The sequence below is a fragment of the Hymenobacter sp. genome (assembly GCF_031398885.1).
Taxonomy (GTDB): domain Bacteria; phylum Bacteroidota; class Bacteroidia; order Cytophagales; family Hymenobacteraceae; genus Hymenobacter.
The window spans coordinates 1-57,176 of record NZ_JANNOD010000113.1 but is presented as its reverse complement, the minus strand read 5'-3'; the positions used below and the strand labels follow the sequence as shown (position 1 = coordinate 57,176).

Annotated in this window: 51 protein-coding genes (1 of these 51 running past the window's edge); 20 read left to right on the top strand and 31 right to left on the bottom strand. The window is 66.3% G+C overall.

All coding sequences use genetic code 11. The features are described from left to right. The 8 genes from RMO51_RS20200 to RMO51_RS20165 all read left to right on the top strand — a co-directional run. Positions 1-100, top strand: partial view of an iron ABC transporter permease gene (locus RMO51_RS20200; RefSeq protein ID WP_310397785.1) — the 3' portion only. Its footprint begins 1,001 nt before the window's first position; the window shows 100 of its 1,101 coding nt (coding positions 1,002-1,101); its start codon lies beyond the left edge, outside the window; its stop codon occupies positions 98-100. Positions 101-105: 5 nt separating this feature from the next. Next, on the top strand, positions 106-1,179 hold the full coding sequence (locus RMO51_RS20195; protein WP_310397784.1) for an ABC transporter ATP-binding protein: 1,074 nt from the start codon (positions 106-108) through the stop codon (positions 1,177-1,179). Between the two features lie 13 nt (positions 1,180-1,192). Beyond that, positions 1,193-3,409, top strand: a complete 2,217-nt coding sequence (locus tag RMO51_RS20190; RefSeq protein WP_310397783.1) for a TonB-dependent receptor — start codon at positions 1,193-1,195, stop codon at positions 3,407-3,409. A gap of 2 nt (positions 3,410-3,411) precedes the next feature. Next, positions 3,412-3,915 (top strand): bifunctional adenosylcobinamide kinase/adenosylcobinamide-phosphate guanylyltransferase, encoded by a 504-nt coding sequence (locus RMO51_RS20185; RefSeq protein WP_310397782.1) that lies wholly within the window; start codon positions 3,412-3,414, stop codon positions 3,913-3,915. Positions 3,916-4,049: 134 nt separating this feature from the next. After that, complete coding sequence (locus RMO51_RS20180) at positions 4,050-4,658, top strand: cob(I)yrinic acid a,c-diamide adenosyltransferase (RefSeq protein WP_310397781.1); 609 nt, start codon at positions 4,050-4,052, stop codon at positions 4,656-4,658. Next, complete coding sequence (cobT, locus tag RMO51_RS20175; protein ID WP_310397780.1) at positions 4,655-5,701, top strand: nicotinate-nucleotide--dimethylbenzimidazole phosphoribosyltransferase; 1,047 nt, start codon at positions 4,655-4,657, stop codon at positions 5,699-5,701. The genes RMO51_RS20180 and cobT overlap by 4 nt, the downstream gene beginning before the upstream one ends. Positions 5,702-5,715: 14 nt before the next feature. After that, complete coding sequence (locus RMO51_RS20170) at positions 5,716-6,510, top strand: adenosylcobinamide-GDP ribazoletransferase (protein ID WP_310397779.1); 795 nt, start codon at positions 5,716-5,718, stop codon at positions 6,508-6,510. Continuing rightward, positions 6,495-7,061, top strand: a complete 567-nt coding sequence (locus RMO51_RS20165; RefSeq protein ID WP_310397778.1) for a histidine phosphatase family protein — start codon at positions 6,495-6,497, stop codon at positions 7,059-7,061. Before RMO51_RS20170 ends, RMO51_RS20165 begins: the two co-directional genes overlap by 16 nt. A gap of 535 nt (positions 7,062-7,596) precedes the next feature. On the opposite strand, the gene RMO51_RS20160 is transcribed toward RMO51_RS20165, so the two are convergent. The 11 genes from RMO51_RS20160 to RMO51_RS20110 form a co-directional block, all read right to left on the bottom strand. Continuing rightward, a complete protein-coding gene (locus RMO51_RS20160) occupies positions 7,597-9,054 on the bottom strand; it encodes a glycoside hydrolase family 30 protein (protein ID WP_310397777.1) in 1,458 nt (485 codons plus the stop codon). 76 nt (positions 9,055-9,130) lie between these two features. Then, positions 9,131-11,113, bottom strand: coding sequence for a sialate O-acetylesterase (locus tag RMO51_RS20155; protein WP_310397776.1), 1,983 nt, complete (start codon positions 11,111-11,113; stop codon positions 9,131-9,133). Between the two features lie 23 nt (positions 11,114-11,136). After that, on the bottom strand, positions 11,137-11,298 hold the full coding sequence (locus RMO51_RS20150) for a hypothetical protein (protein ID WP_310397775.1): 162 nt from the start codon (positions 11,296-11,298) through the stop codon (positions 11,137-11,139). 368 nt (positions 11,299-11,666) lie between these two features. Further along, positions 11,667-13,127: a glycoside hydrolase family 30 beta sandwich domain-containing protein gene (locus RMO51_RS20145; RefSeq protein WP_310397774.1), complete on the bottom strand. Its 1,461-nt coding sequence runs from the start codon at positions 13,125-13,127 to the stop codon at positions 11,667-11,669. A gap of 138 nt (positions 13,128-13,265) precedes the next feature. Beyond that, positions 13,266-14,366, bottom strand: a complete 1,101-nt coding sequence (locus RMO51_RS20140; protein ID WP_310397773.1) for a T9SS type A sorting domain-containing protein — start codon at positions 14,364-14,366, stop codon at positions 13,266-13,268. Positions 14,367-14,444: 78 nt separating this feature from the next. Next, complete coding sequence (locus tag RMO51_RS20135) at positions 14,445-15,881, bottom strand: glycoside hydrolase family 30 beta sandwich domain-containing protein (protein WP_310397772.1); 1,437 nt, start codon at positions 15,879-15,881, stop codon at positions 14,445-14,447. A gap of 83 nt (positions 15,882-15,964) precedes the next feature. After that, on the bottom strand, positions 15,965-17,425 hold the full coding sequence (locus RMO51_RS20130; protein WP_310397771.1) for a RagB/SusD family nutrient uptake outer membrane protein: 1,461 nt from the start codon (positions 17,423-17,425) through the stop codon (positions 15,965-15,967). 26 nt (positions 17,426-17,451) lie between these two features. After that, positions 17,452-20,886 (bottom strand): TonB-dependent receptor, encoded by a 3,435-nt coding sequence (locus tag RMO51_RS20125; RefSeq protein WP_310397770.1) that lies wholly within the window; start codon positions 20,884-20,886, stop codon positions 17,452-17,454. 5 nt (positions 20,887-20,891) lie between these two features. Then, positions 20,892-21,932, bottom strand: a complete 1,041-nt coding sequence (locus RMO51_RS20120; RefSeq protein ID WP_310397769.1) for a FecR domain-containing protein — start codon at positions 21,930-21,932, stop codon at positions 20,892-20,894. A gap of 170 nt (positions 21,933-22,102) precedes the next feature. Then, positions 22,103-22,693 carry an RNA polymerase sigma-70 factor gene (locus RMO51_RS20115; protein ID WP_310397768.1) on the bottom strand — a complete coding sequence of 197 codons (591 nt, stop codon included), beginning with the start codon at positions 22,691-22,693 and terminating at the stop codon, positions 22,103-22,105. A 275-nt stretch (positions 22,694-22,968) separates the two neighbouring features. Further along, complete coding sequence (locus RMO51_RS20110; RefSeq protein ID WP_310397767.1) at positions 22,969-24,021, bottom strand: 2-hydroxyacid dehydrogenase; 1,053 nt, start codon at positions 24,019-24,021, stop codon at positions 22,969-22,971. 233 nt (positions 24,022-24,254) lie between these two features. On the opposite strand from RMO51_RS20110, the gene RMO51_RS20105 reads away from it, so the two are divergent. Together RMO51_RS20105 and RMO51_RS20100 are read left to right on the top strand one after the other, a co-directional pair. Continuing rightward, a complete protein-coding gene (locus RMO51_RS20105) occupies positions 24,255-25,079 on the top strand; it encodes a universal stress protein (protein WP_310397766.1) in 825 nt (274 codons plus the stop codon). A 62-nt stretch (positions 25,080-25,141) separates the two neighbouring features. Beyond that, a complete protein-coding gene (locus tag RMO51_RS20100) occupies positions 25,142-27,775 on the top strand; it encodes a cation-translocating P-type ATPase (protein ID WP_310397765.1) in 2,634 nt (877 codons plus the stop codon). Between the two features lie 56 nt (positions 27,776-27,831). Here the strand turns inward: RMO51_RS20100 and RMO51_RS20095 are convergent, their stop codons facing one another. Then, positions 27,832-28,743 carry a bestrophin family ion channel gene (locus RMO51_RS20095; protein ID WP_310397764.1) on the bottom strand — a complete coding sequence of 304 codons (912 nt, stop codon included), beginning with the start codon at positions 28,741-28,743 and terminating at the stop codon, positions 27,832-27,834. Positions 28,744-28,972: 229 nt separating this feature from the next. On the opposite strand from RMO51_RS20095, the gene hemA reads away from it, so the two are divergent. Both hemA and RMO51_RS20085 read left to right on the top strand, forming a co-directional pair. Next, positions 28,973-30,358, top strand: coding sequence for a glutamyl-tRNA reductase (gene hemA / locus RMO51_RS20090; protein WP_310397763.1), 1,386 nt, complete (start codon positions 28,973-28,975; stop codon positions 30,356-30,358). A 228-nt stretch (positions 30,359-30,586) separates the two neighbouring features. Beyond that, entirely contained in the window at positions 30,587-31,456 is an 870-nt protein-coding gene (locus RMO51_RS20085) for a universal stress protein (protein WP_310397762.1), read from the top strand. Between the two features lie 81 nt (positions 31,457-31,537). Here RMO51_RS20085 and RMO51_RS20080 read toward each other — a convergent pair whose 3' ends face one another. The 9 genes from RMO51_RS20080 to ccoN form a co-directional block, all read right to left on the bottom strand. Continuing rightward, positions 31,538-32,245 carry a hypothetical protein gene (locus RMO51_RS20080; protein WP_310397761.1) on the bottom strand — a complete coding sequence of 236 codons (708 nt, stop codon included), beginning with the start codon at positions 32,243-32,245 and terminating at the stop codon, positions 31,538-31,540. A gap of 202 nt (positions 32,246-32,447) precedes the next feature. Further along, on the bottom strand, positions 32,448-33,392 hold the full coding sequence (hemF, locus tag RMO51_RS20075) for an oxygen-dependent coproporphyrinogen oxidase (RefSeq protein ID WP_310397760.1): 945 nt from the start codon (positions 33,390-33,392) through the stop codon (positions 32,448-32,450). 68 nt (positions 33,393-33,460) lie between these two features. Next, positions 33,461-34,381, bottom strand: coding sequence for a universal stress protein (locus RMO51_RS20070; protein ID WP_310397759.1), 921 nt, complete (start codon positions 34,379-34,381; stop codon positions 33,461-33,463). 50 nt (positions 34,382-34,431) lie between these two features. Further along, positions 34,432-35,163 carry a sulfite exporter TauE/SafE family protein gene (locus tag RMO51_RS20065; protein ID WP_310397758.1) on the bottom strand — a complete coding sequence of 244 codons (732 nt, stop codon included), beginning with the start codon at positions 35,161-35,163 and terminating at the stop codon, positions 34,432-34,434. Between the two features lie 93 nt (positions 35,164-35,256). Continuing rightward, positions 35,257-35,736: a FixH family protein gene (locus RMO51_RS20060; RefSeq protein ID WP_310397757.1), complete on the bottom strand. Its 480-nt coding sequence runs from the start codon at positions 35,734-35,736 to the stop codon at positions 35,257-35,259. Positions 35,737-35,980: 244 nt separating this feature from the next. Beyond that, positions 35,981-37,390, bottom strand: a complete 1,410-nt coding sequence (gene ccoG, locus RMO51_RS20055) for a cytochrome c oxidase accessory protein CcoG (protein ID WP_310397756.1) — start codon at positions 37,388-37,390, stop codon at positions 35,981-35,983. Between the two features lie 151 nt (positions 37,391-37,541). Then, entirely contained in the window at positions 37,542-38,432 is an 891-nt protein-coding gene (locus RMO51_RS20050; protein WP_310397755.1) for a cbb3-type cytochrome c oxidase N-terminal domain-containing protein, read from the bottom strand. Then, positions 38,426-38,620: a hypothetical protein gene (locus RMO51_RS20045; protein ID WP_310397754.1), complete on the bottom strand. Its 195-nt coding sequence runs from the start codon at positions 38,618-38,620 to the stop codon at positions 38,426-38,428. Before RMO51_RS20045 ends, RMO51_RS20050 begins: the two co-directional genes overlap by 7 nt. Positions 38,621-38,765: 145 nt before the next feature. Further along, a complete protein-coding gene (ccoN, locus tag RMO51_RS20040) occupies positions 38,766-40,991 on the bottom strand; it encodes a cytochrome-c oxidase, cbb3-type subunit I (RefSeq protein ID WP_310397753.1) in 2,226 nt (741 codons plus the stop codon). Positions 40,992-41,190: 199 nt separating this feature from the next. Between ccoN and RMO51_RS20035 the strand changes: the two genes are divergently transcribed. Further along, positions 41,191-42,324: a Fic family protein gene (locus RMO51_RS20035; protein ID WP_310397752.1), complete on the top strand. Its 1,134-nt coding sequence runs from the start codon at positions 41,191-41,193 to the stop codon at positions 42,322-42,324. Positions 42,325-42,364: 40 nt separating this feature from the next. On the opposite strand, the gene RMO51_RS20030 is transcribed toward RMO51_RS20035, so the two are convergent. The 7 genes from RMO51_RS20030 to RMO51_RS20000 all read right to left on the bottom strand — a co-directional run bounded on the left by RMO51_RS20030 (position 42,365) and on the right by RMO51_RS20000 (position 50,100). Beyond that, on the bottom strand, positions 42,365-42,865 hold the full coding sequence (locus RMO51_RS20030; protein WP_310397751.1) for a DUF2199 domain-containing protein: 501 nt from the start codon (positions 42,863-42,865) through the stop codon (positions 42,365-42,367). A gap of 66 nt (positions 42,866-42,931) precedes the next feature. Continuing rightward, positions 42,932-43,087: a cbb3-type cytochrome oxidase assembly protein CcoS gene (gene ccoS / locus RMO51_RS20025; RefSeq protein ID WP_310397750.1), complete on the bottom strand. Its 156-nt coding sequence runs from the start codon at positions 43,085-43,087 to the stop codon at positions 42,932-42,934. A gap of 187 nt (positions 43,088-43,274) precedes the next feature. Beyond that, entirely contained in the window at positions 43,275-45,698 is a 2,424-nt protein-coding gene (locus RMO51_RS20020) for a heavy metal translocating P-type ATPase metal-binding domain-containing protein (protein WP_310397749.1), read from the bottom strand. Positions 45,699-45,762: 64 nt separating this feature from the next. Continuing rightward, positions 45,763-46,839, bottom strand: a complete 1,077-nt coding sequence (locus RMO51_RS20015; RefSeq protein WP_310397748.1) for an AI-2E family transporter — start codon at positions 46,837-46,839, stop codon at positions 45,763-45,765. 45 nt (positions 46,840-46,884) lie between these two features. Continuing rightward, positions 46,885-47,196 carry a hypothetical protein gene (locus RMO51_RS20010; RefSeq protein ID WP_310397747.1) on the bottom strand — a complete coding sequence of 104 codons (312 nt, stop codon included), beginning with the start codon at positions 47,194-47,196 and terminating at the stop codon, positions 46,885-46,887. Between the two features lie 263 nt (positions 47,197-47,459). Further along, positions 47,460-48,512, bottom strand: a complete 1,053-nt coding sequence (locus RMO51_RS20005) for a response regulator (RefSeq protein ID WP_310397746.1) — start codon at positions 48,510-48,512, stop codon at positions 47,460-47,462. Next, positions 48,490-50,100 (bottom strand): PAS domain-containing sensor histidine kinase, encoded by a 1,611-nt coding sequence (locus RMO51_RS20000; protein ID WP_310397745.1) that lies wholly within the window; start codon positions 50,098-50,100, stop codon positions 48,490-48,492. The genes RMO51_RS20005 and RMO51_RS20000 overlap by 23 nt, the downstream gene beginning before the upstream one ends. A gap of 176 nt (positions 50,101-50,276) precedes the next feature. Here RMO51_RS20000 and RMO51_RS19995 point away from each other — a divergent pair, with 176 nt between their 5' ends. The 7 genes from RMO51_RS19995 to RMO51_RS19965 all read left to right on the top strand — a co-directional run bounded on the left by RMO51_RS19995 (position 50,277) and on the right by RMO51_RS19965 (position 54,156). Further along, complete coding sequence (locus RMO51_RS19995) at positions 50,277-50,612, top strand: thioredoxin (RefSeq protein ID WP_310397744.1); 336 nt, start codon at positions 50,277-50,279, stop codon at positions 50,610-50,612. Between the two features lie 253 nt (positions 50,613-50,865). Continuing rightward, positions 50,866-51,300 (top strand): BLUF domain-containing protein, encoded by a 435-nt coding sequence (locus tag RMO51_RS19990; protein ID WP_310397743.1) that lies wholly within the window; start codon positions 50,866-50,868, stop codon positions 51,298-51,300. Between the two features lie 271 nt (positions 51,301-51,571). Beyond that, positions 51,572-52,018 (top strand): SgcJ/EcaC family oxidoreductase, encoded by a 447-nt coding sequence (locus RMO51_RS19985; protein ID WP_310397742.1) that lies wholly within the window; start codon positions 51,572-51,574, stop codon positions 52,016-52,018. Positions 52,019-52,217: 199 nt separating this feature from the next. Next, positions 52,218-52,406: a hypothetical protein gene (locus RMO51_RS19980; protein ID WP_310397741.1), complete on the top strand. Its 189-nt coding sequence runs from the start codon at positions 52,218-52,220 to the stop codon at positions 52,404-52,406. Between the two features lie 112 nt (positions 52,407-52,518). After that, a complete protein-coding gene (locus RMO51_RS19975) occupies positions 52,519-53,112 on the top strand; it encodes an epoxide hydrolase (protein ID WP_310397740.1) in 594 nt (197 codons plus the stop codon). Further along, on the top strand, positions 53,046-53,669 hold the full coding sequence (locus RMO51_RS19970; RefSeq protein ID WP_310397739.1) for an alpha/beta hydrolase: 624 nt from the start codon (positions 53,046-53,048) through the stop codon (positions 53,667-53,669). The genes RMO51_RS19975 and RMO51_RS19970 overlap by 67 nt, the downstream gene beginning before the upstream one ends. Next, positions 53,659-54,156 carry a hypothetical protein gene (locus RMO51_RS19965; RefSeq protein WP_310397738.1) on the top strand — a complete coding sequence of 166 codons (498 nt, stop codon included), beginning with the start codon at positions 53,659-53,661 and terminating at the stop codon, positions 54,154-54,156. The genes RMO51_RS19970 and RMO51_RS19965 overlap by 11 nt, the downstream gene beginning before the upstream one ends. Positions 54,157-54,253: 97 nt before the next feature. Here the strand turns inward: RMO51_RS19965 and RMO51_RS19960 are convergent, their stop codons facing one another. The 3 genes from RMO51_RS19960 to RMO51_RS19950 form a co-directional block, all read right to left on the bottom strand. After that, the gene (locus RMO51_RS19960) at positions 54,254-55,306 is read right to left on the bottom strand and encodes an MlaD family protein (protein WP_310397737.1); all 1,053 of its coding nucleotides are present in this window, start codon (positions 55,304-55,306) and stop codon (positions 54,254-54,256) included. Positions 55,307-55,596: 290 nt separating this feature from the next. Next, on the bottom strand, positions 55,597-56,367 hold the full coding sequence (locus RMO51_RS19955) for an ATP-binding cassette domain-containing protein (protein ID WP_310397736.1): 771 nt from the start codon (positions 56,365-56,367) through the stop codon (positions 55,597-55,599). An 82-nt stretch (positions 56,368-56,449) separates the two neighbouring features. Beyond that, positions 56,450-57,176: ABC transporter permease (locus RMO51_RS19950; RefSeq protein ID WP_310397735.1), on the bottom strand; the 727-nt coding region annotated here is incomplete at its 5' end.

Here is a 57,176-nt window from a genome sequence, read left to right as displayed (position 1 = left end):
GACCGCCCTGCCCCTGAGCGTGGTCACCTCGCTGCTCGGGGCGCCGGTGGTGCTGTGGGTGGTGCTGCGCCGCTCGAACATTCGCTCGTCGTTTTCCTGATGGCCATGCCTGCACCCGCGCCGCTGCTGACCGCCGAGGACCTTGCGGTGGGCTATTTCGTCAACCGCAAAACGCCCCGCCCGGTGACCGGGCCCCTGCGCCTGGCCCTGTGGCCCGGTGAGCTGGTGTGCCTGCTGGGGCCGAACGGCGCCGGCAAATCGACGCTGCTGCGCACGCTGGCTGGCTTGCAGCCCCCGCTCAGCGGCCGGCTCGACCTGGGCGGGACGGCCCTGGCCCGGCTGAGCGCCGGCGAGCGCGCCCGCCGGCTCAGCATCGTGCTCACCGACCGGGTGGACGCCGGCAACCTGACCGTGCGGGAGCTGGTGAGCCTGGGCCGCCACCCCCACACCGGCTGGCTGGGCACCCTCTCGGCCCACGACGAGGCTCAGGTGAGCGCCGCGCTGGCGGCCACCGATACCGAAGCTTACGCCCGGCGCCCGGTGGGCGAGCTGAGCGACGGCGAGCGGCAAAAGGTGCTGCTGGCCCGCGCCGTGGCCCAGGACACGCCGCTGGTGCTGCTCGACGAGCCCACGGCTCATCTTGACTTGCCCAACCGGGTGGCCCTCATGCGCCTGCTGCACCGCCTGGCCCGCCAAACCGGCAAGGCCATCCTGCTCTCGACCCACGAGCTGGACCTGGCGCTGCAAGCCGCCGACCGGGTGTGGCTGCTGGCCGCCGACGGGGCTCTGCGCACCGGCACGCCCGAAGACCTGGTGCTAAGCGGCGCGTTCGCGGCGGCCTTCGCACGCGAAGGACTGGCCTTCGACCCGGCCACCGGCACCTTCGCCCTGCACGCGCCCGCTGGCCCCACCGTGCAGCTCCGGGGCGACGGGGCGGCGGCGTTCTGGACGCGCCGGGCCCTGGAGCGCGAAGGCTTCGTGCCCACGGCCGGCCCCGCGGCCCGGCGGGTGACCGTGCCCCGGATTCTAGAAGGCGGGGCCTGGACCAGCCAAGTTTTCGACGGGCCCATTCAATCGCACAACACCGTGGAGGCGCTGCTGCGCGCGCTGCGGAGCCCGACCGCGCGGCACCCCGCGGAGGTGGCGGCAGACTCTCACAAGCTTATTCAGAACCGATAGCTACGCTCAACTCATGAAAAAATTTGTAATACTCCCCCGCCGGGTGGTTCGCCTGAAGCAGCTGGTGCTGGGCCCAGCGCTGCTGGCCGGCGTGGCTTTCGGGGCCCGGGCCCAGGCGCCGGCCGACACGTTGCAGCGGCAGAGCCTAACCGAAGTGGTGGTGACGGCCACGCGCTCGGCCACCGCGCGCGACAAGGTACCGCAGCAAATACAGGTCATCAGCCGGCCCGACATTCAGGCGACGCCGAACCAGGAGTTTACCGACGTGCTGAAAAAAAACGCCTCGGTCGACATCGTGCAGTACTCCAGCCTGCTGGCGGGCGTGGGCATCCGCGGCTTCCGGCCCCAGACCAGCGGCCTCAACCAGCGCACCCTGCTGCTGGTGGACGGCCGCCCGGCCGGCACCACCAACCTGGCCACCCTCGACCTGGGCAGCGCGGAGCAGGTGGAAGTGCTGAAAGGTCCGGCGTCGGCCCTCTACGGCTCGCAGGCCATGGGCGGGGTGGTGAACGTGGTGACGCGCCAGTCGCGCGGTGCGGTGCGCTCCTCCCTGTTTGCCGAGTACGGCAGCTACCAAACCTTCCGGGTGGGCGGGGCCACGGGCGGCAACATCACCAAGGGGCTGGACTTTGACCTGTCGTTTGGGCTGTTCGACCGGGCGGCGGACATCAAGCTGGGCCGGGGCGGGCTGTTCCGGCCCTGGCTGGCCGGCGGCCGCGCCATTAAAACCTACGCCGACGGCACCACCCAGAACACCGACGACGACCGCGCCGACGGCCAGCGCCGCGCCTTTACCAAGCTCGGCTACTACTCGGGGGCCCTGCGCCTGGGCTACCAGCTCAGCGAGCACTGGCGCGTGGACGTGCGCGGCGAGCGGTTCGTGGCCCGCAACGTGCAGGCGCCCAACGACGTGTTTTACGGCGACCTGGCGCCGTCGAGCAAGGACATCGGGCGCCAGAACCTCGACCTGAGCGCCACCGGCGACTACGCTCACCATCAGCTGTTCGTGCGGGGGTACACCTCCGGGGAAACCAACGACAACAACACCCTGGCCGACGACCGAAACGTGCTCATTGCGCCCTACCGCTCGTTCCAGAGCCAGTACCTGTGGCGGGGTGTGCAGGTGAAGGACGTGGTGAAGCTGGGCCACCAGCGCCTTACCGTGGGCGTGGACCGCAACGAGGCCACCAGCAACTCCCAGCGCTTCAACGTCAGTAGCACCGCCATTGCGCCCTTCAACCCCAACTACGAGCTGAACACGACCGGCCTCTACGCCCAGGGACAGTTGAGCTTTTGGCAGGATAAGCTGCTGGTCACGCCGGGGGCGCGCTACGACTTCATCACCTACCGCGGGAAGCCGACCGACCTGCTGACCACCTTCACGCCGGGCCAGACGACCAACCCCTTCTTCAGCCCCAGCCTGGGCGCGCAGTACGCGCTGGTGGAAGGGCTGAACGCGCACGGCACCATCGGCCGGGCCTACGTAACGCCCGAAGCCTATAATGTGGCCGGCTATTCGCAAACCGCGCCCAACGCCATGCAGCAAGTGGCCGTCACGCAGGGCAACCCGGACCTGAAAAATGAGCAGAGCGTGACCTGGGACGCCGGCCTGCGCTTCGACCGGCCCGCCACTGGCCTTTCGGCCGACGTGACCTACTTCGCCACCCGGGTCAAGGACCGTATTTTTTCCCGTCCGACCAGACCGGTGGGCGAAACCACCCCGGAGGGATACCTCGTGCTTACGCGCACGGTCTTCATCAATGCCGATGACAGCCGCATTCGGGGCCTGGAGGCGTCTACCGGCTATGATTTTGGGGCGTTGGCCGAGAGCCGCTACTCGCTGCGGGTTTTTGCCGGCGGCACCAAAATCTTCAAGGCGGAAGACGTTGTAAGCAGCGCGGACGGCACCCAGACCACCCGCGCCGTCTTCAACGTGGCCAGCCTGAGCGGCAATTTCGGCGTGGCCTACGACAGCCACCGCGGCCTGCGCGCCCGCCTGGCCGGCCACTACGTGGGCCACCGTCGCGACCTCGACTTTACGGAAATCTTACGCCCGCAAGTCGAGTACCCGCGCTACCTGACCCTGGATTTTTCGGCGGGCTACACCGTGGCCGAAAAGCACACGTTCTCGCTGCTGGTGAACAACCTGACCGACGAAAACTACTACGAGAAGCGCGGCTACAACCTGCCCGGCCGCAACGTGGCGGGCCGTTACACGCTTTCGTTCTAGCCGTGCTCACCTACATCTCCGGCGGGCAGCGCTCGGGCAAGAGCCGCTACGCCCAGGACCTGGCCCTGCAACTCAGCCCCAGCCCCGTGTACCTGGCCACTTCCCGCGCCTGGGACGACGACCACCGCCAGCGCATTGCCCGGCACGTGGCCGACCGCGACGCCCGCTGGACCACGCTGGAGGAAGAAAAACACCTGAGCCGCCTCGACCTGACGGGCCGCACCGTGGTGCTGGACTGCGTGACGCTCTGGCTGACCAACTTTTTCGCCGATGCCGGATACGACGTGGATACCACGCTGCGCCAGGCCCGGGAAGAGTTTGACCGGCTGCTGCTGCAGGACTGCACCTTGCTGGCCATCTCCAACGAAATCGGCATGGGTCTGCACGCGCCCACCGAGGCGGGCCGCAAGTTCGCGGACCTGCAGGGCTGGCTCAACCAGTACATTGCCCAGCGGGCCGACCGCGCCATTTTCATGGTGTCGGGGCTGCCGCTGGTGGTGAAATAGGTAGTTGTCAGTTGTTGGTTGTCAGTTGTTAGTTGTCAGCCTGGACGAATACCGCCCAACCTGCTGTTCGACCCACAACGGCTAACTGACAACTGACAACGAACAACTGACAACTAACAGCTAAAACCCAACTCATGAAAATCTACACCAAAAAAGGCGACGCCGGCACCACGGGCCTCTTCGGCGGCTCGCGCGTGCCCAAGGACGACGTGCGCGTGGAGTGCCTGGGCGACCTCGACGAGGCCAATTCTACCCTGGGCCTGCTGCGGGTGAAGCTCGGCAACGACCACGCCTGGCAGCCGCGGCTGCACACCATTCAGAAGGATTTGATGGACATGATGTCGCACCTGGCGCGGCCGTCGGAAACCAAGAAAATCAACTCCAACCCGATGCCGGCCGACGGCGCGCGCATGTGCGAGGAGTGGATTGACGAGCTGGAAGGCCAAATGACCTCGCCCTCCGACTACTTCCTGCTGCCCGGCGGCAACGAAATCTCGGCCCTGTGCCACGTGGTGCGCACCCAGATGCGCCGCGGCGAGCGCCGCCTGGTGAGCCTGATGGCCACCGACGCCGTGGACCCCGTCATCCCGGCCTACGTCAACCGCCTGTCGGACCTGTTTTTTACCCTGGCCCGCGCCGAGATGGACAAAGCCGGCGTGGCCGAGGAGAAATGGCAACTGTTCCTGTACAAGCGCTTCAAAAAAGCCGACGACGCGCCCAAAACCGAAGAGCCCACCGCGTGAAGTCCTGGCACATCACCCCGCCCGATGCCGGGCTCACGGCGGCCATTGCCCATAAAATAGCCACCAAAACCAAGCCGCTGGGGTCCCTGGGGGAGTTGGAGGCCCTGGCCCACCGCATTGCCCTGGTGCAGCAAACCCTGACGCCGCAGCTGCGCCGGCCCCACGTGCTGGTGTTTGCCGCCGACCACGGCATTGCCCAGGCCGGCGTGAGCCAGTACCCGGCCGAGGTGACGCCCCAGATGGTGCGCAACTTTGCGGCCGGCGGGGCGGCCATCAATGTCTTTTGCCGCCAAAACGGGCTGGGCCTGACCATCGTGGACGCGGGCGTGCGCGGTAGTTTCGCCGACCTGGCCGCCGTGCGCGACGAGAAGATTGCCGAAGGCACCCGCAACTTCGCCCACGAGCCGGCCATGACCGCCGCCCAGTGCGCCGACGCCCTGCGCCGCGGCGCGCGGCTGGCCGATGAACTGCACGCCACCGGTTGCAACGTGCTGGGGGTCGGGGAGATGGGCATCGGCAATACGTCGGCGGCGGCGGTGCTGATGCACCTGCTTACGGGCCAGCCGCTGGCCGAATGCGTGGGCCGCGGCACCGGCCTCGACGCGGCCGGGCTGGCCCGCAAGCTGGCCACCCTGACCCGGGCCGTGGCGGCGCATCCGCGGGTAAGCTCGGAGCCGCTGGCGGTGCTGGCCACTTTCGGCGGCTTCGAAATCGCGCAAATGTGCGGCGCCCTGCTGCGGGCCGCTGAGCACCGGATGCTGCTGCTGATTGACGGCTTCATCGCCTCGGCGGCGCTGCTGGTGGCGGCCCGGCTGGTGCCGGCGGTGCTGGCCTACTGCGTGTTCTGCCACGAGTCGGACGAGCAGGGGCACCGGCGGCTGCTGGCCGAGCTGGGCGGCCGGCCGCTGCTCCGGTTGGGCCTGCGCCTGGGCGAGGGCACGGGCTGCGCGCTGGCCTACCCGCTGGTGCGGGCCGCCGCCGGCTTCCTCAACGAAATGGCGTCTTTTGAAAGCGCGGGCGTCAGCGACGACTCCGGCGCGTAACCCCATTTTTGCCCATGGATTCCTGGCCGCGCCACCACCTGCGCTTGTTTTTGACGGCGGTGCAGTTCTACACCCGCCTGCCGGTGCCGGCCTGGGTGGGCCATTCCGACGAGCTGCTGAACAAGGCCACGGTGTATTTTCCGGTGGTGGGCTGGCTGGTGGGCGGCGCGGCCGCGGCGGCGTACGCGGGCGGGCGGCTGCTGTTTCGGCACGACGACGTGGCCCTGCTGCTGAGCTTAGTCGCCAGCGTGCTGCTCACCGGCGCTTTCCACGAGGACGGCTTCGCGGATACCTGCGACGGGTTCGGGGGCGGCTGGACGCGGCTCAAAATTCTGGCAATCATGAAGGACAGCCGCCTGGGCACCTACGGGGCGGTGGGCCTGGGGCTGCTGCTGGCCCTGAAGCTCGCGGCCCTGCGCGGGCTGCCGCCCGCCGGGATTGGGGCCGCGCTGCTGGTGGCGCACCCGCTGAGCCGCGCCACGGCCCTGACCTGCATTTTTACCCACGAGTACGCCCGCGATAACGAGGACAGCAAGGCCAAGCCCGTGGCCAAAAAAATCAGCCGCGCCGAGCTGGCGGCCGGGCTGCTGCTGGGGGGCCTGCCGCTGCTGGGCTACGCGGCCTGGGCGCGGTGCCCGGCGCTGCTGCTGGTGCTCGTGCCCCTGGCCGGCGCGAAAACCGGGCTGGCGCGCTACTTTCAGCGCTGGCTCGGGGGCTACACCGGCGACTGCCTGGGGGCCATTCAGCAGGTGGCGGAGGGGGTGATTTACCTGTTTTTACTCATTCTGACGGCATGGAGCTTTATCTGATTCGCCACACCGCCGTGCAAGTCGCCGGCCTCTGCTACGGCCACCACGACGTGCCCCTGGCCGACACCTTCGCCGCCGAGGCCGCGCAGCTGCGGGCCAAGCTGCCGCCCGCTCCGGCGCAGGGCCACCGGGTCTTCAGCAGCCCCGCCGCCCGCTGCCTGGCCCTGGCCACCGAGTTTGCGGCCGACATCACCCCCGACGAGCGCCTGCGCGAAATGCACTTCGGCGCCTGGGAGAACCGCGCCTGGAACGAGCTGCCGCCCGCCGAAACCGCGCCGTGGATGGCCGACTACGTGACCCGGGCCCCGCCCGGCGGCGAAACGTTCGGGGCGGTGCAGCAGCGGGCCGCGGCCTTCCTGGCCGAGCTGGCCGCGGCGCCCGGCGAAACGCCCGCGCTCGTGTTCACCCACGGCGGTACCATCCGGGCCGTGGTAGCGCACTGCTTGGAAATGCCGTTGCGCAATGCCTTCCAGTTGCACGTTGATTTCGCCTCCGTCACGAAGCTGCGCCACCAACACGGACGTTGGAACCTGCTCTCCCTGAATCATTGACCCAAGCGGCGGACTATTCAACAACAGCCCCCGCGGGACTTAACTGCACGGTCCGCAGCTTGGGTCGAGTACCCGTGCAGCAGTAACCGCCAGCGGACGCCAGCTGAGCAGGACGTACCATTGAGTGCGCTTACTGCTGCGTGACTACTTAAGAACCTATCCGAAAAATAAACTGAACGTCATGTCGAGCTTGCCGAGACATCTCGCGCGCTTCGTTGCCCGATTGAGTTACTGCCGCACGCGAGATGCTTCGGCTGCGCTCAGCATGACGGGCGTCTGCGCAGCCGAAGTATTTTTCGGGTAGGCTTTAAGTAGTCGTCCAGAAGTAAACGAGTTGTCAGTTGCTCGTTGTCCGTTGTTAGTTAGATGTTTATCAAGGGGCTAACAACTGACAGCTAGAGCGGTTTCGGAATTGGTGTACATGCTCCGGCCAAGCTAACCTCACGAGACCCCTGCGGGGCGGGCCCCTCTCCCAAAGAGAGGGGAGCCAGACGACTGGTACACTAACCCTGAAACCGCTCTAATGCCTGACAACTTAATTGACCACCATCGTCATGATGGAGTGGGCGGCGGACGTGGTTTTGGCGCCCTGGCCGGCCACCCACAGCTGAAAATCGAGGGGCTTGTCAGTTTGGTTCATCACCACCACGGCCACGCTGCCGTCGGCGTTGCGGAAGGCCGTGGTTTGCAGGGCGTCGCGGTTGGCGGAGCTCCCGATGCGCTTGGCGCCGGGACGGATGAACTTGGAGAAGTGGCCGATGTAGTAGTACGCGTTGGTGTAGATAAGCTTGCCGGCCCGGGTGTCGGCGATGACGGGGGCGAAGCAGAAGTTGCCCACGTGGTTGGGGCCGCCGGTTTCGTCGAGCAGCACGTTCCAGTCGGTCCAGCCCACGGTGCCGGCGTTGAAGTCGCCAATCATCGACATACCGTACTTCTCGCCCAGGGCCCAGTCCTCGACCTTGTCCAGCTTGAAGTTTTCGAGGCAGCCTTCGGTGAAGAGCAGGTTTTTGTCGGGGTAGGTTTCGTGCACGCGCCGCACGTTGTCGAAGAGCATGGCGCTGCCGGTCCAGGTTTCGTACCAGTGGTAGCCGATGCCCCACACGTACTTGGCCGCCTGCGGGTCGTCGAGCACGGCGCTGGCGCGCTGGCACACCAGGTCGCGGTTGTGGTCCCAGGCGATGAGCTTTTTGTCGCCGAGGCCGCCCTTGGCCAGCGTCGGCCCGAGGTAACTCTTGATGAAGTCGCGCTCCTCTTCGCCGGTGAAAATGCAGGATTCCCACTTCTGGGTGGCCATGGGCTCGTTTTGCACCGAAAGGCCCCAGATGGGCATGCCCAGCTGCTCGTAGGTCTTGATGAACTTCACGTAGTAGTCGGCCCAGGCCTGGCGGTAGGCGGGCAGCAGTTTGCCGCCCTTCAGCATGGTGCCGCTGTCCTTCATCCACCCCGGCGGGCTCCAGGGGGTCACGTAGAGCGTCAGCTTACCGCCGGCCGCGGCCATGGCCTGCTTAATAAAGGGAATGCGAAACTGCTCGTCGTGCTTCACGCTGAACGTCTTCAGCGCTTCGTCCTTGTCGGCCACGTAGGTGTAGCTGCCGCTCGAAAAGTCGCTGCTGTGGATGCTGGTGCGGGCCAGCGTGTAGCCGATGCCGCCCGTGGGGCTGTAGTAGGCCCGTAGGAATTCCTGCTGTTGGGCCTTGGGCAGCTTGGCAAACGTTTCGGCTGCGGCGTCGGTCAGGGCCCCGCCGATGCCCAGCAGGGTTTGGAAAGTGTGCCCGGGGTCCACGAACACGCACACCTGCGTTTCCACAGGCTGCCCGGCGGGCTGGAAGCTCAGCTCCGGCCGGGCCGACAGGCGCAGCGCCGTGTTGGCCGCCGTGGCGTACACCAGGGCTTTTTTGCCGGCCGCCGAGTAGGACGCGGCAGAATTTTGGGCAAAGGCCGGACCTGCGCTCAGCGCAAGCACGAGGCCCCAAGTGGCGGATTTAAGTAGCATTCGGCGGGGAAGTTGGGGTAAAGGATGGCAGCGGCACTCGCCACGAAAGGTAAGGTCGGCCCCGCCAACGGCGGCGTTAGCGTTTGCCGGCCGTCAGGCCGGGCCAGGCATCGGTGCGGAAAGGCGGGGCGGGCAGTCCTTCGCGGTTGTAGAGGTTGACGAAGGGCATGTTGCCCCAGGCGTAGCGCACTGCCACCGGGGCGGGCACGGCCGGGCAGCGCAGCACCACGGCGTCGCCCTGCACCTCGCCCTGCGCCCACCAGAACTTACGGTCGGCCCCGGCAAGGGCGAAGCCCTTCAGGTAGGGGCCGCCGGCATCTTTCAGCACCAGGCCCGTGCCCTGGTTGGTGAAGCGCAGCCGCGCGGTGTTGCCGCTGACGGTCAGGCTGGTGAATACGGGGCCGCTGGCCACCGTGGCCGTCTCGCGGTAGGCCACGCGCCGGGCGGCCAGGGCCAGGCGCCGGCCCACCGCCTGCTTGTTGCGGGGGTGCAGGTCGGTCGAGTCGCCCACGTCGACGGCCGTGGCCATGCCGGTCGCGGGCAGGGCCAGCGCCAGCTGCTGCGCCTCGCGCAGCTCCGCGAAAGCGGATTCGGCCGGCTCGGGGCCAGTGGGCTGGTAGCCGGCAAGCTGCACGAAGAGAAACGGCAGCGCGGGCCGTTGCCACTGCGCCCGCCAGTCGCGGATGAGGTTGGCAAACAGCGTGCGGTACTGCTCGGCGCGGGGCGCGTTGGTTTCGCCCTGGTACCAGATGACGCCCGCCAGCGCGTAGGGTAGGAGCGGGGCAATCATGCCGTTGAAGAGGGCCGTGGGCAGCATCTCGGGCCCGCCGGGAAAGGGGTTCGGTGGCTGGGTGGCCGGGTCGTAGGCCGGGTGGTACTGCCAGGCGCCCGCCAGCGGCACGGTGCGGGTGGCGGTGGTGAGGCGCATGTCGGCCGCCGCGCCCCAGATGCCCCCGCCCCCGCCGTTGTCCACCACCCGCACCGCGATGACGTTGCGCCCGGCTTGCAGCACCGGTCCGGGCACCGCGTACCGGCGGATGGGGTAGTAGCCGCGGGTGCCGCCCACCGGCACGCCATTCACCCAGGTCGAGTCGTCGTCGTCGATGCGCGCCAAAGCCAATTGGGCCGGCTGGCCGGCCTCGGCCGCCGTCAGGGTGAATTCCTTGCGCAGCCACACAACGCCGTCGAAGTCGCGCAGGGCTTCGGCCTGACCTTCCCAGTAGCCCGGCAGCGGCATGGCGGGCCAGTTGGCCGCCGAGAAGCCGGGGGCGGCCCAGCTTAGCTGCCCGGGGCGCCGGCCCTGGTCCTGGCCGGCGGGGCTGGCCTGCCAGGCTTCGACGCGGGCCCGGTAGTCGGCTTGCTGGGCCAGGATGCTGGGCTGCGCGGCCGTAACCACCGCCACGCGGGCCGCAAAATCGGGATGAGTGCGCAGGGCCGGGGCGCTGGTCCAGGCTTCGGCAGGGGTGCCGCCCCAGTCGGCCGTTATCAGGCCCAGGGGCACCCGCGGGTTGTGCTGGTGCAGGTCGCGGGCAAAGAAATACGCCACGGCCGAAAACTCCCCCACCGTCCGGGGCGAGCATACTTGCCAGCCCGCTCCGCCAAACTCCGCCTGTGGGCTCAGCGCCGCCACGTTGGGCACGTCGAGGCGGCGAATGGTGGGGTAGGTGGCGGCGGCTATTTCCGCCGCCGCGCCGGTGGCGTCGCGCACCGGCCATTCCATGTTCGACTGGCCCGCCGCCAGCCACACGTCGCCCACCAGCACGTCCGCAACCCGCACTTCATTGCTGCCCTTTATCAGCAGCGCATAGGGGCCGCCCGCCGGCGTGGGCGGCAGGGTCACGGTCCACTTGCCGGCGGGCCCGCCCGTGGTGGCCGCGTAGGCTTTCCCCCGGAACGTGACGCTTACCGCCTCGCCCGGGCCGGCCCAGCCCCACAGCGGCAGGGGCTGGTCGCGCTGCAGCACCATGTGGTCGCCCACGAGCCGGGGCAGCCGCACCGTAGCGCGGGCCGGCTCGTGGGCGAGCAGCAGGGGCAGCAGGGCAAGGCAAAGAATTTTCAAGACGAGCAAGTTAGGCGATGGCATCAGTTGCTGGCATTCACAATGCGCGTGCCGTCGGCGCGCAAAAAGCTCTGCGCGAAGGCGCCGTTGGCAACACCAGTGGCGGCGAGCAGCCACCCGAGCAGCCGGGCCCGGGCGGTGCCGGCGCGCGGCGCGGCGGGCCGAAGCCAAGTAGCTGGGAACACGGAAGCGGGGCTTGGAAGCTGTTTGAGTTATTTCTTGGCAGCACGAGAACGATGTAGAGCCGCATCCAGGCGTCTCGTCGTACGCGCAGTTCGGCCACTTTCATTCAACGACGAGACGCCAGGAAGCGGCTCTACATCGACCAACGGCTAATTCAAACAGCTTCATAGAGAAGGATGAGCCAGGAGGAACGGTTCGGGGGCGTCGGCGCGACGGCCGCGGGGCGTTGAACGGCAAGAGCGCCGCTGGCGCAAGCCACGAGACGTAACCAGGCGCCGCTCCAGCGTCTCGTGTGCCTCTGCTTCTTATGATTCTTAACCCCCACCCTTTTTACCCGAAACAGGAAGCCCGGCCCGCAGACCGGCCCGCCCTACCAGATGTAAGTGCCCACCGAGCCGCCGAAGAGGGAGGTGGAAGCGAGCTTGCCCTTGTACTGAATGTTGAAAGTCTGGAGCGTGGCGCCATTATTCAGCACGATGAGGACCTTCTTGCCGGCGGGGGTGCGGAAGGCCACGTTCAGCAAGTTGCCGGGCTGGTTGGTGGCCACGCGCACGCTGCCGGGCCGCACAAACTTGCTGGCGTGGGCAATGATGTAGTACGAGGGGTTGCGCACGAGGCCGCCGCCGCCCACCGTCACGGCGGGCAGGCAGGTGCTGCAGCCGCCGGGGGTGTAGGGGCCGTGGGAGGGGTCGGCGGCCAGGTTCCACTCCAGCACGTTGCGGCTCCAGTTGCGCGTGGCGCCGATAATCAGGTTGTTCACGGCCCAGGACAGGTCGGCGCCAAAGTTGCCGGGCGCGGCCACGTACTGCTCGGTGAAGTAGATGTTCTTGGCCGGAAAGGCGTCGTGCACCTGGCTCAGGGCGCTGATGTTGCCGCCGTAGAGGTGGAAGGCCGAGCCGTCGACGTAGGGCCGCGCCGCCGCGTCGCTGAGCACGGCGATGGGGTAGTCGGGCCGGTCGGCGTTGTGGTCGTAGGCGATGATTTTGGTGCGCAGGCCGGCGGCCGCCAGGGCCGGGCCCACAAAATTCTTGATGAAGGTCGTCTGCTCGGTCGCCGTCATCAGCATGCTGGGGTTGTTGAACGGGTTCAGGGGCTCGTTTTGCAGCGTGATGGCATCGATGGTGATGCCTTCGGCGGCCATGCCCTGGAGGTATTTCACGAAGTACCGGGCGTAGGCGTCGTAGTACTGCGTCTTCAGGCTGCCGCCGATGGAATTCTCGTTGGTCTTCATCCAAGACGGGGCCGTCCAGGGCGAGCCCATGATTTTGATGGCCGGGTTGAGGGCCAGGATTTCCTTGAGCACCGGCAGAAAGTCCACGCGGTCGGGTGCCAGGCTGAACTGGGCCAGGCTCTCGTCGGTCTGCCCGCCGGGCACGTCGTCGTAGGTATACACCTGGTCGTTGAGGTCGGACGCGCCGATGCTCACCCGCAGGTAGCTCACCCCCAGCCAGGTGCTGTCGGTGGCGAACAGCTCGCGCAGCAGGGCGGCCCGGTCGGGGGCGCTCATGCGCTTCAGCACGTAGGCGCTGGCGCCGGTGAGGGTGTAGCCAAACCCGTCGATGGTCTGGTAGGTCTGCGCGGTGTCGACGGCAATGGTCGGGTTCTGGTTGGTGGCCGCCGCGAAGTTCAACGCCACCCGCTGCCGGGCGAAGAGCGACGACTTGTCGGCGTTGGTGACCCAGGCCGCTACCTGGGAGGGCGCCGCCGGGGGCGGGGTCACCACGGGCGGCTGGGGGTCGGGGGTGTCTTTGGCTTTCTTTTCGCAGCCGGCCCCGGCCAGCAACAGGAGCAGGCCACCGACCAGCAAGCGGCCCCGAACAGGAAATAACATAGCGGCGTTGAATAGCATCGCGGCGTTGATTTGTGGAAAGGAGAAAAGAGCGATTTTATAATCAGTTTAAAGCGGTGGCGCGCTGCCACTGAGCGGGAGGAGCCAGCGCTTCCGGCTCCTCCCGCCCCGGCCAATTAGCTACTCAACCATCACGCGGTGGGTGCTGAGCTGGCTGCCCACCCGCAGGGTGACGACGTAAGAACCGGCCGCCAATCGCCGCAGCGCGGACAAATCCACGGCGTGGGCACCGGCGGCCTGGGTGGTGTTGAGCAGCGAGAGGGCTTTCTGGCCCAGGCTGTTGAACACGTCCACCGCCACGGGCTGGGCCGCGGTGGGCACGGTGTAGGCGAGGCGGCTGGTGGCGGCCAGTGGGTTGGGGTAAGCAGCGGCTTGCAGCGCGGCGCCGGCCGAACGGCTGGCCAGAACACCCGTGCCCACCCGGTAGGTGTAGTGCTGGTTGCCGGCGATGGCGGCGAGGTCGGGGTCGATGCCGAGGGCCGTCGTCCGGCCAACAATTGTCGGCAGCACGTCAACGTTGAAGCTGCGGAAGTCGTCGATGAAGGCCACCATCATTTTGAAGTCGCTGCCTGTCGCCGCCCCGCCAAGGGCCGCCAGTGGCATCTCGAGTTCCCAGCCCGTGGTGGTGTTGGCCGCCACGCTGCCCGTGGCGCTGGTCTGGTAGGCTGTCTTCGCCAGGGCCGGGTCGTTGCTATCCGTGGTCAGGCTGCCGTCTTTTCGGCCCGCACCCATCCCAACTTCATCGTAGGGAGCCATGGTGTAATTCACCCGGCTGAGGTAGATGGCGTTGTTGGCATCGAGGAAGGGCGAGGTGGTGCAGCGAAAAGCAAAATCGACGGGCATGTCCAGCGTGGGGCGCTGGCGCAGCGACTCGCGGCCATTATTGCCGGCGTTGGTGCTGCCGGGTAGTTGGGCGTTGGCCGCAATGCCCGTCCGGTTGGGCGTGTCCAGGTAAAGCACCAGCGAGTTGTAGTCAGCCGTTTCGGCCGACGCCACCACCATGATGTTCAGGGCGGTGGCCGTGGTGCCCACGTACAAGAATTTCAGGCCGCGGTCAGTTTGGTTGTGTGCCCCGGTGTAGGCGCCCACGAGCTGGTACTTGCCCGGGCCGGTGCCCACTTCGATGGGCGAAAGGGTCCCGTCGACGGTGAATTGCGCCTGGGCGCCAAAAGAAGCCAGCGCCAGCGCGCCGATTGCGGAAAGAGTGGACAGGTTTTTCATGGGAATGGGGGTAATTGAAAAAATGGGAAAGTTGTGAAAGGGTGAAAGAATTGCCAGAGAAAGATAAACACTGCGCTGCTACCAGACGTAAGTGCCCACGGCCCCGGCCGCTAGCGCGGTGCTGAGCAGCTGGCCCTGGTGGCGGATATTGAAGGACAGCGCCGCCGGCCCGGCGTTGTGCACGATGACGACGCGGTTGCCATTGGGGGCCCGGAAGGCCACGTTGGGCAGGGCGTCCGGTGCGGTGGAGGCGATGCGCACGCTGCCGGGCCGCACAAACTTGCTGGCGTGGGCAATGATGTAGTAGGCCGGGTTGCGCGTCACGGCGTCGCCGGCCAGCGTCACGGCGCCCAGGCACTCGGTGCAGCCGCCGGGGGTGTGCGGGTTCTGCTGCGGGTCGGCGGCCAGGTTCCACTCCAGCACGGTGCGGGCCCAGTTGCGCGTGGCCCCGATGATGAGCGTTTTGGTGTGCCAGGCCAGGTCGCCGGAGAACTTGCCGGGCGCCCCAATCCACTGCTCGGTGAAGTAGAGGTGCTTGTCGGGGTGGGCGTCGTGCACCTGGCTCAGCGCCTCGATGGGCCCGGCGTAGAGGTGGAAAGCCGAGCCGTCGACGTACTGCCGGGCTTCTGGGTCGTTGAGCACGGCGATGGGGTAGTCGGGCCGGTCGGCGTTGTGGTCGTAGGCAATGATTTTGGTGGCCAGCTTCGCCGCCCGAAACGCCGGCCCCAGGTTCCGCTTGATGAATTCGGCCTGCTGCTCGGCCGGCATCAGCAGGCTGGGGTTGTTGCCGGGGTGCAGGGGTTCGTTCTGCACCGTGACGGCGTCGATGCGCACGCCGGCCGCCTGCATCTCCTGGACGTAGCGCACGAAGTACCGGGCGTAGGCGTCGTAGCATTCGGGCTTCAGGCTGCCGCCTTTGGTGTTCTCGTTGGTCTTCATCCAGGCGGGCGGCGACCACGGCGAGCCCAGGATTTTGAGGGCGGGGTTGAGGGCCAGAATTTCCTTGAGCACCGGCAGCAGGTGCGCCCGGTCGGGGGCCAGGCTGAACCGGGCCAGCGCCGGGTCGGTCTGGCCGGCGGGCAGGTCGTCGTAGGAAAACACCCGCTCGTCGAGGTCCGACGCGCCGATGCTCAGGCGCAGGTAGCTCACGCCGATGCTGGTGCCGTCGGTGGCGAACAGCTCGCGCAGCAGCTTGGCGCGCCCGGCGGCGCCCATGCGGTGCAGCAGCAGGGCGCTGCCGCCGGTGAGGCAGTACCCAAACCCCTCCATGGACTGGAACGTCCGGGCCTCGTCGACCTCAATGGTGGCATGCTCGTTCGCCGCCCCGCCAAACGCCAGGCGGCCGGGCTGCAGCTGGAACAGCGCCGACTTGTCGGGCGTGGTGAGCCACAGCGCCGCGCTAGTTGCCTGCCCCGGTTTCGGGGCCTTCGCCGCGGGCGGCCGCGGGCCCGGCTGGGCACGGGCCGCCAGAGCCAATAGCGCAAAAGCCAGAAACAGGCAGCGGGTGGGATTCATGGGTGGCAAGAGCAGAAAAATGTCGGCCTGGGGCAGGGGCTTTTCACGCGCCCCTTGCTCCTTGGCCCCAAACGACAACTTGGTTAATACCCGGGGTTTTGCTGAATCTGGGTGTTGGTGTTCAGCTCGCCCAGCGGGATGGGAAAGAGGAGGTAGTTGGCATCGCGGACGCCCTGGCGCTTCTGGGCAATGATGTCGAGGGCCGTGACGGCGTGGGCGCCGGCTTCGGCCTGGTTGTGGCGGGCGTAGCGCAGCAAGTCAAACCACCGCTCGCCCTCGAAGGCCAGCTCCAGGCGGCGCTGCCGGTCGATTTCGTTGCGCAGGGTTTGCTTGGTGGCCGCCGGGGCCGAGGCCGTGGTGAGCGCCGGCAGGCCCGCCCGTTGGCGCACCAGGTTGAGCTTGGCCAGGGCGTCGGCGGTGGGGCCGGCCTGCTCGTTGGCGGCCTCGGCGTACATGAGCAGCACGTCGGCGTAGCGCAGCACGTAGTAATTGTCGGGGCTATTGAAGCTGTTGGGGTTGCTCGACCACTTGTACACGAAGGGGCCGCGGTCGTTGCCGTTGCCGCGGCGGCCGTCCACGTAGCTGGCGTGGTCGCGCCCGGCCAGGGTGGTGCCCTGGAATCGCCAGCGCAGGTCGTTCACCGTGTCGGCGTACTCGATGAGCTCCGCGGTCGGGATGTTGAACTTGGGAAACGAGAACGTGGCCGGCGGCGAAGGCAGCAGCAAATCGGGCAGAATGTTGGAAGTGCCGCCGTCGGAACTGCCGGAGTACTGCACCTCAAACACGCTTTCCGGCTGCCGGTTGTCGGCCGGGAACAACGACTTGAAGTTGTTGACCAGCCCGTAGTTGCCGCCGCCCGTAATCACCGCGTTGGCCGCCGCCTGCGCCGCGGCCCAGTTGCGTTGGGTGAGCTGCACGCGCGCCAGCAGGGCATTCACTGCGCCTTGGGTGGCGCGGGTCGGGTTCACGGGGAGCACCAGGGCCTCGGCCTCGGTCAGGTCCTGCACCACCTGCGCGTACACCTGCTCGGCGGCGGTGCGGGGCAGGTTGAGCACGGCGGGGTCGCCGGTTTCGGTGGGCTCCAGGCGCAGCGGCACGGCGCCGTAGAGCTTCACCAGGTTGAAGTAAGACAGGGCCCGCAGGAACCGGGCTTCGCCCAGAATCGAGTTTTTGCGGGGGCCGGGCAGGTCCAGGGCGGGCACGTACTTGAGCACGGCGTTGGCGCGGTTGATGGCGATGTAGGCCTCGCGGTACACGTTGGTCACCTGGCTGGTGGTCGGCGTCCAGGCAATGTTTTCCATGGCGGCCACGTCGCCGTTGGCGCTGGTGCAGTTGTCGGAAGGCATTTCGCCCACCACGTTGAGCTCCTGGGCGTAGGCGCCGGTGCCCTGAATGCCGTCGTAAGCGGCCGTGAGGGCGGCTTCGGCGTCGTCGGCGGTTTTGAAGAAGTTGGCCGGCGAAATGCTGGGCAGCGGGTCCTTGTCCAGCACGTCGCAGCCCGCCAGCAAAGCGCAGGCGAGCAGGGGAGTGAGCAGCTTTTTCATGGGAATGTTGGAACGGAGCACGGGGCTTAGAAGGAAGCGTTGAGGCCCACGGTGTAGGTGCGCGCCTGCGGGTACACCCCGAAGTCGCGGCCCAGGCCGGTGGTGGAGAAGGGGTCGGAGCTCACCTCCGGGTCGTAGCCGGAGTAGTCGGTCCAGGTAATCAGGTTCTGGCCCGTCACGTACAGGCGCAGGCTGCTGAGGGCCGCGCGCTTGGTCAGGGCCCCGGGCACGGTGTAGGCCAGGGTCAGGTTTTTGAGGCGCACGTAGGAGCCGTCCTCGATGAACCGGTCGGAGTAGCGCGCGTTGCCGTTGAGGTCGTTGCGCACGGCCCGGGGCACGTCGGTGGCCGTGTTGGTGGGCGTCCAGCGGTTGAGCACGGCGGTGCTCTGATTGAGCGGGTCGCGCATGCCCTCAATGGTTTCGCGGTTCTGGTTGTAAATGTCGTTGCCGAAACTGCCCTGAAAGAACACGCTCAGCTCCAGTCCTTTGAAGGTGAAGGTGTTCGTGACGCCGCCCACGGCCTTGGGGTTGGGGTTGCCGATAACGGTGCGGTCCTTCTCGGTGATGATGCTGTCGCCGTTCAGGTCGCGGAAGCGGATGTCGCCGGGGCGGGCGTTGTCCTGCTGGGCCGCCTGGGCAATTTCGTCGGCCGACTGGAAGATGCCCTGCACCTGGTAGCCGTAGAACACGCCCAGCGGCTGGCCCACCAGCGTGAAGCCGTTGCCGCTGGGCAGGCGCCGGTCCACCTGCGCGCCGGCTTCGTCCGCCACCTTGCCCAGGTCCAGCACCTCGTTGCGGTTCAGCGAGAAGTTGAAATTCGTCGACCAGCCAAAGGCGCCCTCCGTGCTGCTCCGCACGTTCTCGGTGTTCAGGCCCAGCTCGAAGCCCTGGTTTTGCACGGTGCCCACGTTCTGCAGGATTTCCAGGGCCTGCGCGCCGGTGCTCAGCGGGATGCTCACCAGCGTGAGCAGGTCCTCGGTGCGCTTGCGGTAGGCGTCCAGGGTCAGGGTCAGCCGGTTATCGAGCAGGCCCAGGTCAAGGCCGGCGTTGTACTGGTAGGTGGTTTCCCACCGCACGTCGGCGTTGCCGATGTTGGACGGGGCAATGCCGGGCAGCACCGTGCTGCCCGTGCCCGGGTAGCTGGAGCCCACCGCATAGCGCGGGAACCGCTCGTAGGTGTAGAATTCCTGGTTGCCGTTGGCCCCGAAGCTGGCGCGCAGCTTGAGCTCCGACACGGCCTTGGTTTCCGGGAAAAACGACTCCTTCGAGATGCGCCAGCCCGCGCTCACCGCCGGGAAGTAGCCAAACTTTTTCCCGTCGCGGAACCGGCTGGAGCCGTCGGCCCGCATGCTCACCGTGGCCAGGTAGCGGTTGTCGTAGCTGTAGATGGCCCGCCCGAAGAAGCTCAGCAGGCCCCACTGGTCCTGGTAGCTGCTGGGCTTGGTGAACACCGACACGCCCGAGAGGTAGGGCACGCCGTTGGACGGGTAGCCCGAGCCGCCCGCGCTCGACGTGAACCGGTCCGACTCCTGCATCGACTCGCCGGCCAGCAGCGTCAGGGCGTGCTTGTCGCCCAGCGCGGGGTTGTAGGTCAGCGTGTTCTCCTGCAGCCAGATGGTCTGCTGGTTGGTGCCGGTGCGGCCGCTGCCGCGGGTTTCGGGCTGCGCGGTCGACGTGCCCGGGTAGTCGCGGGTGATGAACTCGTTCTCGAGCTGGGTGCGGAAATCAATGCCCACCGAGCTGCGCAGCGCCAGGTTCTTCAGGAGGTCCAGCTCGCCGTACACGTTGCCAATGACCTGGTAGATGTTGGCCTTGTTGCTGGTTTCGAGCAGGTTGCCCACCGGGTTGTCGAAGTTCTGGAACGGGTTGGTGCCGTAGGCGCCGGTGGCCGTGCGCACCGGCACCGTGGGGGCCTGGGCCAGGGCGCCGAGCACCGTGCCCGAGTTGCCAATGCCTTTCTCGCTGCGCACGCTGCCGTTGGTCATCGTGCGGCTCAGGTTGAGCGTAGTGCCGGCCCGGAAGCGCTGGCCGAGCTGCTGCTCCAGGTTCACCTTGAAGTTGTAGCGGTCGAACCCGGAGTTGAGGCTGATGCCGTCCTGCTTGAAATAGCCGCCCGAGAGGTAGTAGCGAGTCTTTTCGGTGCCGCCGCTCACGTTCAGCTGGTAGCTCTGGATGGCGGCCGTGCGGTAGATTTCGTCCTGCCAGTCGGTGTCGGCCGGCAGGTTGTCCAGGTCCGGGAAGCCCGGGGGGAGGCCGGCGTTGAGCTGGGCCTCGTTGAAGTACTCGGCAAACTGCCGGGCGTTGAGCACGTCCAGCTTCTTGCGCAGCGTCTGCCGGCCGTAGTAGGCGCTGAAGCCCACGGCCGCGGTGCCCGCCTTGCCGCGCTTGGTCGTAATCACCACCACGCCGTTGGAAGCCCGCACGCCGTAGATGGCCGCGCCCGCCCCGTCCTTGAGGATGGTGATGTCCTCGATGTCGTTCGGGTTCAGCGCGTTCAGCGGGTTGGGCCGCTGGTTGCCCACGGTCAGCTCCTGGTCGTACGCGGGCAGAATGGGAATGCCGTCGATGACGTACAGTGGCGAGGCGTTCAGGCTGACGGTGCTGTTGCCGCGAATGCGCACGTTGATGCCCGCCCCGGGCGCGCCGCTCGGCGCCGTCACCTGCACGCCGGGCGCCTGGCCCTGCAGCGCCTGGTCGAAGCCGGCCACCGGCTGCCGCTCCAGGGCCCGGGCGCCCACCGACGTCACGGCCGTGGTCAGCTCCTGGCGGCTCTGGGTGCCGTAGCCCACCACCACCACTTCGTTCAGCGCCTGCTTGTCTTCGGCCAGGTTGACGGCGAGGCTGCTGGTGGCGCCCGTCACGGGCACTTCCTGGCGCACGAAGCCCACCGAGCTGAACACCAGCGTGCTGTTTTCGGGCACGCTCAGCGAGAAGCTGCCGTCGGACCCGGTGGAGGTGCCAATGCTGGTGCCCTTCACCAGCACCGTCACGCCGGGCAGGCCCTCGCCGTTGGCCTGCGTCACGCGGCCCGCCACGGTCACGTCCTGCGGGTTGGTGGCGGCGGCAGCAACGCGGGCTTCCTCTTGCATTTGCGTCCGGCTGGTCACGATGAAGTAGTCTTCGCGCAGCTTTTTGAAGCTCAGGTCGGCGGCGGGCAGCACGGCGTTCAGCCGGTTTTCCAGGGTGGCCACGCCGGTGGGCAGCGGCACGCGCTTGTCGCCCACCAGGTTGCTTTCGTAAAAGATGGTGACGTGGTAGTCGCCTTCCCACTGCCGGAGCAGGGCCTTGAGCAACACCGTTTCGGCGGCCGGCGCCGGGGTACTGGCCGGGTTCTGCTGCACCCGGTTGGCCGCCAGCAGCTGGGCCGAGGCCGAACTGTGCAAGGAGCCCAGCAGCAGTACGCCCGCGGCCAGGGCCGCCGGGCGCGCGCGGCGCCAGCCCGTCTGCGTAAATGTGTTCATGGGATTTACTTGGAAGTAGGGTTGAGGGGATGGGAAGGATGGCGTTCGGTGAGGGTGATGCGGTTGCCCGCGCGGGTGGCCTGCAGGTCGAAGGCTTCCTCCAGGGCCAGCAGCAGCACGTTCAGGTCGCGCACCGGAATGGTGCCCGTGACTTTGCGGTTGTTCAAAGCGGGGCTGGCCACCACCACCTCCACGCCGTAGGTGTCCTGCAGGCGGGTGGCCATCTCGGCAATGGTGGTTTCGTCCAGCACCAGCCGGGCGTCTTTCCAGGCGGCGTAGGGGGCCGTGTGCACGGTTTTGCGCACCACGGCGGCGGGCCGCGCATCGTGGGTTTCGACCAGCTCGCCGGGCCGCATGATGACGTCGGCCCGCTGCGGGTCGTCGAAATCCACCCGCACCTTGCCCGCGAGCAGCACCACGCGGGCCTCGTCGCGGCGCCGGTTCACCGTGAACCGGGTGCCGAGCACTTCCACGCTGAACCCCGCCCGGGTGTGCACCACAAAGCGCTGGTGGTTGGGCTGGTGCCGAACGGCGAAGTAGCCCTCGCCGTCCAGCCATACTTCGCGGGGCTTGTCGGCCGCCCACCGGGGGGCGTAGCGGAGCTTGGAATGGGCGTTCAGGGTCACCCGCGAGCCGTCGGGCAGGCGCAGCAGCCGGGTCTGGCCGTAGTTGGTGGCCACTTCCACCGGAGTCACGGCGCGCGGGGAGTACAGCAGCCAGCCTCCGCCGGCCACGGCGCCGGCCACCGCGGCCGCGGCCGCCCAGCGCCGCCACGCGGGCGCGGCCGGCGGCACCAACTGCGGCAACTGGCCAAAGCCCAGGCGCTGGTGCAGGTTCTCGAGCAGCGCCTCGTAGTCGGGGTCGTCGGGCCCCGCCGTCGGCGCCGCGCCGGCCGACAAGGCCTCCCAGTGCCGCCGCATCCACTGCTGGGTCTGGGCGTAGTTGGCGGGCTGGCCGAGCCAGTGCCGCACGGCGGCCGTCTCGGCGACGGTGGCGCCGCCCTGGGCGTAGCGGGCTACCAGTTCTTCGGTAATGGGCAGTTGCATGTAATCCGGGGGGTGAAAAACCGCGCGGCGCGACAAGGCGCAGCAGTTTCAAGCGGTTGGCCAGGCGTCGGTAGGAGAGCACCCGCAAACGATTGGGGCGAAAGGCCACAAACGTTTGCAGTACTACACCGCAAGCGCGAGTCACCCCTACTCCCCGGGAAAAATATTTTTTAGCGGGCGCCCAGCGCCAGCACCAGCAGCACCCCCAGTATCTCGCTGCCGTGGGCCCGGAAGTAGGTGCGCAGGAACTTCAGCGCCTGCATTATCTGCGTCTCAACGGTCTTGACCGACAGGTTGAGCTGCTGGGCGATTTCCGAGTAGGAAAGCCCTTGCTGGCGGCTCAGCATAAATATTTGCCGGCGCTTGGGCGGCAGTTTTTCCAGGGCGGCCTGGTAGAGCGCCTCCATCTCCGAATACTCGGCCCCGTTGGTGGCCACGCTGGGGCGGAGGGTTGCCACGTGCGTTTGAAAACGCAAATGGTGCTGGCTGCGCCGCAGCTGATTCAGAATGGCGTGGTGCGCCGTGGTAAAGAGGTAGCCTTTCAGGGGCACGTCCTCGCGCAGCTGCTGGCGCTTCTCCCAGATTTTCAAGAAGCAGTCCTGCACAATCTCCTCGGCGTCGGCCCGCGATTTCAGGTAGCCGCAAGCAAACCGGTACACCAGGGAGCCGTAGTGCCGAAACAGCGCGTCGAAGGCCCTCTCGTCGTCCAGCTTGAGCTGGCGAAGACAGTCCGCTTCTGAAAAATCACGCGCAAGTTTCAACGGGCCCTCGGCTTATGCTACCTAAAAGTAACATAAAAATGACGTTACGGTGGCTTGCCGGTTCGGTGCGTAGCACGGCGGCGCGTCTTGGCCTTGAACGGCTGCGGCGCGGACGCTGGGACGCGCCGCTACACGCCGTTCTCAGCTCGTGACCCCACGCCGCTTGCCGCGCCTGTGTCACGAGGGGTAGCGCCCCTCAAACAGCCTCTTCGAATTAACCGCCGTGAGGGTGCCGGACAACTCTGACCGATGCCTGAAGCAACGGGCAAGCCCGTTCACGCGGGTGGCGTTGTCGCAATTGCCGACAAAGCAGCCGCGCCAACGGCGGGGCCTTCGCCCGGGGTAAGCTCGTTGCTGGCCGGCTGCCCGGCGAGCCACTTGTCGAGGGTTTCGATGGCGGTGGTGGCGATGTTGCCCAGCGCCTCGCGGGTCAGAAAGCCCTGGTGGCCGGTGATGAGCACGTTGGGGCGGGCCAGCAGCCGGGCCAGCAAGGGGTCGGGGGCCGCGTCGCGGGAGTGGTCGTAGAAAAACAGGCCCTTTTCGTGCTCGTACACGTCGAGGCCCAGGTAGCCCAGCTGGCCGGATTCCAGGGCGGCGAGGGCCGCTTCGGTGTCCAGGAGCGCGCCCCGGCTGGTGTTGATGAGCATGGCGCCCCGCTTCATTTTGGCCAACTGCCCGGCATTGAGCAGCTGGCGGGTGGCCGGCGTGAGCGGGGCGTGCACCGTAACGACATCGGCGAGGGCGCAGAGCGTATCCAGCGGCACGTACTCCACGCCGTAGCGCTGGGTGAGAGTGGCGTCGGGCAGCACGTCGTAGCCCAGCAGGCGGCAGCCAAAGCCGGACAGCAGCCCCGCCACCGTGCCGCCGATGGTGCCGCAGCCGATGATGCCCACCGTCTTGCCGTGCAGGTCGAAACCGACCAGCGCGTCCAGCCGGAAGTCGGCGTGGCGCACCTGCGCGTCGGCCTGGTGCAGGTGGCGGTTCAGCGCCAGGATGAGGGCCAGGGCGTGCTCGGCGATGGCGTAGGGGGAGTAGTGGGGCACGTTGGCCACGCGCAGGCCCAGGCGCTGGGCGGCGGGCAGGTCCACTTGGTCGTGGCCGGCGGCGCGCACCAGCAGGTAGCGCACGCCCAGCGCCGCCAGCCGCTCCAGCACCGGGGCCGAGGCGTCGTCGCCGACGAAAATGGCCACGGCCGGGCTGCCCTGGGCCCGGTCAGCGGTGGCCAGGCTCAGCGCTTCGTCCACAAAATGCAGCTCGTGCCGGGCCTGGGCGGCTTCCCGCAGAAACGGCTGCTCGAACGGATGGGCGCTGAAAACGGTGAGGTTCATTGGAAATACGGTGAGGAGGGCAAAGGATTGAAGTCGGGGGAGCAGCGGCGCCCTTGCCGGGCGTGCCGTCAGGGCCCCCTACCCCGAAAATTATTGGGCAAAAGTCGGCAGCGCAGCGCAGCGGGAGTATGACATAAGTCATCCAACGGGCTAATTATAAACAAGGTTTTTTAAGCCAACGGGGCGGACCTTGCGGCCGTATTGAATTGAAGTTCCCACACCACGCCCTGCTCATGGCCCCCTCGCTGCTGATTTTAACGGACTTTTTTCAGGCCGCCAACCGCGCCCTCGACTACGCCACCAACCTGGCCCGCCCGCTCGGGGCCCGCCTGGTGCTGCTGCACGTGCGCCGCGATTCGGTGCTCGACCCGGAAATGCTTACGGGCAAGCTCTCGAACCTGGATAACGAGGCGCTGCACATGGCACTGAACAGCATTACCAGCGACCTGCCGGTGCCGGTGGTGGTGGAAATAGGCCACGGGCGCGTGGCCTACGCCGTGGCCGACACCGTGAGCCGCCACCACCCCACCCTGGTGGTGCTGGGCCGCCCCGATACGAAGGGCACGCCCGACGAGCTGGTGAGCACCACGGCCCTCGACATCCTGCGCACGGCCCCCTACCCCATGCTGGTGGTGCCGCACAACGTGTCGTCGACCGACCCGCCGCGCCGTGTGCTGCTGGCCGTCGATGGGGAAGCCTTCTCCCTCGGCCCGCACGCGGGCGCCACGCGGCACCTGCTCGATGCCCTGCACGCGGAACTGACGGTGCTGCACGTGGAGGAACACGCCGGCCCGACCGCCGCCACGGCCAGGGCGCTGGCGTCGGTCGAGGACACGGGCTTGACGATGGGGTTGCCGCAGCCCCTTCGCACCCGCAGCGTCGTCGCCCCGCATCCGGCCGAGGCCATCCTGCAAGCGGCCCGGCCCGAAGATTTTGATTTGGTCGTGCTCATTGCCCGGCCGCGCAGCTTTTTCGGCGAGCTGTTTCACCGCAGCGTCACGGCCCGGGTCCTCCTGCACAGCGCCGTGCCCGTACTAGTGCTGCCGGCCGCGGGGTAAGCTTTGAAACACCGCCCTGGCAAAAGGCGATGGCCCATCGGGTCTCATCAATACACTGCCCCATGGATTACCACGTTGCCTCCGTTGCCGATGTCGCGCAAGAGCTGAAATCCGCGCCCACGGGGCTGGATGAAGCCACTTCCCGGCAGCGGCTGGCCGAACACGGCCCGAATGTATTGGCCGACGCCAAGAAAAAAACCGTGTGGCAACTGCTGCTGCACCAGTTGGCCGACGTGATGATACTGGTGCTGCTGGTGGCGGCCGCAGTGTCGGGCGTGGTGGGCGAGTGGAAATCGGTGTACGTCATTCTGGCCATCGTGGTGCTCAACGCCGTCATCGGCTTCGTGCAGGAATACCGGGCCGACAAGGCCATGGAGGCCCTGCAGAAAATGGCGGCCACGCAGGCCCAGGTGCTGCGCGGCGGGCGGGCCGTGAAAATCGTCGCGGCCGACCTGGTGCCCGGCGACGTGGCGGTGCTCGAAGCCGGCGACGTTATCCCGGCCGACGTGCGCTTCTTCGAAACCCACGCGCTGAAAGTGGACGAGTCGTCGCTGACCGGCGAGTCGGCCAACGTGGAGAAGAATTCGGACGCGCTGCCCGCGGGCGAACTGCCGCTGGGCGACCGGCTGAACATGGGCTACAAGGGCACCTTCGTGACCAACGGCCGGGCCACGGCCTACGTGGTGGCCACGGGCATGGGCACCGAGCTGGGCAAGATTGCCAAGCTCATTCAGACCGACGAAACGGTGACCCCGCTCCAGAAGCGGCTGGCCACGCTGGGCAAGTACCTGTCGGCCGCCGCGCTGCTCACGGGCGCGCTCTTTTTCGGGGTGGGCTGGCTGCGGGGCGAGCCGCTGGGCAGCCTGCTGCTGGTGTCCATCTCGCTGGCTATTGCGGCCCTGCCCGAAGCCCTGCCCGCGCTGGTCACCGTCTCGCTGGCCCTGGGCGCCAAGCGGCTGATAAAGGACCAGGCGCTGATTCGCAAGCTGCCGGCCGTCGAAACGCTGGGCTCGGTCACCTATATCTGCACCGACAAAACGGGCACCCTCACCCTCAACAAAATGACGGTGGAGGACACCTACGCTGCGCCGGCCTTTGCCCTGCCGGTACTGGATAGTAAAACCGGCCTGCTGACGGCCATGGCCCTGAATAACGACGTGACCCAGGACCCCGCCGGCCACTGGCTGGGCGACTCCACCGAAGTGGCCCTGGTGCAGTACGCGGCCGGCCAGGACCACGCCCGCCCGGCCCTCGAAGCCCGGTTTCCGCGGGTCGGCGAGCTGCCGTTTGATTCGGAGCGCAAGTGCATGAGCACCCTGCACCAGACCGACCAGGGCGTGCTGTGCCTCACCAAAGGGGCCCTGAGCGCGGTGTTCGGCCAGCTGGAGGCGGGGCAGCAGGCCGAAATCCCCGAGCTGCGGCGGCGCGTGGACGAGTTGGCCGCCAAAGGCTTCCGGGTGCTGGGCTACGCGGCCAAGCTGCTGCCCGAACTGCCGGCCGAAGTCACGCCGGCCACCGTCGAAACCGGCCTGAGCTTCCTCGGCTTCGCGGGCCTGATTGACCCGCCCCGCGAGGAAGCCCGGCAGGCGGTGGCCGAGTGCCAGGCCGCCGGCATCACGGCCGTGATGATTACCGGCGACCACCCGCTCACCGCCAAGGCCATTGCCGGGCAGCTGGGCATCCTTTCCAAGCCCGATGAGCTGGTGCTGACCGGGCCGGAGCTGACCAAGCTCGACGAGCCGGCCTTTGCTGAAATCGTGGAAAAAGTACGGGTATACGCCCGCGTGGACCCGGCCCAGAAGCTGCGCATCATCAGCGCGTTGCAGGCCAAGCACCAGTTCGTGGCCATGACCGGCGACGGCGTGAACGACGCCCCGGCCCTGAAAAACGCCGACATCGGCGTGGCCATGGGCATCAACGGCACGGAGGTGGCCAAGGAAGCGGCGGCCATGATTTTGCTCGACGACAATTTTGCCACCATCGTGCACGCCGTGCGGCACGGGCGGCGCATCTTCGACAACATCCTCAAGTTCATTCGCTACATTTTGGCCGGCAGCGCGGGCGAAATCGTGGCCCTCTTCGTGGCGCCCCTATTTGGCCTGCCCGTGCCGCTGCTGGCCATCCACATCCTCTGGATTAACCTGGTGACCGACGGCCTGCCCGGCCTGGCCCTGGCCTACGAGCCCTCGGAAGCCCAGAGCATGCAACGGCCGCCCATCGACCCGCGGCAAACCATCTTCGCCAACGGCCTGGGTTGGTTCATCGTCCTGGTCGGGCTGCTGGTGGGCGGGCTGACCATCGCCACGGAGGCCTGGGCGCTGCGCCGCGGCATCGCGCACTGGCAAACGATGGCCTTCACCGTGCTCTGCTTTAGCCAGCTGGGCCTGGCGCTGGCCATCCGGTCGCGGCGGGAGTCCATTTTCAGCATCGGTCTGCTCTCGAACAAGCCCATGCTGGGGGCGGTGGCGCTGACCGCGGCGCTGCACCTGATGATACTGTACACGCCCTTCTTCAACAACATCTTCAGCACCCAGCCGCTGACGTGGGCGGAGCTGGGCGTCACGGTGGCCGTATCGAGCGTGGTGTTTTGGGCGGTGGAGCTGCAGAAGCTCATCAGCCGGCGGCGGGAACAGCCGGTGGCGCGGCTGCCGGTGGTTACGGGTGGGGCCGCCTTGCCGGTCGCGGCCGCGGCTTGAGGAGGCAGTCCAGCGGGCCGTCACGTGGCCTTCGCCAGCCGTTCGGCCAGCGGGCATCACATGAGGTAAAACGCTTCCGGCGCGAGGGGCGCCGGCACGTCCGGCTCCTGCAGCAGCTGCCGGAGGTTGATTTCCACGGTGCGGGCAATGGCCGTGACCGGCGTATCGGTGGGCTTGTTGTTGAAGGGGTCCTGCAGGTAGCGGGCGGTGCGCTCCAGCAGGAAAAAGGAGGACGCCGTCGTGAGTAGCACCGGAATTTCCCACAGCCCGATGGTCTTGACCAGGCCCAACGAGAGCGTCATCAGAAACAGGTAGATGAAAAAGTACACGAGCAGCCGGTAGCTCACCGGAAACACCGTGTACTTGATGCGTTCGGCCTGGCCCATGGCGTCGCAGAGGCGCACCAGGGTGGCATCGAGCTGCACCTGCTGGTAGGCGTTGAGGGCCCCTTGCTCGTACAGCGTTTTGGCCTGGTCGGTGTGCAGGGCCAGCAGGGCGAGGGGCTTGTTGGCGTGCGGCCGCAAATAGGCCAGCTCGGGCCCCGTCAGGTAGGCCGCCAGCCCGGCCGTGGGGTCCAGGCCGCGCAACGACTGGCCCAGGCAGTAGCACCAGGCTATCTGGCGGTAGGCCATGGTTTTTAAAGGCGAACCCGGGGCGTTGGCACGCAGAAACTCTTCGGGCACAAACGCGCGGACCTGCAGCACCAGCGTGCGCGAGTCGTTGACGATGGCGCCCCAAATCTTGCGGGCTTCCCACCATCGGTCGTACGACTGGCTGGTTTTGAAGGCCAGCAGCAGCGCAATCGAGCTGCCCAGAATCGTGGGCAGCTGCAGCGGAATCAGCGGCAGGTAGTCGCCCAGGGCCAGCTTTAGGAGGTGAAAGCAGATGGAAATCAGCAGTACCCGGACGACATCCGCCCGAATGTGCTTGAAGATGTAGCGCAGGGGAAACCGGGCGTTGAGCAACATGGCAAACGGGGCTGGTTGCGCCGTGCGGAATCGGGAAGAGAAAAACCGGCTGGACCACCTGGTTTTAGCCCACAAAACTGGCGCTTCCCGGCGCGGCCTGCCATGACACCTATCAGGCGGGCGAGTGACGTGCGTCATGCTTTCGGCCTGGGGGTCGAGGGACCTTTGTGGAGGGCCGCCCCGCCCGGGAATACCGGGGGCGGCCGGCTTCTCTTCTTCGTTCCTCCGCATGAACCAGCGCTTTAAAGTTGTCAGCCTCACCCACCAGCAAGCGCCGCTGGCCATCCGGGAGCGGCTGGCCCTGGACGAGCCGGCCTGCCGCCGGTTGCTGCTCATCCTGAGTCAGGAGCTGGGCCTGACCGATGTGCTGGTGCTGAGCACCTGCAACCGCACCGAGGTGTACTACAGCGCCGCGCGGGACCAGTGCGCCGCCATCCTCGGCGCGCTGGCCCGGCTGAAAAACCTGCCCGATACCGCCCGGATAACCCCTTATTTCGTCAGCATTACCAGCGCCAAAGCGGCCGTGCAGCACCTGTTCGAGGTGGCCATGGGCCTGGACGCGCAGGTAGTGGGCGACCAGCAGGTTGGCCACCAAGTGAAGCAGGCCTACCAATGGTCGGCCGATGCGGGCGCGGCCGGGCCGTTTTTGCACCGGCTGCTGCACACCGTGTTTTTCACCCACAAGCGGGTGCGCCAGGAAACCGGTTTTTGCGACGGCGCCGCCTCGGTTGCCTACGCCGCGCTGCAACTGGTGGAAGACCTGACGGCCCACCTGGCCAGCCCGCGGGTGTTGCTGGTGGGCGCGGGCCCTTTCGGGGCCGACGTGGCCCGGTATTTCGGCGCCAGCGGCCGGTTTGCGCACGTCACCATCTGCAACCGGACGCGGGCCAAAGCGGAAGCACTGGCCGCCGAGTGCGGCCTGCGGGTGCTGGACTTTGCCGACCTCGCCCAAGGCATTCAGGACGCAGACGTTATCATTTCCTCGGTGGCGGCCCCCGCGCCCGTCATCACGCCCGCGCTGCTGGCCCCGGCGGCGGTGCTCAGCCACAAGTACTTCGTGGACCTGGCCGTGCCCCGCAGCATTGCCCCCGCGGTGGAGGCCGTGCCCGGCGTGCTGCTCTACCCGCTCGATGCCATCCAAAGCAAAGCCTCGGCGGCCCTGGAGCGGCGGCTGGCGGCCGTGCCGCAGGTGCGGGCCATCATCGCCGAAAGCCTGGCGGGCTTGCAGAACTGGAGCGCGGAAATGGCGGTTTCGCCCACCATTCAGAAGCTGAAAAATGCCCTGGAGCAGCTGCGGCAGGACGAGATGAAGCGCTTCGGCAAACGGATGAGTCCCGCCGAAGCCGGCCTGCTGGACGAAATCACCAAGTCGCTGATGCAAAAGGTGCTCAAGCAGCCCGTGCTGCAGCTCAAAGCCGCCTGCCAGCGGGGCGAAGCCGGCCCGCTGGCGGAGCTGCTCAGCGAGCTGTTCAACCTGGAGCGCCCGCCGGTGCCGGCGTGGGTCGAGCCGGCCCGCCAAGCCGACCCGCTCGTCGCCTGCTTGGCGACTGCGACGGTTGCCCAAGCCGCCGCGCGGCGACGCATCGGCAGTGAAGCAGTTAGTCAGGCGTTCTGAGCCGTCGCGCGGCGGCTCTGGTTTGCTCATCCACTAGTTCCTGCCAACGGGTCGCCGCGCGGCGGCTAACGCAACGCAACTTGCCAGCCCCGCCACGAGCACCAAGGCCGGCCTGACAAACGTCACCTTTCCGGTCGGCCCCCGTCATTCGCGGGGCTGAAACGGAGCCGGACATTTGCCTCAGGCCCGGCCTCCTGCCTGGTCCAACGTTCCTTTTCCTGCTTTCTCATGAAAAATCTGCTGGTTCCCACCGACTTTTCTCCCGAATCGCACCACGCCTTTGAAGTGGCTTTGCAACTGGCCCGTCGGGTGGGTGGCAGCGTGACGCTGCTGCACGTGCTGGAGGTGCCCGAAACCGCCAACTTCAGCACCTACGGCGGGCCGGTGGGAGGCACCGAGCTGCCCAACAGCGGCGGTGGCATGGACGGCGTATTCATGATTCAGCTGCTGCAAGCCACCAAGCGGCGCATGCACGGGCTGCTGAGCGAAGCCAGCCGCACCGCCCCCAACGTGGCCGTGCGCGACATGGTGCTCACGGACCGCACCGGGCCCGCCATCCTGCAGGCCATCGAAACGCAGGGCATTGACCTGGTTGTCATTGGCGCGCAGGTCCACTCGGCGGTGGAGCACCTGCTCAACGGCTCCCACACCGAGGAGCTGGTGCGGCTGGCGCCCTGTCCGGTGCTCACCGTCAAGTACGCCGTGGCGGAGTTTGCGCCGCGCCGCATCCTGTTCCCGTCCGACTTTACGGCCGAAACCGACCGGGCCGTGGCCGGCCTGCGGCAGGTGCAGGCCCTGTTTCCCGACGCCGAGCTGCACCTGCTGCAAGTGGTAGAGGAGGAACAACAAGCCGCCGCCGCGCAGGCGCATATCACGGCTTTCGCGCAGCGCCACGGCCTGCAGCACGCCCAGCCCGCTGTTTTCACGGACGACAGCCCCGTTTCGGGCATTTCCGCGTATGCCCGGCAGGTGCAGGCGGACTTGTTGGTCATTCCGACCCACGGCCGCACTGGCCTGAGCCGCTTCCTGCACACCAGCATTGCCGAAACCGTGGCCACCCACGCCTTCCCGCCGGTGTTCACCTTCAAGCTGGCCTAAGCCAGGCGGCGAGGCCGCCACCGCCACCGAAAACGCCCGGCTGGATTACCAGCCGGGCGTTGCGTTTTCAGGCCCGGAGCGTCAGGCAACGCAGGGTTCGCGCAGGTCGATGAAGATGAGCCGCCAGCGCCCGCCCACGCCCGCCGACTTGGCGAAGTGAAACCGGAAGCCCGTGCGGGTTTGCAGCACCGTGCGCCCGGTGCGCCCCTGCGCGGCCTGGCCCTGCGCCGCCGTGCCGCCCTTCACGGTAGCGCTGGCCCAAAATTTCAGGTTTCGGAAGGCGGTGGCCGGGCCGGCAAAGCAGCCTTGTTGGACAAACCCCGCGTTCTGCTTGGTTTGCAGGCCGCAATCCGCTTCGGGCAACTGCGGCACGGCGCGCAATTGCGGACAAGCCATCAGCTGCTTGTCCAGCGAGAACAGGGGCAGGTTTTGGTTGGCGCGGCGAAACGCTCCCGCTTCGGCCACCCGCGTCACCAGCGGCACGGCGCCGGGCTGCTCCAGAATCCAGAGGCCAAATTCCGGGTCGATGAGCTGGTTGAGCACCTCGGCATCGTGGCCGCGCAGGGCGCCTTCCAGCAGCAGCCAGGCCCCGGCCACCGAGGTGTCGGCGGGCAGCACCGGGTTTTCGGTGCGCGCGGCGGCCGAGTCGGGCTTGGGCGGCTTGTCGGTGACGACCTGCGCGGGGCCTTGGCCGGCCTTTTCATCAGGCATCCCGTTGGGGTTTTTAGTGTCGCAGGCCGCCAGCAGCAAGGCCAGGGCGGCAGCGGAGAAGCAGGAGGAAATGCGCATGAGGTCAGGAAATAAGGGTTCAGAAGGGCACTAAAAAAAACGGAACGTCATGCCGAGCGCAGCCGAGGCATCTCGCGTGCAGCAGTAACTCAAAAGGTGCAACGATGCGAGCGAGATGCCTCGGCTGCGCTCGGCATGACGTTCTTAATTCATCGGCACGACGTTCTTATTTGCTCGGCACGACGTTCTTTTTGCGTGGGCCCTACGCCGCCGCATCGGCCACGGCCGCCCACTCCACGCCTTGGCGCAGCCACCGCTGGGTGGCTTCTTCCGGGGAGCCGGGCTCGACGGTGTAGTTGTAGTGCCACTCGGCCTGGGGCGGCAGGCTCATGAGGATGCTTTCGGTGCGGCCGCCGGTTTCGAGGCCGAAGCGCGTGCCCCGGTCGATGGCCAGGTTGAACTCGGCGTAGCGGCTGCGGCGCACCTGCTGCCACTGCTTCTCGCGCTCGGTGTAGGGCAGGTCCCGGTTTTGGCGCATGATGGTGCCGTAGGCCCGGCCGTAGACCTCGCCCACGTCCTGCACGAAGGCGAACAGCTCGTCGAAGGAGCCATTCCGGCCCACGGTCAGCCGGTCGAAAAAGATGCCGCCGACGCCGCGGGTTTCCTGGCGGTGGGGCAGGTAGAAGTACTCGTCGGCCCACTGCTTGAAGCGCGGGTAGTACGTGGGGTCGTGGCGCTGGCACACGGCGCGTATCTGCTCGTGGAACCAGCGGGCCTGGGCCTCGTCCACGTAAATCGGGGTCAGGTCGAGGCCGCCGCCGAACCAGGCCTCGCCGTTGCCGGCCTCGAAGTAGCGCACGTTCATGTGCGAGATGGGTACGCGGGGGCTGCGCGGGTGCTGCACCACGCTCACGCCAGTGGCGAAGTAGCGCCGGTCGGGCAAGAGCAGGGCCTGGGCCGCTTGCGCGGTCACTTCGCCCGTCACGGCCGAAAACGCCACCCCGCCCTTTTCCAGCACCGCGCCCTGCTGCAGCACCCGCGTGCGGCCGCCCCCGCCGCCGGCGTGCTCCCAGGTCGTTTCAACGAACTTGACGCCGCTGCCATCGGCCAGCTCCAGCCGGTAGCAGAGCCAGTCTTGGAAGCTGCGCATCCAGTTTTCCACCAGGGTGCGGGTCGGACTTACGGTACAATCAATGGGGCTTTCCATAATTATTGAAAAAGAAGCAAAGGGTTGGAAGCGGGTGCCGGCGTCAGCCGGCGAAGCAGCCGGGCCGGTCAGACCCAATTCAAGGTGTGGTAGGCTACGGCGGCCGCGTTTGGGACTGGACGAACCGGGTGCTGGGCGCAGTGGGCGCAGCAGGTTTCGGGGGCCGTTTCGGGCCTCAAGGCAGGCAGTATCAGCACCGGAATCTGGGTGTGGTAGGCCCGGGTTTTGGTGTAGCAGGTGCCGAAATACTGCACTAGCTGCCCCGCGCTGGCGGGCGCGATGACCAGCAATTCCGCCTGGGTGCGGGCGCAGAAATCATCGATGCCCTCCAGCCGGGCCTCGTCTTCGAGCAGGTGTTGGGCGACGGGCCCCGGCCAGGCCAGCTGCGCCGCGGCGGTGCTCAGCGCCTGCTGGAGCTGCCGGCGCTTGGGCCGGTCGGCGGGCGCGTACACCTGCACCAGGTCCAGGGGCGCGGGAAACGCATCCGCCAGCGCCGCCAGCTGCGGCAGCAGGCCGGGCGCCACGTCGGTGAAATCAGCGGAAAAAACCAGGCGGTGCGGCAACGCGCGCCGGCCGGCCGGCACCACCAGCACCGGGCAGGCCACCAGGGCGGCGAGGGTCACGGCGTGGTTGTCGGGGGCGGCTGCGCGGCAGCAGTCGATGTGCGCCAGGCCCAGCACCACCAGGTCGGCGGCACATGCTGCTGCCTCGGCGTGCACGTGGTCGGGCAGGCAGCCGGCCAGCACCCGGTAGCGGTAGCGGATGCGGCGGCCGTTCTGGCGGGTGAGCTGCTGGTAGCGCAGGCGCTCGACCAGGCCGCGCAGCCGCTGCTCCGCAGCCGCCAGGGCGGCCGCCGCTTCGCCGGGGGCGGTGGGCAGGCAGTACAGCAGCACCACTTCGGCCGGCCAGCGCACGGCGAGCTTGTTGGCGTAGGCCAGGGTGGGTTCGGCCGCGGCGGTGTGGTCAAGGGGAACGAGGATGGTTTTCATGGGCGGGGGCGAGCAGTTGGCCGAAGAATGGGGAATGAAGAATGAAGCAGCTAGTGGCAGTCGTGCACCGTGGCCGGTTGGGCGGCACTGGCCTCGGTGGTGGGCGGATTCAGTTGCGGGCTCAGGTAAGGAATGCCCAGCCCCAGGCCGCGCACGATGAAGAGCACCGCCAGCACCGAAGCCGCGTAGGGCACGGCCCGGCGCAGGCGCGAGCGCCAGCGCAGCGGCACCAGCCGCCCGCTCAGCGCCAGCCCGAACATGAGCGGCAGCGTGCCCAGGCCGAAGCAGGCCATGTAAGCCGCCGCGCCCGCTACGCCCGGCGCGCTCAGCGCCCCGGCCAGCGCCAGGTACACCAGGCCGCAGGGTAGCAGGCCGTTGAGCACGCCCGTGGCGTACAAGGCGGGCAGCGTCGGCTGCTGAAACAGGCGGCCCAGCGTGTTTTTCACCCAGGCCAGCGGCCGGTGCAGCCCCAGCCAACCCGCCATGCGTCTGGTGTAGCGCTCCGGCACCGCCACCAACAGCAGAATCAACACGCCCGAGGCAATGGACAAGCCCTGCTGCACCCCGGCCAGGCGCAGGCCCTGGCCCACCAGCCCGGCCCCGGCCCCCAGCGTGGCGTAGGTCGTGACCCGGCCCAGGTTGTAGAGCAGCCGGCCACCGGCGTAGCGCAGCGGCGACGTGGCCGCACCCACGCTACCGGGCAGCGCCAGGGCAATGGCCCCGCACATGCCCACGCAGTGAAAGCTGCCCAGCAACCCAAACAGGAATCCGGCGAAAATCAATGAGCAGTGAACAGTTAGCAGTGAATAGTGAGCAGTGAGGAAGTTCTGGCCCTTTCGCCTTTCCCCAATTCTTCATTCCTCATTCTTCATTCCTCATTCAATAACGGTGAGGTCTTGTTCTAGAAAATAGGCCTGCCCGCCCGCCGTAAAATCCAGCTGCACCCGCCACAAGCCGGGCGCCATTTTATTGGTGTTGATGAGTTGCCGCTGGTCGGCCGCAAGCTGCAAGGGCAGCGTGAAATCCAAAGCTTTATCGGAGGGGCGGAAGAAGTGGACCTGCCCTTGCACCGCTTGCCCCGCCAGGGCGGCCGGTAGCTGCAGGGTCAGGCGCCGGCTGGCGGCATCGTGGCGCACCTGCACGGGAGTGGGCAGGGCGGCGGTGCGGGCCACCGCGTTCATGCGCTGCTGGTGGGCCAGCTCTTTCTGGTAGTAGTCGGCACTGACCAGGTTCACGTCGGTCTGCATGGCCTGGTACACCATCGAGCCGATGTAGACGGCGAAAAGCACGAACACGGCAACGATGGCGTAGGGCCAGGCGCTGCGTTTGGGAGGTGCGGTGATGGGAGATGTCATAATCAATTGAAATAAGAACGTCATGCAGAGCGCAGCGAAGCATCTCGCCCGCATCGTTCAACGGGGCAACCTCACCCCCGGCCCCGGTTCGCTTGATGCGCGAAGCCCGCGGAGAGGGGAGCCTGACGCCAGGGCCGAACCGGTGCCCCCTCTCCACGGGCTTCGCGCTTGTAGCGAACTGGGGGTCAGGGGGTGAGGTTCGGCTGGCGGCGTTCAGCATGACGGCCTTTGGGCTAAATTTTCATTACTGCGACGGCCCGAGAAACTTGGTGCTGGTTTCCGAAATCAGCTGGCCGCCGCTGAACACACCGATGCGGATTTTCTGGTTAGTGCGGTGCAGGGCCGTGCGGGGTAATTCGGCGAAGAAGACGCCTTCGGTGATGCCCTGCGCGGGCAGCTTCAGGCCGGCGGTGCCGATGAGCGAAATTTGGCCCTGCGCCGGTTCCAGGATGCGCAGGGTGATGGGGTAGCGGCGGTTGGTTTTGTTGATGATGGAGATGTTGTAGAGGTTGGTGATGGTGCCGCGCTCGGTTTTCTGGTAGAGCTGCCCCGGCGTGCGCAGCACCGTGGCCTGCACGTTGGCGCGCGACACCAGCAGGCCCGTGAGCACGGCCAGCAGCAGGACCAAGCCGCCCGACAAGGCCTTCACGCGGCCCGTGAATCGGAACTTGGTGCCGTTGGCAATGCCGTTTTCCGAGGCGTGCCGAATCAATCCTTGCGGCAGCTTCACCAGGTCCATGATGGCGTCGCAGGCGTCGATGCAGGCCGTGCAATTCACGCATTCCATTTGGGTGGCGCCGTTGCGGATGTCGATGCCGGTGGGGCAGACCTGCACGCACTGGTGGCAGTCGATGCAGTCGCCGGCGGTGCGCGCCTGGTTTTTGTGCAGCTTCGCGCGCGGCTCGCCCCGCTGGTAGTCGTAGGCCACCACCAGGCTGTCCTGGTCGAGCAGCACGCCCTGCAGGCGGCCGTAGGGGCACACAATGGTGCACACCTGCTCCCGAAACCGCGCAAACACGGCGTAGAACACGCCCGTGAACCCGACCATGGCCGCCAGCCCGCCCAAGTGCGCCGTGAGCGGGTCCGTCACGATGGCCACCAGCGCATCCGAGCCGATGATGTAGGCCAGGAAGGTATTGGCAATGAGAAACGACACGGCCAGGAACAGGACGTGCTTGGTGGTTTTGCGCCAGGTTTTGTTCCAGTCCCAGTCAGCGCGGTCCAGCGCCTTTTGCTGGGGGGCGTCGCCTTCGAGCCAGTACTCGATGCGCCGGAAGACCATTTCCAGAAAGATGGTCTGCGGGCACACCCAGCCGCAGAACACCCGCCCGTACACCACCGTGAACAGGATGATGAACACGAGAAACGTGAGCGTGGCCAGCAATAGGATGAAGAAGTCCTGGGGCCAGAAAATCTGCCCCAGAATGATGAACTTCCGCGCCGGCAGGTTCCACATCAGTAGGGGCAGACCGTTGAGCCGCAGCCAGGGCCCGGCAAACAGCACCGCCAGCAAGCCGTAGCTGAGCCCCTTGCGGGCCCGGTAGAGCCGCCCGGTGGGCTTCTTGGGGTAAAGCCACACCCGCTGGCCCGCCGCGCCCACCGTGGAAATGGTGTCGCGGTACGCGTCGTCGGGCTTGAATTGGGTGGGGGTCATGGTGTAAGGGCCTCACCCCCCGGCCCCCACTCCTTCAGAGAGGGGGAGCCACGGCGGCGCAGACGGGAAAAATGCTGGTGTGTTGGGGTACTGTTTTGTCGACTGGCACCCCCTCTCTGAAGGAGAGGGGGCCGGGGGGTGAGGCTCTCCGCTAGCGCATGGCCAGCGGTTTGGCCACGGCTTCCTTCTCGCCCTGCGGCGGCTTGGGGTTGGCGGGCTGCGAGCCCAGCAGGCTCAGGGCGTAGGAGGTCACCTGCAGAATCTGCTTGCCCGAGAGCTTACCTTTCCAGGCCACCATGCCCTTGCTCGGGATGCCGTACTTAATGGTTTTGTAGACGTGGTTCACCTCGCCGCCGTGCAGCCAGAAGTCGTCGGTCAGGTTGGGGCCGACTTTGCCCTCGGCGTTGGCGCCGTGGCAGGGGGCGCAGTTGGTCACGTAGATGCTTTTGCCGCTGCTCAGGTCGGCCGCGGTGGTCAGGGCCAGGTAGGTGGTGAGCTTGGTCGGGTCGTCGGCGCCGGCCGCGACGAGCAAGGCCGCCTGGCGCATCTCGGTTTCGTACTCAGCCGTTTGCAGCTGGCCTTTTTGCGTCACGTGGTAGTATCCCACGTACACGAAGGCAAACACGATGGTGAAGCCGAACCCGTACTTCCACCACGGCGGCAGGTCGTTGTCGAACTCGCGGATGCCGTCGTAGTTGTGGTCCAGCTCCTCGTCGCGCACGTCGCCCCGCACCAGCGCGGGGTCGCCCACCAGCAGGCCCAGCATTTTGCCGCTCCAGGTGTTGTGCACCGTGGGCAGGTCGTAGAGCTGGCGCAGCTGCGGCCGCATCTGCACGGCAACCATGATGCCCACGAACAGCAGCACCAGCAGCAGCAGCCCCAGCAGGCCCAGCAGCACCCAGAACAGCAGCTCCTGCTCGTTCATGGCGGCCGCTTTGGCCGGGGCGTCGGCCGCCGGGGTTTGGGCGCTAACCGTGCCGTTTAACAGCAACGAGGCTGCGGTCAGCAGTCCCAACCGGGCAGTTTTAACGGACGCTAACATGAGGGGTTGGGTTTAACGGCGGCGGGTTGGTCGTCTTCCAGCGGCAGCCGGCTCATGGCGGCGATGTACTGGCGGTTGACGACCAGCACATAGACCAGGAGGGCCACAAAAAACAGGAAGAAGATAACGAAGGAGATGAGCGGGTAAATGGCAATGCCCGTGATGGACTGCAGAACGTTTTTGTACATGATGCGTGGGGATTAGGGCTTTGGATTATCAGCAGACCGAAACCTCACCCCCTGACCCCCTCTCCCGCGGAGAGGGGGCACCGGTTCGGCCCTGGCGTCAGGCTCCCCTCTCCTGGGGAGAGGGGCCGGGGGTGAGGTTGCGCAACTACTGCGCCGCCGCGGCTTCGGCCGTGGCCGCGGCCTGCTCGGGCTTCACCTTGATGTCGGTGCCCAGGCGCTGGAGGTAGGCAATCAGGGCCACGATTTCCCGGTCGGATTTCACATCGATATTCTCCTTTTTTAGGTCAGCCACGATGCCCTTGGCCTGCCGCTGGGCGTCGGCCACGGCTTGCCGGTCGTAGCCGGCGGGGTAGGGCGTGCCCAGCTGTTGGAGCACCCGGATTTTAGCGGGTAGGTCGGTGTAGTCGATTTCGTTGTCGAGCAGCCAGGGGTAGGGCGGCATGATGGAGCCGGGCGACATGCTCGTAGGGTCCAGCATGTGGTTGTAGTGCCAGGAGTGCGGGTACTTGCCGCCCACGCGGTGCAAATCGGGGCCGGTGCGCTTGCTGCCCCACAGGAAGGGCCGGTCGTATACAAACTCGCCGGCTTTGCTGTACTCGCCGTAGCGCTCGGTTTCGGAGCGGAACGGGCGCACCATTTGGGTGTGGCAGTTCGAGCAGCCTTCCTTGATGTAGAGGTCGCGGCCCTGCAATTCCAGCGAGGTGTAGGGCTTCACCGAGGCAATGGTGGGCACGTTGGATTTGACCAGGAACATGGGCACCATTTCAATCACGCCGCCGATGAGGATGGCCACCGTGGCGCCCACGGCCAGCTGAAACGGGCGGCGCTCCAGCCAGCGGTGCCAGTGCCCGCCGGTGGCGTGGGGGTCCTGGGCCGCCGGCAGCAGCGCGGGCGCCTCGGCCCTTTCGTTGGCCAGCAGCGTGCCGGCCTTAGCCGTCCGGTACAGGTTGTACATCATCAGGAACACACCGCTCAGGTAGAGCAGCCCGCCGAGGCCGCGCAGGTAGTACATAGGCACCAGCTGCAGCACGGTTTCGAGGAAGTTGGGGTATTGCAGCATCCCCTCGGCGTTGAACTGCTTCCACATCAGCCCCTGCGTGAAGCCGGACCAGTACATGGGGATGGCGTAGAACAGGATGCCCAACGTGCCCAGCCAGAAGTGCGTGGTGGCCAGCTTGGTGGAGTGCAGCGGCGTTTTGTAGAGCCGCGGCCACAGCCAGTAGAGCATCCCGAAAGTCAGGAAACCGTTCCAGCCCAGGGCCCCCACGTGCACGTGGGCCACAATCCAGTCGGTGAAGTGGGCCAGGGCGTTCACGTTCTTCAGCGCCAGCATCGGGCCCTCGAAGGTGGCCATGCCGTAGGCCGTCACGGCCACCACGAAGAACTTGAGCACAGGCTCGGTGCGCACCTTGTCCCAGGCGCCGCGCAGGGTCAGCAGGCCGTTTATCATGCCGCCCCAGCTCGGGGCAATCAGCATGATGCTGAAGGCCACGCCCAGGCTTTGGGCCCAGTCGGGCAGGGCGGTGTAGAGCAAGTGGTGCGGCCCGGCCCAGATGTAAATGAAAATCAGCGACCAGAAGTGAATGATGCTCAGACGGTAGGAATACACCGGCCGCTCCGCCGCCTTGGGCAGGAAGTAGTACATCATGCCCAAATAGGGCGTGGTCAGGAAAAACGCCACCGCGTTGTGGCCGTACCACCACTGCACCAGCGCGTCCTGCACGCCGGCGTAGGCCGAGTAGCTTTTCATGAAGCTCACCGGCAGGGCCGCCGAGTTGACGAGGTGCAGCACGGCCACCGTCAGGAACGTGGCGATGTAGAACCAGATGCCCACGTACAGGTGCCGCTCGCGCCGCCGGGCAATGGTGCCGAACATGTTCCAGCCAAACACCACCCACACCACCGTAATGGCAATGTCGATGGGCCACTCCAGCTCGGCGTACTCCTTGGAAGTGGTCAGGCCCAGCGGCAGCGAAATCACGGCCGACACGATGATGAGCTGCCAGCCCCAGAAGTGCACCTTACTGAGCACGTCGGAGAACATGCGCGTCTTGCACAGGCGCTGCAGCGAGTAGTACACGCCCGTGAAAATGCCGTTGCCGACAAAGGCGAAAATGACGGCGTTGGTGTGCAGCGGCCGGATGCGGCCGAAGGTGGTGTAGGCGTTGCCCAGGTTCACCTCGGGCAGCGCCAGCTGAAACGCCGCCAGCACCCCCACCAGCATCCCGATGATGCCCCAGACGACGGTGGCAATGCCAAAGTCGCGGACAATCCGGTTGTCGTAGAAGAAGGTTTCAATTCCGCGCACGGGCGGCGGCGGCGCCAGCAGCGGCTGCGTAGTAGCAGTCGGTAATTCTAATTCAGCTTGCATGGCCTGAGAAGAGGGTTTTTTACTACTTCAAAGGTCCCCCGAGGGTATTTCGGAAAAGATGACGAACGTCAGCCGGGCGGCTGATTGATGTCAGGCGACGGGGCTAACATCAAAAAGGCGAATTTTTGATGTTAGCCCAATAAATGTGGTTAGATTTGATGCTTTGGGTGTCACCTAACATCAATTAAGCCTGTTCTTGATGCCAGCAATTATCCCGTACCGCATAAATCCTGACCGTGACAAGCCGTGGAATGACTTGCCTGACCTGCCCATCGCCCCGGAGCTGTGGCGCACGCCCGAACTGCTGGAACAGTTGGGCCACGCGCGCGAAGCCCTGGGGCGGTTGCACGGCCGGAGCGTGGCCATTCCCAACCAGGGGCTGCTGATAAACTCCATCAGCCTGCAGGAAGCCAAAGCGTCCAGCGCCATCGAAAACATCTTCACCACCGACGATGAGCTGTACCGGGCCTTCAGCGAAACCAAAGCCGACCGGGCGGAAGGCCCCGCCAAAGAAGTGCTGCGCTACCGCGAGGCGCTGTGGAGCGGCAATAATTTTCTGAAAGGTGAGCCCGGCTTCACCCGCAGCTACTTTGTGCGCATGGTGCAGGAAATCAAGCAAGTGGAGGAAGGCATCCGGCCGCCCTTCACGGCCACCGTCATCCGCCAGGGCGGCAGCGGCCCCAACGCGGGCAAGGCCGTTTACACGCCGCCGCGCGGGGCAGGCATCCTCGAAACCAAGCTCGACAACCTGCTTGCGTTCGTGAACGACGACCAAGCCTATCCGCTGCACCCGCTGCTGAAGATGGCCATTGCCCATTATCAATTCGAAGCCATCCATCCGTTTCGCGACGGCAACGGGCGCACGGGCCGCATTTTCAACATCCACTACCTGGTAAAAAAAGGCCTGCTCGACTACCCCATTTTGTACCTGAGCCGCTACATCCTGGCGCACAAGGAGGCGTATTACGGGGCCTTGGCCGGGGTGTCGCAGCGCGGCGACTGGCACGCGTGGCTGCGCTACATGCTCACGGCGGTGGAGGTAACGGCCAACCTGACCTTCGATAAAATCAACCGGATTCTGGAGGCGCGCGACGCGGTGCTGGCGGTTATCCAGACCCAGAAAAGCATCCGCCGCCCCGACCAGCTGACCCAAAAGATTTTCACCCAACCCATCACCCGCATCAAGCACCTCACCGAAGACCGTACCTACGCCCTCAACACCGCCCGCGACTACCTCAACAAGCTGGTGGAGCTTCAGGTACTGGAGAAAAAGACCGTGCAAGGCAACCTGTATTACATCAACCGGGAGCTGTATTCGATTCTGGAGGATTAGCGCAATTACTGGCAAGGGCCAGCCACTTGCCGTTCATAACCTATCCGTGCATCGCAATTTCAACCAGTTCGGTAACGCGCTGCCACGCTATTCCCGCCTGCTGCTCCTGTGTCAAGGCGTGGCCTTTTTCAATTAGCTCAATTCGGGGAATGATGCCAACCGCCTGCGTATGCACCATCGTTTTGAGGTTGAGGGTATCGGCATAGCCCGGAAGCTGCGTTTGCAGCCAGCCGAAGTAGGCTGGCTCTTCCGTGCGCCGCTCGTCGTTCCACCGTTCGTTCACCCGAATGAAATTCTCCTCGCTCAGGCTGGTCCAGACATTCCAGCAGAACAACTCATTCGAACCAGTGACTGGAATTTCAATGCGCCCCCGAATGAAGAAATGAGCTTCGTCCACCACGCAAAGGCTTTCTGTGAGTTCAATCCTGGCGTTTCTTTCCTCAGGCGGAACGCTGAAGTAAAAGTCGGGAAATTCTGCCCCGAAACACATGGGAAATTCACCGTGAAATTCCCCGCATCGGGAGCAAGTGAAACCGTCCATGCCAGCAAGCTCGAAAACCTGATTTGAGTAGCAACGAGGCTCCGAAGGTACAGTGAGCTGCCGAGGCTATTTCTCCTGCGTGATTTCTTCGTCAAACAGCATCCGTACCGCGGGCGTGTAGGTGTCCTCGTATTGGCCCGAGCGCACGGCCCACAGGAACGCGCCCAGAAACGTGAGGGCTACGAGCAGGCTGATGGCAATGAGCAGGAAGATGATGGTCATGTTTAGAAGGTTTAGCAACAGAATTTTGGAGAACGTCATGCTAAGCCGGGCTAACGGAACCTCACCCCCTGACCCCCTCTCCCGCGGAGAGGGGGCACCGGTTCGGTCCTAGCGTCAGGCTCCCCTCTCTTTTGGAGAGGGGCCCGCCCCGCAGGGGTCTCGTGAGGTTCCACCGGCTGCACTTAATCTAAAGCCTCTGCCGGTGGGCGGCGTAACGCACCAGCAGGGTGGCAAACACCATTACGCTGAGCGAGCTGATGGGCATGAGGATGGCCGAGGCAATGGGCGTGAGCAGGCCCTGCACCGCCAGGCTCAGGCCGATGCCGTTGTAGCAAAACGAGAGGCCGAAGGTGGCTAGCACGATGAAGCGGCAGTCGCGGGCGAAGCGCAGGATGGTGGCCAGCCGGCCGAAGCTGCTGGCTTCGAGAATGGCGTCGCAGGCGGGGGAGAAGTTGGTGAGGGTCTCGGTGAGGGCAATGCCGACGTCGGCCCGCTGCAGGGCGCCGGCGTCGTTCAGGCCGTCGCCCACCATCACCACCCGGCGGCCCTGCTGCTGCAAGGCTTCCACGTAAGCCAGCTTGTCCAGCGGTGACTGCCGGAACCGCAGCTCAGCCCCGGCCCCGAACAGCTGGCGGAGCGGGATGACGTCCGCGTCGTTGTCGCCGGTGAGCAGCGCCAGCTGGTGGCGTTGGCCCAGCTCCTGCAACAGCTCCGGCAGGTTCGCGCGGTACTGGCTGCGGATATCGTAGCACCCGGCCGGCTGGTCATTCAGCGCCACGTACACGCGGGTTTGCTGCTCGGTCGGCGCTTGCGCAGGTGCATTAGCCCCGACAAAAGCTGCCGAGCCTGCGCGGACCTGCGTGCCAGCCACCACGCCACTGATGCCTTGCCCCGGCGTTTCAGCGTAGTTCTCAACCACAAAGTCTGTAGGCCCCAAATGCGCGGCCAGCCGCTGGCTCAGCGGGTGCGTGGACTGACTGACCAGGGCCGCCACGCGCTGCGCATCGTCGCTGGTCAGGGCGGGGCCGGAGAAGCTGACGGGGGAGCGTTGGGTGTCGGTGAGGGTACCGGTTTTGTCGAACACCAGCGTATCGGCGCGGCTCAGGGTTTCGATGACGGCGGCGTTTTTCAGGTAGAGCTGGCGGCGGCCCAGCACCCGCAGCGCGGCGCCCATGGCGAAGGGCGTGGCCAGCGACAGCGCGCAGGGGCAGGCAATAATCAGCACCGAGGTGAAGGCGCGCAGGGCCATTTGCGGGTCCCGGGGGTACCAGTACAGCACGGCGCCCACGGCCAGCGTCAGCGTCAGGGCCACGAAGTAGCGGCCGACGTGGTTGGCGTAGGTTTCCAGCGTGGGCCGGGCTGCCTTCTCGAACGCGGGATTGTTCCAGAGCTGGGTGAGGTAGCCTTGCGAGACTTCGCGCACCACTTCCAGCTCCACGGCCTCGCCCACCTGCCGCCCGCCGGCATAGACTACTTCGCCCACGGCCTTGGCCACCGGCACGCTCTCGCCCGACACGAAGCTGTAGTCTATCAGCCCCGCGCCGCGCAGGAGCACGGCATCGGCCGGAATGATTTCCTGGTGCCGCACCCGGATGCGCTGCCCGGCCTGCAGCTCCTTCACCGATACCGACTGCTCGCCGGTTTTGGTGAGCCGCGTGACGGCCACGGGGAAGTAGGAGGTGAAGTCGCGGTCGAAGCGCAGGGCGTCGTAGCTGTGCTGCTGCACCCATTTGCCGATGAGCATGAAGAACACCAGGCCCGTGAACGAATCGAAATAGCCCGGCCCGCGCTGCGTGAGCACGTCGAACACGCTCGTCACAAACAGGGCGGTGAGGCCGAGGCTAATGGGAAAATCGAGGTTGATGTAGCGCTGCCGCAGCCCCTGCCAGGCCGACTGGTAAAACCCGCGCGCACTCACCAGCAGCACCGGCAGCGCCAGCAGCAAACTAAGCCAGCCGAAGAAGCGCCCGAACGCGGCGTGCAGGCCTTCGGTGAAGGAAAAGTAGTCGGGAAAGGCCAGCAGCATCACGTTGCCAAAGCCAAAGGCCGCCACGCCCAGCTGGTAGTACAGCGTGCGGCTGGCGGCGTGGGGCTGGGCGCCCAGCTCGGCCAGCGTAATCTGCGGCTCGTAGTTGAGGGCGGCCAGCAGGGTCACCACGGCCTTGAGGCTGGTGGTAGCCGGCTGGTAGCTTACCGTTAGCTCCTTGCGCAGGAAATTTACCCGCGACTCTCGGATGCCCGCGTCGAGCTTGAAGAGGTTTTCGAGCAGCCAGATGCAGGAGGCGCAGTGCATCTGCGGAATGGTGAGCGTGAGCCGGGCCAGCGCGGGCGAGCGGAACGCCAGCAGCTGGCTCTGAACCGATTCCAGGTCGAGGTAGTCGAAGCGGCCCGGCAGCTCCACCGTCTGCACGCGCTGGCCGGCCTGCTCGTCGAGGCGGTAGTACGTGCACAGGTTGTTGGCCGCCAGCAGCTCGTACACGGCCCGGCAGCCCGGGCAACAAAAATGCAGCTCGGGCTGGCCCTCCAGCGCGATGGGCTCGTCGGGACACTCGTCGCCGCAGTGGGTGCAGGCAACGCGGGCAATGGTTTCGGAAGCAGCGGTAAGGGGCACGGGCGGGCAGGCTATTGGCAGCCCCAAAGCTCCGATTCGTCGCCCGTCGGCAAGCTGACGAAAATCAGGCGCGGGGCTGATTCATCTCAGCGTGCGGGGCTGCTGACGCCTCAGTGGCCCGCGTGCGCCGGTTTTCCTCGGCAAATACTTCCAGCAGCACCCCGAGGTAGGAGAGCAGCAGCGGCCCAATCACCAAACCCAGAATGCCGAATAGGCCCACGCCCAGCGTCACGCCGGCCAGGGTCACGAGCGGGTGAATGTGGCCCATGCGCCGGGCCAGCACGATGCGCAGCAGGTTGTCCACGTTCATCACCACCACGAAGCCCACCAGCAGGATGCCCACGCCCTGCCCGGTGGCGCCGTGCGCAAACTGATACAGCGCCGCCGGCCCCCACACCAGGGGCGTGCCCAGCACCGGAACGAAGGCCACGAAAAAACCAATAGCGCCCCAGAACGCCGGGTCGGGCACCCCAAACACCCACAGCAGCAGGCCCGTGAGCAGGCCCTGCACCGCCGAAATTAGTACCTGCCCCAGCACGTTGGCCTGCACGTTGTTCTGCAGGGCGTCCTGGAGCTGGTCCAGCGTATCGGGCCGAAAGGGCAGGTAGCGGCGCAGGTTGCGCAGAAACGCTTCTTCCTGCACGAACAGAAAGTACAGGGTGAACAGCAGCAGCCCCACCACCACCGCCAGGTGCAGCACGCTGCCGGCCAGCGTGGGCAGCCACCGGCTCACGGCACTGGCGGCCTGGCCTAGCAGCGTCCGCACGTTCTGCTCGCTGCTGAACGAAACGCCGGTGAGCCGCTCCAGCCGCCGCACCACCGCCAGCACCTGCTCCGTATACTGCCCGATGCTGCGCAGCCGCTCGAACAGCATGGTGCTGAGGGCGTAGAAGGGAATGACCAGGGCCACCACCGTAAAAATCAGCAGCCCCACCGTTACCAGTTGCCGGTTCCAGCCGCGCCGGTGCACCAGGGCCGTGAACCACGGCCGCAGCGCCACGTACAAAATGCCCGCGCCCAGAAAAGCCGAGATGTAACTCGCCAGCCCAACCAGCACGAGCCCGCCCAGGGCGGCCAGCACCACCATCAGCAGCACGTGCCGTTGGCGCGGCGTGAAAATGTTGGTGGGGGCAGTCGCCATGAGTCAGGGGATTGAAAAGCTGCCTTTTCAGCCGCGCGGCGGCGGTCAAAATTTGCGGGCGTGGCAGGCCGCGCAGTCCGTCGGCGTTGGCAGGGCGTAGGCCCGCCGGTGAATCGCCGCGTCCATGGCTTGCTGGAAAGCATTCAGCAGCTGGCTGCGGGCGGCATCCGGCAGGCCCGGCAGCGCCTCTTCCATGGCCGTGCGGTACACGTGGGCCATAAAGTTCGGGCCGTACCGTGTAAAGAACCGGTCGTGCACGTGGCCGAACGAAACCCGCTCGGCCGAAGCAATGGACAGCGCCAGCGCCCGCCATTCCTTCGCGTTGTTTTCCAGGTCGAATTGTAGTTCCTGCGTCATGGGATGGCGGAAAGCGGCGGGCAAGCAAAACGGCTTCCCGGATTGTTCGGAAAGCCGCCTTCGCCGGGATCTAATGTCCAGTGAAGGGCCCAAAACTACCGGGCCCCTCCCGCCCCGGGCATGACAAACCTCACCCGCAAACCTGATTTTGAACATGAGACACGGGGCGCGGGCAGGGTCCAGCCCATTACACAGTTCTCGGGGCTACCCGCGCGAACCACTTCGCGGCGAGTGCGCCGGCGCACGTCTTGCAGCCCTGCTGCCTACCACCGGGCCCGGCGCAGCTTCTCGGGCTCCAGCACCCGGATGTGCTTGGACGTCAGCTCAATCAGCCCGTCGGCTTTGAACTCGCTCAGCGTGCGAATCAGCGACTCGGGCGCGGTGCCCACCATCGCGGCCATGTCGTCGCGCGAGAGCTGAATGCCGGCGTCCGGCGCGTCGCCGGCGTGCGCGTGCAGGTGCAGCAGCGCGTCGGCCACGCGGCGGCGGATGGAGCTGTAGGCCATGGCCAGCAGCTGGGTTTCGCGCTCGTGCACGCGGCCCGCCAGCAGGCGGATGAACTGCTGGCCCACCTCGGGGTTGCGCAGCAGCAGCTGCGTGAAGTCGTCCTGCGGGATGTAGAGCAGCTCCGAGTCGGCCACGGCCACGGCCGAGTCGGTGTGCGACGTGTGGTCGAGCAGGGCCAGGTAGCCGAAAAACTCGCCGGGGCCGTAGAGGCCCGTAATCAGCTCCTTGCCGCCGTCGGTGGTTTTCACGGTTTTCACCCGGCCGGCCTGCACGAAGTACACCCGCGCGGGCTCGTCGCCTTCCAGGTACACGTCCTGCTTTTTGCGAACGAGGTGGACTTTGCGGTCCGCCGACAGGCCGGCCAAGTTGCCCACGGCGCGGGCGTCGTCCAGAAACTCGCCCAGGCCGCCTTGCTGCAAATCGTACTCGGGCTTGAGGTGCTGGAAGCGGTTGAGCCGGCCGGTGATGGCGCTCAGCAGCTCGGCTTTGTCGAAGGGCTTGGTCAGGTAGTCGTCGGCGCCCAGGGCCATGCCGCGGCGCAGGTCGAGGCGCTCGGTTTTGGCCGTGAGGAAGATGAACGGCACGCCGGCCAGCTGCGCGTTCTGGTTGAATATCTGGAGCACGCCGTAGCCGTCGAGCACGGGCATCATGATGTCGCACACCACCAGGTCGGGCTTGGTGGCCAGGGCCTGCGCCACGCCCAGTTGGCCGTTTTCGGCCGTGAGCACCGCAAAGCCGGCCATTTCGAGCAGCTCGGCGGTGTTCTCGCGGATGATGACGTCGTCTTCAATCAGCAGAATGGTTTTCATAGGGGATGGTGATGGTGACGGTGGTGCCCACGTTCAGCGCGCTGTGCAGAGCGATGGTGCCCCCCATCAGCTCCAGATACTTGGCAATGATGTAGAGCCCCAGGCCCGTGCCCGGCACGGTGCTCACGTTGCGGGCCCGGAAAAACCGCTCGAACAGGTGCTCCTGGTCTTCCGGGGAAATGCCCACGCCCTGGTCCGCCACGCGCAGCGTGAGCTGCCGGTCCTGGCAGGCGGCCAGCACGTGTATCACCGAGCCTTCGCCCGAATACTTGATGGCGTTGGACAGCAGGTTGACCAGAATTTTGCGCAGCAGCGACGCATCCAGCCGGATGAGGCCGGCGCACTCCCCCGCGCTTTCAATGCGCTGGCCCGTTTTGAGCAGGCCCTGCACGTCCACCACCGTTTCGCCCAGCAGCGTCTGCATGTCCAGCGTGGCCGGCGTGGCTTCCACGCGGCCCTCCTCGATGCGGCCCACCGACAGAAATTCTTCGAGAATGTCGTTCAGCTGCTTCACCGAGGAGCGGATGCGGTCCACGTGCTTCAGTTGCTTGTCCCTGAGCGGGCCCTGGGCGTAGTCGGCAATCAGCTCGGCCGAGGTGAGCACTCCGGTCAGGGGCGTGCGGAACTCGTGCGAGGCCATGCTCACGAAGCGCGACTTCATCTCGCCCAGTTCCTGCTCCGCCGCCAGGGCCTGGGTGAGTTCCTGGCCGCGCTTTTCCAGTTGCTCCAGCGTCACCATCAGGGCGTGGGTGCGGTCGGCCACCTTCTGCTCCAGGTCGGCGTTGAGGCGGGCCACGCGCCGGTGCTGGGCCACCAGCTCCAGCTCGGCGTCTTTTTTGGCGGTGATGTCGAGCACGTAGGCCACCACGTACAGCTCCTCATCGAGGTGGAAGTAGCTCAGGCTCACTTCCACCGGAAAGTCGGTGCCGTCCCGGCGCTGGCCGCGCAACACCCGGTGCTGGCCCATGCCGCGCACCTGCGGGTGGGCGTTGAAGCTCTCGCGCAGCTGCTGGTGGTGCCGGCCGGCGGCGTCGGGCACCAGCACTTCGATGCGCTGGCCCAGCAGCTCGGCCGACGGGTAGCCAAACTGCTGCCCGGCCAGCTCGTTGGCCGACACGATGTCGCCGGTCCGGTTGCAGACGATGATGCCGATGGTGGCGTTGGTGAACACCGCCTCGAAGCGCCGCACGCTGTGGGCCAGCTCGCGCTCGGCCTGCTGCAGGCGGTTTTGCTTGGTGATGTGAATCAGAAAAAACGGCCGCTCGCCGTCCTGGAAATAGGTCAGCTCCAGGTAGGCGCTGAAGGCCTCGCCGGTGTGGCGGCGGATTTCCGCTTCCACGGCCTGGTGGCCCTCGCGCCGGGCCTGTTCGCAGAGGGCGGCCCACTGGTCGGGCGTCCAGGGCGGGGAGCGCAGCGAGTGGTCGGGGTCGGCCAGGAAGATTTCCTCCGAGGGGTAGCCCAGCAGGCGCACCCCGGCCGGGTTCACCTGCGTGAACCAGCCCAGGGCGGGGTCGTAGATGCCAAAGAATTCCTTGGCCTGCGTGTACAACAGCGCGGTTAAGGCGCCGGAGGAAGAGCTTGGAAGCATGGGAAAGGAGTGGGCCGAGGCAGTTGGTTTATCGGAACCGCCCCGGCCAAGCGCGCCGGCAAGGTCGGCATTATTGCCTCCGAACCTGACAATTGTCAGTTCGCCGCCTGATGACCATCATACGGGCCGCCCCCCTGGTTCGGTAATTTTGCGGCTACTTGTTTACTTCGGGTCCGATGACAGCCACTCCTCTTCCGCTTCCCCTGCCCGCCGACGCCGCGATGCTGCTGGTGCTGCTGCCGCCCGTCGGCACGGCCCCGCAGGTGCGAGCGGCCACCCTGGCGGCGCTGGCGGCCCTGCAGCGGGAGCTGGGCGCCGCCATCCGGGTGCTCACCGTGGACGAGCTGAGCCACCCCAGCGTGGTGCGCAGCTTCCACGCCACCGACTTGCCCTGCTTCGTGCTCATGCGCCAGGGCGTCGAGCTGCTGCGCGAGTGCGGCTTGCCCGAAGGCGAGGCCATCGTGCCGCTGCTGCTGGAAAAGCTAGGGTCCGCCGGCGTGGCCGTCGAATAGCCGTCCGTTGTTTTCGGGGACGTGCGTTAGTGTTTTTGCCTAAGGAAAGCTGTTTTCGGGGTTGGTACCACTGCCGACGGCGTGTGGCGGCGGGCGTTTTGCTTCCGCTTGGGCATCTATTCGCCGCCAATTCCGTTGAGAAGTGAGCAGAAGCGGGCCAAAGCGCCGAGTTGCTCTGCTAGTTTCCTTCAGGCCAGGCGGCTGCCCACAGCATTCGTACGGGAGGTTGTCGTTCAATTTCCTTATCGTTGCCATGGGCCTCTACCACCTCATTTACCAAAGCCAGGCCGTCGTGCCGTTCGCCGACGCCGAGCTGGCGGCGCTGCTGCTCTGGTCCCGCGCCTACAACCGGCAAATCCACGTCACGGGCCTGCTGCTGCACGCGCCCGACGGCCGCTTTTTGCAAATACTTGAGGGCGAAGATGCCGACGTGCGGCAGCTCTACTACCAAAACATCCTGTCCGACCCGCGGCACTACCAGTGCCAGGTGCTCGGCGAAGGCAGCTGCGCCGAACGCAGTTTCGCCGACTGGAGCATGGGCTGCCGCGTGGCGCAGGCCGACGACCTGCACAAACTGCTGCACAGCGGCGCGCTGAACGCCCCGACCCGCCACGGCCCTCGGCCCACCATCCGTCCCGAGTTGATGGAGCTGCTGCTGGAGTTTGTGGAAGCCAAAGCCGCTCAATAGCTCGTGGGGCCAGGCGCGCCTGGGCCCGGTCCCGGCGGGCGACGAAAAGCGGCCCGACTGCTGTTTTTTCCTGCGCGGTGCGGTCGCGGTGAACAGTCGCTTTTTAGGAGATTATACTCAACCCGGCATCGAAACCATCATTCCCAGCCAATCCAGGCCGGGTGAAACCAGCCGAGTTGGACGAGGAAACCTACCACGGCCGCAACAAAATCGAACGCTTCTTTGGCCGCCTCAAGCAGTACTGGCCCTTTCCCAAACCAAAAATAGCATCATGGCAACTCAAAGCGACATCGCAACCGAGGAAACTCAAATTCGTGAATTAATCGATGCGGGGGCCCGGGCGGTCCGCGCCAAGGACATCGACGGGCTCATGCCCGCTTACGCGCCCGAAGTCGTGTCGTTCGACGTCGTGGGCCGCTTGCACTACCAGGGCGCCGCGGCGGTCAGAAAGCGGACGGAAGAGTGGTTCGCTTCCTTCGAAGGCCCCATCAGCTACGAGGTCAGCGACTTGAGCGTGAGCATCACCCCGGACATGGCGTTCTGCCACCGGATTAACCACGTCCGCGCCACCAAGAACGACGGGGGGCATCTGGACATGCGCTGGCGCGAGACGACGTGCTACCGCCGGCGCGGGGGCCAGTGGCTCATCGTGCACCAGCACAGCTCCGTGCCGTTCGATGCCGCGAGCGGCCAAGCCTCCCTTGACCTCCAGCCGTAGCGCTCGGCGTCGCTACCGGCTGGTCCGCGGGGAGTCGCCGCCTCGCCCTGTTGGGTCACCAGTTTCCAATGCTGATTGACTCTTCCAAATTTTCACCGCTAACGTGAACTCATTGTGACGAAGCCTCCCGCAAAACCGGCGCTCAAGCCCCCGCGGCAGGACCCGAACGCCAGGACCCGGAAAGCCGCAGCGGGAGCCGGTGCTGACAATGATTGGCGACGCGGACATCGTCCGCCCGGAACACGCCGTCGCGTTGTTCCGCCTGATTCCGCATTCTCAGCTCGCCGTGCTCCCCGGCACGGACCACCGCCTGCCCAAGCAGCGGGCCGCGTGGCTGCTGCGGATGCTCGCGGATTTCTTGGCGGCGCCCGTGCCGCCGGCTACGTAAGCGACGCCGGCTCGCGCGGGGCCGGCGTTGAAATGCAGCAGACTGTTCCCCCGGAATAACGGTGGGCCGGCTCATCGCCCAAAATCAAATCGGTAGCGCTGGCTGCTCCATTATGAAGCCCTTCACCATCCACATTCCCCAGCCCACGCTCGATGACCTGCGGGCGCGGCTGGCCAACACCCGCTGGCCCGACGAGGTCGAGGGCGCCGGGTGGGGCCACGGCACCAACCGGGCGTATCTGCGCACCCTGGTGCAGTACTGGCAGGACACCTTCGACTGGCGCAAACAAGAGGCCGTGCTCAACCAGTCGGCCCATTTCCGCGTGGAGGTGGACGGCGTGGGGCTGCACTTCCTCCACGAGCGCGGCCGGGGCGACCACCCGTTGCCCCTGCTGCTGGCCCACGGCTGGCCCGATTCGTTTTACCGCTTCCATAAGCTTTTGCCGCTGCTGACCGACCCCGCCGCGCACGGCGGACGGGCCGAGGACGCCTTCGACGTGGTGGTGCCCAGCCTGCCCGGCTACGGCTTTTCGGACAAGCCCACCCGCCCGGGGGCCGGCGACGGGCGCACGGCCGCGCTGCTGCACCGGCTGATGACCCAGACGCTGGGCTACGCCCGGTTCGGCGCCACGGGGGCGACGTGGGCAGCGGCGTCACCGAGCGGCTGGCCCTGGCCCAGCCCGGCTCACTGGCGGGAATTCACCTAACCGACGTTCCCTACTGGCACCTGTTTGCCCTGCCGCCCGACGACCTTTCGGCGGCCGAACAAGAATACCTCGACCGGGGCAAGCAGTGGCAGATGACCGAAGGGGCCTACGCCCTGCTGCAGGCCACCAAGCCGCAAACCCTCGCCTACGGCCTGGCCGATTCGCCGGCGGGCCTGGCCGCGTGGCTGGTTGAAAAGTTTCAGTCGTGGAGCGACTGCGGGGGCGAAATCGAACGCCGCTTCACCAAAGACGAGCTGTTGACCAATCTCACCCTCTACTGGGCCACGGAAACCATCCGCTCCTCGTTCACGCCGTATTTCGATGAGGAACCCTTTCTGCCCCCGCAGCCCGGCAAAATCCAGGTGCCGACGGGGGTAGCCATTTTTCCGCATGACCTCGTGCCGGCCCCGCGGGCGTATGCCGAGCGGTTTTACAACGTCCAGCGCTGGACCGAGATGCCCCGTGGGGGCCACTTCGCCGCGCTGGAAGAGCCGGAGCTGCTGGCCGAGGACTTGTGGGCTTTCTTCCGGCCGTTGCGCCGCCCCAATGAATACTGACCACAAGAGCTGGCCCGACCCGGTGCGGCTGAACCGCAGCCTGGGCATGAAACTGCTGCTGTTGGCCCTGGGGCTGGCAGTCGTTCATCACGTGGACCACGTGCTGCGCGTGGACCACAGCGGCTGGCCGTTTCTGCCGCGGGCGTCACCGTTCACCTACAGTCTGGCGGTGTATCCCGTCTTCCTGGTCATCCTGCTGGCCCGCGACAAGCCCTGGGTTCGGGTGGTGGGCACCGCCCTGTTGTTTCTGGCTGCCACGCTCACGCACCTCACCGTCGAGCCCCTGCGGGATAAATTTCACACCTGGGCGTACGGAAGCAACCTCCCCGGCCACATCGGGCAGCACAACCTGCTGGGGTTCGACTCGAAAGTCTTGGGCGTGGCTTCCGTCGTGTTGGCCGTGCTCATGTCGCTGGTGCTGTTCGGGGCGCTGCTCGCCTTTGTTCGGAACGCGCGACGGGGCGTATTTGGCAGTCCGGTCGAATAAGGCCCCGCCCAAGTGTTGTTCAAGTCCTCCCTGCGAGGAACTGACCAGGCGCTACGCGGCCGGCAAGCTCGGCTGAATTGGCTTCTTATGAAGAGCTCTACTTGGCTGGCTCATCCAGGGCTTGCCGTTCCAACCCGGCTTTTGCGGCCCGCCGCGAGTTGTCGTTTGTTGCGGGAGCTACCGGCCCGCCGGCCCGCGCCTTTTTTTTCTCCTGGCGCCGGAAGTAGCCGCGCAGCAGGAAGTTGTGTTGCAGGGCTTCCATGCTCTGGTCCAGCTTTTGGGTGCTCAGTTCCGCGTTGCGGACGGTTTGGCGCAGCTGCCCGCTCAGGGCCGTGTCGGTGAGTAGCGTTTGGACCGGCCCGCCGCCGGTGGCCAACTGCCGTTTCAGGCCGGCTACGGTGGCCGCCAGCGTGTCGGAAGTGCCCGCCAGATTCTGCGCGGCGCTTCCCAACTGGCGCGCAAATTCTTGGTCATTGAGCAAATACCCGATGGGGCCGCGGCCCGCCCGCACCCCGCGGGTCAGGGCCTGCACGTCGGTAGCGGCGGTGCGCAACTGGTCCGTGGCCACGGCGGCGTTGCGCGCGCTTCGGCTAATATCGGCCGTGAGCTGCTCGTTGCTCAGCAGCTTCCACAGGGCCTCGCTGCCGTTGAGCTTGTCGGTTACTTCGCGCAGGCCCTGGGTGATGCCGACCAGGTTCTTGTTGGAGATGTCGAGGGTGCCGAGCATGGCGTCGATGCCCACCGGCGTGCGCGTGCGCAGCTGGTCGCCGGGGTCCACGGGCGCGGCGGGGCCCGCGCCGGCCATCAGGTTGATGATGGTGTTGCCCACCAAGCCGTCGGTGCCGATGACGGCCACCGCGTTTTTGCGCACGAACGCCCGGGCGTCCCGGTTCAGGCTCATGTGCACGCGCACGGTGGTGTCGTTGCGTATCTCAATCTTCTTCACCGTGCCCACGGTGATGCCGCCCAGGCGCACGTTGTTGCCGGTGAGTAGGCCCGACACGTTCCGAAAATCCGCCCGCACGGCCAGGCTTTTGCTGAACAGGTTCTGCTGCCGGCCCAGCAGGTACAGGGTCACCAGCAGGCAGCCCAGCCCCACGGCCACGAATAGACCGAGACGAACATTATTAGTGGCGGGGCGCTGGGGCATGGGGCGGGGGGCAATTAAGAATTAACAATTAAGAATTAGCAATTAATAATTAAGAATGAGCAATTAAGAATTAATAATGAGCAATGAGCAAAAGGAACGTCATGTAGGGCGCAGCAAAGCAGCTTGCGTGCAACCTGACCCCCGGCCCCGGTTCGCTGCAAGCGCGAAGCCCGCGGAGAGGGGAGCCTGACGAAGCGGTGGGGATGCTTCGACTACGCTCAGCGTGAAGTTCTTGTGTCACGACGTTCTTGTGGTAAGAGGTTGGCAGGCCGTTGTCTGGCCCACGGGCATCAGGCGAAAAACTCGTGGATTTTCGGGTCGTCTTGCTGCTGGAGCGCCTCGTAGGTGCCCTCGGCGTAACAGCGGCCGTCCACGAGCATGGCCACGCGGTCGGCGGTGAGGCGTACGCAGTTCATGTCGTGCGAGATGATGAGGGCCGAGGTGTGGTACTTGTGCTGCACCTCGCGCAGCAGGTGGCTGATTTCGCGGGCCGTGATGGGGTCGAGGCCCGTGGTGGGCTCGTCGTAGAGGATGATGGCGGGCCGCAGAATGAGCGTGCGGGCCAGGGCAATGCGTTTGCGCATGCCGCCCGAGAGCTCGGCCGGCATCTTGTCGGCGGTGTCGGCCAGGCCCACGTCTTCCAGCGCCTGCTGCACCAGCTCCTGTTCCTGGGCCGGGGTGTGGGCCAGCCACTGGCGGCGCAGCGGAAAGAGCAGGTTTTCGCTCACGGTCATCGAGTCGTACAGGGCATTGCTCTGGAAGAGAAAGCCCAGCTTGGCCCGCAGCCGGTCCATGGCCTCGTGGTCGAGGGCGGCCACGTCCTGGCCCAGCACCGTGATGGCGCCCTCGTCCACCGGCAGCAGGCCGATGATGCACCTGACGAGCACCGATTTGCCCGAGCCGGATTTGCCCAGCACCACCACGTTTTCGCCCGGGTTCAGAGCGAGCGAAAAATCCTGCAGCACGTGGTTGTCGCCAAACGATTTGCTCACGTGCGCCACGGTGAGCACGGCCTCGGTGGCGGGTGGCGGCGCGGGCTGGGTGGTGGGTTCGGGAAGCATGTGGGCGATGGAATCGGTTTGGATTTTAGACGTTAGACATGAGAATTGTTCTGCCGATTTCTAACGTCTCACGTCTCACGTCTCAATTGATGCCCAGCAAGCCGGTAATCTGCACGGCCAGCAAGTCCAGGATGAAAACGACCAGTGAGGAAACCACTACGGCGCTGTTGGCGGCCTGGCCCACGCCCTCGGTGCCTTTGTCGGCGTAATACCCCTTGTAGCAGCCAATGAGGCCGATGGCGAAGCCGAAGAAGAAGGTTTTGATAAACGCCGGCAGCACGTCGCCGAAAGTGAGGTTGCCCAGAACATTGTTGACGAACAGGGCCATCGTCGTCACGCCCTGGGTGTTGATGCCGACATAGGAGGCGAACAAGCCGATGCCATCGGCCAGCACGGTGAGCACCGGCAGCATGATCAGCATCGCCACCAGGCTCGGCGCGACCAGGTAGCGCACCGGGTTGACGCCGATCACGCGCAGCGCGTCGATTTCCTGCGACACCTGCATGGTGCCGATGCGCGCGGCCAGCGCCGAGCCGGAGCGCCCGGCGACCAGGATGCCGACGATCAGCGGCGCGAACTCGCGCGTGATGGACAACGCCACCAGCGGCACCAGCTTGGTCTCGGCGCCGAAGGTCTCCAGCGTGTGCAGCCCCTGGATGGCGAGCATCAGGCCGACCGTGAACAGCAGCAGCGCGCAGATCGGAATGGCGCGCACGCCGATCTCCATCATCTCGGCGATCACCGGCTCGATCCGCACCGGCTGGCGGTGGCGCCGGCCGACCGCGATCCAGTAGAGGCTCTCCGCCAGC

Coding starts and splice junctions, on each gene's coding strand:
- RMO51_RS20195 (WP_310397784.1), top strand. CDS start 106: ATGCCTGCACCCGCGCCGCTGCTGACCGCCGAGGACCTTGCGGTGGGC.
- RMO51_RS20190 (WP_310397783.1), top strand. CDS start 1,193: ATGAAAAAATTTGTAATACTCCCCCGCCGGGTGGTTCGCCTGAAGCAG.
- RMO51_RS20180 (WP_310397781.1), top strand. CDS start 4,050: ATGAAAATCTACACCAAAAAAGGCGACGCCGGCACCACGGGCCTCTTC.
- RMO51_RS20170 (WP_310397779.1), top strand. CDS start 5,716: ATGGATTCCTGGCCGCGCCACCACCTGCGCTTGTTTTTGACGGCGGTG.
- RMO51_RS20165 (WP_310397778.1), top strand. CDS start 6,495: ATGGAGCTTTATCTGATTCGCCACACCGCCGTGCAAGTCGCCGGCCTC.
- RMO51_RS20160 (WP_310397777.1), bottom strand. CDS start 9,054: ATGCTACTTAAATCCGCCACTTGGGGCCTCGTGCTTGCGCTGAGCGCA.
- RMO51_RS20145 (WP_310397774.1), bottom strand. CDS start 13,127: ATGTTATTTCCTGTTCGGGGCCGCTTGCTGGTCGGTGGCCTGCTCCTG.
- RMO51_RS20140 (WP_310397773.1), bottom strand. CDS start 14,366: ATGAAAAACCTGTCCACTCTTTCCGCAATCGGCGCGCTGGCGCTGGCT.
- RMO51_RS20135 (WP_310397772.1), bottom strand. CDS start 15,881: ATGAATCCCACCCGCTGCCTGTTTCTGGCTTTTGCGCTATTGGCTCTG.
- RMO51_RS20130 (WP_310397771.1), bottom strand. CDS start 17,425: ATGAAAAAGCTGCTCACTCCCCTGCTCGCCTGCGCTTTGCTGGCGGGC.
- RMO51_RS20125 (WP_310397770.1), bottom strand. CDS start 20,886: ATGAACACATTTACGCAGACGGGCTGGCGCCGCGCGCGCCCGGCGGCC.
- RMO51_RS20120 (WP_310397769.1), bottom strand. CDS start 21,932: ATGCAACTGCCCATTACCGAAGAACTGGTAGCCCGCTACGCCCAGGGC.
- RMO51_RS20110 (WP_310397767.1), bottom strand. CDS start 24,021: ATGAACCTCACCGTTTTCAGCGCCCATCCGTTCGAGCAGCCGTTTCTG.
- RMO51_RS20105 (WP_310397766.1), top strand. CDS start 24,255: ATGGCCCCCTCGCTGCTGATTTTAACGGACTTTTTTCAGGCCGCCAAC.
- RMO51_RS20100 (WP_310397765.1), top strand. CDS start 25,142: ATGGATTACCACGTTGCCTCCGTTGCCGATGTCGCGCAAGAGCTGAAA.
- RMO51_RS20095 (WP_310397764.1), bottom strand. CDS start 28,743: ATGTTGCTCAACGCCCGGTTTCCCCTGCGCTACATCTTCAAGCACATT.
- hemA (WP_310397763.1), top strand. CDS start 28,973: ATGAACCAGCGCTTTAAAGTTGTCAGCCTCACCCACCAGCAAGCGCCG.
- RMO51_RS20085 (WP_310397762.1), top strand. CDS start 30,587: ATGAAAAATCTGCTGGTTCCCACCGACTTTTCTCCCGAATCGCACCAC.
- RMO51_RS20080 (WP_310397761.1), bottom strand. CDS start 32,245: ATGCGCATTTCCTCCTGCTTCTCCGCTGCCGCCCTGGCCTTGCTGCTG.
- hemF (WP_310397760.1), bottom strand. CDS start 33,392: ATGGAAAGCCCCATTGATTGTACCGTAAGTCCGACCCGCACCCTGGTG.
- RMO51_RS20070 (WP_310397759.1), bottom strand. CDS start 34,381: ATGAAAACCATCCTCGTTCCCCTTGACCACACCGCCGCGGCCGAACCC.
- RMO51_RS20060 (WP_310397757.1), bottom strand. CDS start 35,736: ATGACATCTCCCATCACCGCACCTCCCAAACGCAGCGCCTGGCCCTAC.
- ccoG (WP_310397756.1), bottom strand. CDS start 37,390: ATGACCCCCACCCAATTCAAGCCCGACGACGCGTACCGCGACACCATT.
- RMO51_RS20050 (WP_310397755.1), bottom strand. CDS start 38,432: ATGTTAGCGTCCGTTAAAACTGCCCGGTTGGGACTGCTGACCGCAGCC.
- RMO51_RS20045 (WP_310397754.1), bottom strand. CDS start 38,620: ATGTACAAAAACGTTCTGCAGTCCATCACGGGCATTGCCATTTACCCG.
- ccoN (WP_310397753.1), bottom strand. CDS start 40,991: ATGCAAGCTGAATTAGAATTACCGACTGCTACTACGCAGCCGCTGCTG.
- RMO51_RS20035 (WP_310397752.1), top strand. CDS start 41,191: ATGCCAGCAATTATCCCGTACCGCATAAATCCTGACCGTGACAAGCCG.
- RMO51_RS20030 (WP_310397751.1), bottom strand. CDS start 42,865: ATGGACGGTTTCACTTGCTCCCGATGCGGGGAATTTCACGGTGAATTT.
- ccoS (WP_310397750.1), bottom strand. CDS start 43,087: ATGACCATCATCTTCCTGCTCATTGCCATCAGCCTGCTCGTAGCCCTC.
- RMO51_RS20015 (WP_310397748.1), bottom strand. CDS start 46,839: ATGGCGACTGCCCCCACCAACATTTTCACGCCGCGCCAACGGCACGTG.
- RMO51_RS20010 (WP_310397747.1), bottom strand. CDS start 47,196: ATGACGCAGGAACTACAATTCGACCTGGAAAACAACGCGAAGGAATGG.
- RMO51_RS20005 (WP_310397746.1), bottom strand. CDS start 48,512: ATGAAAACCATTCTGCTGATTGAAGACGACGTCATCATCCGCGAGAAC.
- RMO51_RS20000 (WP_310397745.1), bottom strand. CDS start 50,100: ATGCTTCCAAGCTCTTCCTCCGGCGCCTTAACCGCGCTGTTGTACACG.
- RMO51_RS19995 (WP_310397744.1), top strand. CDS start 50,277: ATGACAGCCACTCCTCTTCCGCTTCCCCTGCCCGCCGACGCCGCGATG.
- RMO51_RS19990 (WP_310397743.1), top strand. CDS start 50,866: ATGGGCCTCTACCACCTCATTTACCAAAGCCAGGCCGTCGTGCCGTTC.
- RMO51_RS19985 (WP_310397742.1), top strand. CDS start 51,572: ATGGCAACTCAAAGCGACATCGCAACCGAGGAAACTCAAATTCGTGAA.
- RMO51_RS19975 (WP_310397740.1), top strand. CDS start 52,519: ATGAAGCCCTTCACCATCCACATTCCCCAGCCCACGCTCGATGACCTG.
- RMO51_RS19965 (WP_310397738.1), top strand. CDS start 53,659: ATGAATACTGACCACAAGAGCTGGCCCGACCCGGTGCGGCTGAACCGC.
- RMO51_RS19960 (WP_310397737.1), bottom strand. CDS start 55,306: ATGCCCCAGCGCCCCGCCACTAATAATGTTCGTCTCGGTCTATTCGTG.
- RMO51_RS19955 (WP_310397736.1), bottom strand. CDS start 56,367: ATGCTTCCCGAACCCACCACCCAGCCCGCGCCGCCACCCGCCACCGAG.